A 57,328-nucleotide genomic window follows, 5' to 3' on the forward strand; every position below is an offset into this window, starting at 1 on the left:
CGCTGGAGGCACACCGCGCGGGGGCTGTGGTCATCGGCGAGGACCTCGGCACGGTCGAGAGCTGGGTGCGCGACTACCTGTCCGAACGCGGCATCCTGGGCACCTCGATCCTGTGGTTCGAACGGGACAGCGAAGGTGCGCCGTTACCGCCCGAGACCTATCGGCAACTGTGTCTGGCCAGCGTCACCACCCACGATCTGCCCCCCACGGCCGGCTACCTGCAGGGTGAGCACATCAGCGTGCGGCACAGCCTCGATCTGCTGACGCAGCCGCTGGAAGAAGAGATCGCCCAGGATGATGCTCAGCGCGAGGCGGTCCTGTCCGCGCTGCGTGCTCGCGGTCTGCTGCGTGAGCAGGCGTCCATCGAGAGTCAGGTCGATGCCCTGCATCGGTTCCTGACATGGGCGCCGAGCAAGATGCTGGGCGTCTCGGTCAACGATCTGGTCGGTGATGTGCGCACCATCAATCAGCCGGGCACCCACGAGGAGTACCCGAACTGGCGGCTGCCGCTCGCGGACGGCGAGGGTCATCCGGTGAGCCTGGAGCAGCTGATGGTCTCGCGTAGGGCGAAGCGGCTGATCCGCTGCGTGACGCAGCGCGACCGCTGAGGGCAGTTCGGCGGCGCAGGCCCGGCATAAAAGTGGGGCCGATGGTCCCTGGTGCGTTGCGGCATTCGGTGTCATCGTGAAGTCGGCGATGGGGCCTTCTGGATCCCGCCAGTTCGTTGGGCGGACAGTCGGTCTCACGCGATCGACCGACCGAGGTGGGACCTATGTCCAAGTTCACCAGATTCGTTCCGGCGAAGAGTCGTGCCGCTGCGCCTGGTAGGCATCGTGCAGTAACGGATCGCGATGCCACTGCCAGCGACCTCGGCGACACCCGACATTCCGGGTACGCGCCCACCGACCGCGGGTCACCCGTGCTGCCGCACCTTTCCCAACACGACGTGGGGCACAGCGGCTATGGCCCCGCTGACGCCAGTGCGCCGCAGGTAGCGGCCATCCACACCGGTACTCCCGGCGGGATGGCTGCCACCGGCGGCCACGGACAGGGCTGCGGTGACGTGAGCGACGGTCCGCACCACAGTGGCTGGGCGCCCGTCGACGGTGAACTCAACCCACCCGAAGCAGGTCGGTAGGTCGGTAGCGCTCAGTCCTGAGCGTCCCGAGACTGCGCGCTCAGCGCCCGTTTCGCTGCGTCCGCGTGGTCTCCCATGATCCGACGCAATGCATCGGGTGCATCGTCGTTGTCCCGCAACCAGTGCTGCGTGGCGTCCAGCAGCGCCTGATCGGCCAGCGCGGAGGGATACATCCTGGTCGCCAGCCCGGAGGCGATCGCGAAGGTCCGCGATTCCCACATCGCGCGTACCTCGGCGTGGAAGCGTGCGGCGTACGGCGCCAGCAGGCGGACGTCGTGCACGGTGGCGAATCCCACGGAGACCGCAGCGAGGGTCTGGTTGGGTAGTGAGTCACCCTCGAACGCGCGTGCCCACGCAGCCTCCTTGGCCTGCGCCGTCGGGTACGCGGCCCGTGCGCCGGCGGCACGTTCGACGCCGGTGGAGGTTGCATCCCTCCTCAGTTCTGCATCGATCTCGTCATCGTCGATCGCGCCGGCCGTGGCGAGCGCCGTCATCAGCGACCAGCGCATATCGGTGTCGACCGCCAGGCCCGACAGCTGTGACGCTCCGGTGAGCAGACCGCGCACGGTGGCGATGTCCTCGGGCGCGACTGCGGTCTGTGCGAAGGCCCGAACGAACTGCAGCTGAGCGTCGCTGCCGGGTGCGGCACCGCGCATGAGCCCACCGAACGCACCGGCGACGCGCTGGCGGGTCTCGTCACGGCGGTCAGGGGTCACGTATCTGGACCGCGCACCGGTGATCTGCGCGATGGCGACCTTGATGGCGGTGGAGTCGTGTTCGTCGCTCAACAGCCGCAGCGCGAAGGCAATGTAGTCGCGAGCGCCGATCTCGCCCTCGCGGGTCATGTCCCACAGGGCTGCATGCACCAGAGCCCGCGGCAGGGACTCGGTCAGCGCATCGGGGTGGGCCAGCACCGTTGCGAGCGACCGCTCGTCCAGCCGCAGCTTGGCGAATGTCAGGTCGTCGTCGTTCAGCAACAGCAGGTCCGGGCGCCGCGTGCCGACCAGTTGCGGCACGTCGGTGCTGGCGCCGGCGACGTCGAGCTCCAGGTAGGACGTGCGCTCCAGCCGCCCGTCCCGCAGGTCGTAGCAGCCGATTCCCATCCGGTGCTCGCGCAGCGTCGGGTGGCTGTCCGCCGCGGTCTGTTCGACCCGCACCGAGGTGAACACCCCGTCGGTCTCCTGGATCACCGGGCGGATCGTCGCGACGCCCGCCGTCTGCAGCCAATCCTGTGCCCAGCTGCGCAGGTCACGGCCGGAGGTGGCCTCGAACTCGGCGAACAGGTGACGTAGGTCGGTGTTGCCCCAGGCGTACTTCGCGAAGTAGGACCGCAGGCCGGCCACGAACGGCTCGCGACCGACGTACGCGACAAGTTGTTTGAGCACGGACGCGCCCTTGGCGTAGGTGATGTGGTCGAAGTTGTTCTCCACATCCGACCAGTTACGGGCATCGGCCGCGATGGGGTGGGTCGAGCTCAGCTGATCGGCGGCGTACGCGGCGGACTTCTCCGAGAGGCAGAAGGTGGTCCATGCGGAGTCCCACTGGGTGGCTTCGGCCTGGGCCGTCGTGGAGGCCCATTCGGCGAAGGATTCGTTCAACCACAGGTCGTCCCACCAGCGCATCGTGACCAGGTCGCCGAACCACATGTGCGCCATTTCGTGCAGGATCGTCAGCGCGCGGCGCTCGATCAGCGACTCCGGCACCGCCGAGCGGAAGACGTAGATCTCGGCGAAGGTCACCAGGCCGACATTCTCCATCGCGCCCATGTTGTATTCGGGGGCGAACAGCTGGTCGTACTTGGTGAAGGGAAACTCGCGATCGAACATCTCCTCGAAGAAGGCAAATCCGCGCTTGGTCACGTCCAGGATGTTCTCGGCGTCCAGGTGAGCGCGTAGCGAACGTCGGCACAGCACCCCGAGCGGGATGACACCGGCGCGGGTCTGGACCTCATCGCGCACGATCTCGTACGGCCCCGCGGCGACAGCGGTGATGTAGCAACTGATCGGCGGCGTCGGCGCGAAGGTCCAGGTAGCAGAATCAGCAGCGTCGTCCGGGCCGTGTGGGTCGTTCGAACTGCCGTGCGGGACCGGTTCGGGAGTGGGCTCGTTGGACAGCACCTGCCAGGCTGCCGGGGCGGTAACGGTGAAGCTGAAGGGTGCCTTCAGGTCCGGCTGATCGAAGACGGGGAACGCCCGGCGGGCGTCGGACACCTCGAACTGTGTGTAGAGGTAGACCTCCCCGTCTGCGGGATCCACAAACCGGTGCACGCCTTCGCCGGTGTTCATGTACGTGCCGACGGCCTGCACGACGACGGTGTTGGTCTGCGCCAGATTCGGCAGGGCGACCCGTGCGCCGTCGAAATGTTCAGCCGGGTCAAGAACCACCCCGTTCAGCTCGATGGACCGCACGCGGTCTCCGACGAAGTCCAGGAAGGTCGATGCGCCGTCGGTGGCGGTGAACTCGATGCGGGACGTGGTCGCGAACGTTCTCGGGCCGGTGGTGAAGTCGAGCGCGACTGCGTGCTGCTGCACGCTCACCAGTTCCGCGCGTTGCTGCGCCTCGTCTCGGGTGAGCTCCTGCTTGGACACGTGCGTCACGTCGACTCCCATTGCTGTCAACCAGATGCCGGGGGTTCCCGACCGTGGGGCATCGTGTCATTCTCAGCTGCGAGTGGCACGATGATGACATGACAACCAAACGCGCTGAGATGTTTTTTGATCCGATGTGTCCATGGGCCTGGATGACCTCACGGTGGCTCCTGGAGGTTCAGCAGGTGCGGGACATCGAGATCACCTGGTCGGTGATGAGCCTGTCCGTGCTCAACGAAGGCCGGGACCTACCCGAGGACTACCGGGCGATGATGGACCGCGCCTGGTTGCCGGTGCGGGTGGTCATCGCGGCCGAGCAGGAACACGGTCCGCAGACCCGCAAGCAGCTCTATGACGCGATCGGGACGCGCCTGCACCCGGGTGGCCGCGGTGGCGACGTGGACGACCTGCGCGAGGTGGTCCGCGAGGCGCTCGCCGAGGTCGGACTGCCCGAGGCATTGCTGCAGAAGGGTGCCTATGTCGATGGTGACGACATCGACCAGTTGCTGCGTGCCTCCCACCAACGCGCCATCGACCTGGTCGGCAATGACGTCGGCACGCCGGTCGTCAGTGTCGAGGGCGTCGCATTCTTCGGTCCCGTGGTCACCCCCGCGCCGAAGGGTGAAGTTGCTGGCAAGCTGTGGGACGGCTGCCTCCTGGTGGCTGCGGTGCCCGGCTTCTACGAATTGAAGCGGTCCCGCGAGGCAGGTCCTGACTTCAGCTGAGAGGCGACGCGGATGCGAGTACACATCGGAGGGGACCACGCGGCGTACGACATGCATCGCGAACTGGTGACCTGGTTGGGCGAGCAGGGGCATGAAGTGATCGATCACGGATCGGCCACCTACGACGCACTGGATGACTATCCCGTGTTCGTGCTGCGCGCCGCCCAGGGTGTCGCGGCCGATCCGGGCTCGCTCGGCATCGTGCTCGGCGGCTCCGGAAACGGCGAGCAGATGGCCGCCAACAAGGTGCCCGGTATCCGGGCCGCACTGTGTTACACAACTGAACTGGCGCAGCTGGCACGCCAGCACAACGATGCGCAGATCATTTCGCTCGGCGGCCGGTTCAATACCGTCGAACAGGCCAAGGCAATGGTCTCGATCTTCCTGGAAACGCCTTTCTCGGGCGAAGAGCGCCATCAACGTCGGCTGGACATGGTCCAGCGATTCGAGCAGGACGGCGAACTGCCCCCCAAGTGATTTTTGCTATGAAAAAGGTGCCGATCCCATCCGGGTTCGGCACCTTTTCGTAGATCGGGTCAGTGATTCACTGACCGGCCTCGTCGTTGCTCTTGTCACCCTCGTTGGCGTCGTTGCCGCCGCCGAAATGCTTGTCGACCGCGTCCTGGCCCTTGTCGATCTGGTCGGAGTACTTGTCGTCGGTCTTGCTGTCGACGAAGTCTCCGCCCTTCTCCACACCCTGGCTGACCTTGTCGGGGTTGTTGTTGGCGAATTCGGTCGCCTTGTCCTTGGCGCTGTCGAACAGTCCCATGAATTGCTCCCTGTCATCGAGCACGACGTCGTGTCGTTGCGTTGACATCTAGATAAACACAACTTGCACCTCGCAGGATGCGCCGAGCCGCCAGTAGCGGTGGGCGAAAAGCGTGACTGCGCTGATGTGGCAGGGCCGGCGACCCCTTGCGGGTGGATCTCACATCGGGAGAGGAACCGGCGTCGGAACAAGATTGACGAGTTGGAGCGGGTGACGAGAATCGAACTCGCGTAGCCAGTTTGGAAGACTGGGGCTCTACCATTGAGCTACACCCGCACGGCGCTGGACCTCCCGAGATCTACCTTGTGGTGGAAGTCGGTGTGCCGAGGCGATAGCGTACTGGCTCGCAGCACCGGATCCGAATTCGGCGCAGCGCATCGGGCAGTCGCCGGGTGTGATGAACGGGGTATGGCGCAGTTTGGTAGCGCGTCCGCTTTGGGAGCGGAAGGCCGCAGGTTCAAATCCTGTTACCCCGACTTGAATGAACGCGGTGGGGGTAACGCCCGATGCTGGGAGCGGGCGGAACGAAGTGAGCCCGCGGTTCCTGTTACCCCGACTTTTCCAGGTCCTGCAGAGGTCCCGGTTTGCTCGAGTGCCGCCCCGTCAGGGAGCATGGCAGGCGGTCCCCGCTCTCACCGCCCGGCTGACCCGGGACACCGACGCTCGCCAATTGACGTCCGCCGGCCAGAGAGCACCTTTCAAACTATGGAGTCTGTGCAGTGAAGAGCGCCGTCGACACCCTGAGCCCGACCCGGGTCAAGTTGACCATCGAGGTCCCCTACGCCGAGCTTGAGCCGAGCGTCAGCGCGGCTTACAAGACGATCGGCGACCAGATCCAGGTCCCCGGATTCCGCCGCGGCAAGGTGCCCGCGCGGATCATCGACCAGCGGGTCGGTCGCGGCGCCGTGCTGCAGGAGGCCGTCAACGAGGCGCTCCCGCAGTTCTACGGCCAGGCGATCGAGGAGAGCGACGTCATTCCGCTCGGCCAGCCCGAGGTGGAGATCACCGACGTTCCGTCCGCCGTGGGGGAGGAGCTGAAGTTCACCGTCGAGGTCGACGTCCGCCCGCAGTTCGACCTTCCGGACTTCTCCGCGATCAGCGTGACCGTTGACGCGTTCGAGGTCACGGACGAGGACGTCGACGCCGAGATCGAAACGCTGCGTGAGCGCTTCGGCACGCTGTCGCCGGTCGAGCGCGCCGCAGTCGATGGTGACTCGCTCACCATCGACCTGTCCGCCACCATCGGCGACGACAAGATCGATGACGTGACTGGTGTGTCCTACCTGGTCGGCAGCGGCAACATGCTCGACGGACTCGACGAGGCCGTTACCGGGCTGTCGGCCGGCGAAACCGCGACGTTCGATGCCGCATTGGCCGGTGGAGAGCACGAGGGCAAGACCGCCACCTGCACTGTGGTGGTGCAGTCGGTCAAGGAGCGTCAGCTGCCCGAGGTCGACGACGAGTTCGCCCAGTTGGCCTCTGAGCACGACACCGTGGCCGAGTTGCGCGCCGAGATGACCGCTCAGGCGCAGCGGCGTAAGCAGTTCGAGCAGGGCCTGCAGGCCCGCGACAGGGCGCTGGACCAGCTGCTGGAAGATCTGGATCTGGCCGTGCCGGCAAGCGTTGTGGAGGCAGAGGTGCGTCAGCACCTCGAGGGCGAAGACCGCCTCGAGGACGAGGAGCACCGCGCCGAGGTCACCAAGAGCACCACCAAGGCGATGCAGAGCCAGTTCGTGCTGGACAAGATCGTGGAGGAGAAGCAGGTCCAGGTCTCCCAGGAGGAGCTCATCGAGTACCTCATCATGTCGGCGCAGCAGTACGGCATGGATCCCAACCAGTTCGCGCAGGCCCTGGATCAGAACGGGCAGGTGCCCGCCGTTATGGGTGAGGTTGCCCGCCGCAAGGCCCTGAGCACCGTCCTGGAGGCCATCACGGTGATCGACACCAATGGTGAGACCGTCGACCTGGATGCGCTGACCGAGTCCGAAGAAGACTCAGACGAGACAGCTGCAGTAGACGAGACAGCCGCCGTGGACGAAACAGCCGCGACGGACACTGTGGATGCTGAGCCGGTAGTTTCCGATGACGCCGCAGCAGAAGAGTCGACCAAGGCCTGAATCGACCTACATCTCAGCGAGGCCCGCGCACCAGCTCGATGCGCGGGCTTCGCCGTGCTCCAGCCCCGCCATCGATCACTTGCGCTGACGGCGAACATGGCCCGATTGCGGGACGGAACGACGCGGATCGAGCGTTAGGGTCGATGAGAAGCCGATTTGACTGCTCCGATCCGCCGGCTCGATCAGCGGGTCGTAGCCCCCTGACAGGAGAGATGAGACGACCTTGAGTGACATTGCGAAGGTCTCGATGGCTACCCAGGCACCTGGTGGCGGCCTCGACGATCAGATCTACAACCGGCTGCTGAAGGAACGCATCATCTTCCTCGGCTCCGACGTGCGTGACGACAACGCCAACGTGATCGCCGCGCAGCTGCTGCTGCTGACGGCCGAAGACCCCGAAGCCGACATCTGGCTCTACATCAACAGCCCCGGCGGGTCGATCTCGGCCGGGATGGCGATCTTCGACACGATGAACTGGATTCCCAACGACGTGGCGACGGTCGCGATGGGGATGGCCGCCAGCATGGGTCAGTTCCTGCTGTCAGCGGGTACCCCGGGCAAGCGTTACGCCACCCCGAACGCGCGGGTCATGATGCACCAGCCGTCCGGCGGTCTCGGCGGCACGGCATCCGACATCAAGATCCAGGCCGAGCAGATGCTGTTCATCAAGGGCAAGATGGCCGAGCTCATTGCCCAGCACACCGGGCAGACCGTCGAGCAGATCACCGAGGATTCGGACCGGGACCGTTGGTTCTCGGCTGCAGAGGCCAAGGAGTACGGCTTCGTCGATCACGTCTTCGAACGTTCCGAGGACGCCCCTGGCGAGGTGAAGGTATGACCAACTGGACTGATCCGAGTGGAGCACAGATGAATTCGCCGTATGGGGGCCACGCCGGCTATGCCGGTGCAGGGCCGAGCAGCCGCTACATCCTGCCGCAGTTCGAAGAGCGCACTGCCTACGGCATGAAGCGGTCCGACCCGTACAACAAGCTGTTCGAGGACCGCATCATCTTCCTCGGCGTGCAGGTGGACGACGCGTCCGCGGACGACATCATCGCGCAGCTGATCGTGCTGGAGAGTCAGGATCCCGACCGCGACATCCTGATGTACATCAACTCTCCGGGCGGCTCGTTCACTGCGTTGACGGCGATCTACGACACGATGCAGTACATCCGCCCCGACGTGCAGACGTTCGTGGTCGGCCAGGCTGCCTCAGCGGCCGCCGTCCTGCTGGGGGCGGGAGCGAAGGGCAAGCGGTACGCACTGCCCAACGCGCGGATCCTGATCCACCAGCCCGCGATGGAGGGCACCGGCGGTACTGCGTCCGACCTGGAGGTCACCGCCAATGAGATCTTCCGGATGCGCGAATGGCTCGAGGACACGCTGGCCTTCCACTGCGGCACAACCGCAGACAAGGTCCGCAGGGATATCGAGCGCGACAAGATCCTCACCTCCGCCCAGGCCAAGGAGTACGGCCTGATCGACCAGGTGCTGACCAGTCGTAAGGCCTCGGCCGAGGACTGACAGTCCCGCACGACAACACGGTCGCCGCGCGCTGCACCGAGCGCGCGGCGACCATGTCGTAGGTGTCTCCTATGGTCGATGCATGAGCATCCGCAAAGGAACCACCGTCAGTTGGAGCTGGGGCAACGGCACCGCGAAGGGCAGCGTGGTGGCCGTCCACCACGAGAAGGTGACCCGCACCATCGAGGGCAGCGAGATCACCCGCAACGGCAGTGACGACGATCCGGCGTACGAAATCGAGCAGGACGACGGTGGCTCGGTGCTGAAGCTGCGCAGCGAGGTCGAGCGCGCCGGATAGGTCACCCCGCCGCCGCCAGATCCATTGCGCCGACAGCGGACAGGCGTGACTTGTGTCGCCATACCGAGTTTCAATAACGGGGCGAGGGTGTGGCGACAGGTAGCGTCTGCACGTCAGATCACAGCTCGACAGCGAGCGTCATTACCGCATGAGAGGAACGACACGTGGCACGCATCGGAGAGGGCGGTGACCTGCTCAAGTGCTCGTTCTGCGGGAAGAGCCAGAAGCAGGTCAAGAAGCTGATCGCCGGGCCGGGGGTCTACATCTGCGACGAATGCATCGACCTGTGCAACGAGATCATCGAAGAAGAACTCGCCGAGACCACCGATGTGGGTCTGGACAAGCTGCCCAAGCCGCGTGAGATCTTCGACTTCCTCGAGCAGTACGTCGTCGGCCAGGAATCGGCGAAACGCGCCCTGTCCGTCGCGGTCTACAACCACTACAAGCGCATCCAGGCGGCAGGCGAGACCTCCAAGAAGGACTCCTCAGCGGTCGAGATCGCCAAGTCCAACATTCTGCTCATCGGTCCGACCGGTTGCGGTAAGACCTACCTCGCCCAGACCCTCGCCCGCATGCTCAATGTCCCGTTCGCCATCGCCGATGCAACGGCGCTGACCGAGGCGGGCTACGTCGGCGAAGACGTCGAGAACATCTTGTTGAAGTTGATCCAGGCCGCCGACTTCGACGTGAAGAAGGCCGAGACCGGGATCATCTACATCGACGAGATCGACAAGGTCGCCCGTAAAAGTGAGAACCCCTCGATCACCCGCGACGTTTCCGGTGAGGGCGTGCAGCAGGCGTTGCTGAAGATTCTGGAGGGCACGACGGCCAGCGTTCCTCCGCAGGGCGGTCGCAAGCACCCGCACCAGGAGTTCATCCAGATCGACACCAGCAATGTGCTGTTCATCGTCGGCGGTGCCTTCGCCGGCCTGGAGAAGATCATCGAGACACGGGCGGGCAAACAGGGCCTGGGCTTCGGTGCGGAGCTGAAGCTCGCCACCAAGAATCTGCCCAGTTTCTCCGAGGTGCTTCCCGAAGACCTGATGAAGTTCGGTCTCATCCCTGAATTCATCGGCCGGTTGCCGGTGATCACCACTGTTGAGCCCCTGGAGCGCGACGGCCTCGTCTCGATCCTCACCGAGCCGCGGAACGCCCTCGTACGTCAGTACCAGCGGATGTTCGACATCGACGGGGTCGAGTTGGAATTCACCGGCGACTCGATCGAGGCAGTCGCCGAGCAGGCGATGCTGCGCGGCACTGGTGCGCGTGGTCTGCGCGCGATCCTCGAGGAAGTCCTGCTCCCGGTGATGTTCGACGTGCCCAGCGACGACGGCATTGCCCGGGTCGTCATCACCCGCGAGGTCGTGCTCGACAACGTCAACCCGACCATCGTGCGTCGCGACGCGGCGCCGACCACCCGTAAGCGCCCACCGCGCAAGGAATCGGCCTGACGTAGGTAGTTGGCAGCGTGTGTAGGTTCTCTCAGAGGTCGGTGTCGGTCGAGGTGAGTTGGCGGCGCCACCACAGTGCGACGCCTGCCAGGCCACACAGGCCTGCCACGGACAGGTAGCCGCCGGCAGCGACACCGGTGTGCGCCAGCACCAGCGCCACGATCCAGGTCAGCGCGGTCAAGGCGCCGACGACGCAGGTCCGGGTGCCCCAGCGCACGAGTACGGCACGGCCGACCGGCGCGCCCGGATGGCCGTGCGCAGCCAGGGTCGCGCAACCATGGTTCAGCAACAACGCGAGGGCCGCCACTAGCGTGAATCCGTCAACGCCGCGGGTCCCGGCCCATACCCATCCCAGTGCGGTGATAATCGTCAGGATGTGCGCGCCGATACCGGTGGCGTCAATGAGCAGGACAGCCAGCGCGGCTGCGAATACCACCAGTTCCAGGGCATTGACACCCGCAGCGAGCACGATGAGCAGTTGCACCAGGCCGGCACCCAACACCGCCGCCAGAAGTATGAGAAGTCGGTGTGGGTGCAGGTCGAAGACGGTGGCAGAGTCGATCCGCTTCCGGACGGTCATCTGTTGCGGCTTCCGCGGCCGGCTGCGGCCATCCGCCGCAGCACGGGGTCCAGAGAACCCGGTCCGCGCCAGGGCACGACCGCGAGGCCGTGTTGTTGCAGACCATCGATGCGGACCTGGCGCTGCAGCATGCTCAACCGTTGGGCGGCGTCATCGACACCTTCCGGCCGGGGCTGGGAGTCCACGATCACGGTTGGCAGGCCTCGTTGTGCTGCTCCCGCAGCAAGAACGGTCGCCGCCGTTCCCGTCAACGGAGTCACGACGACGATGAGCGTCCCACGCGATGCGGCAATGCGGTTACGGGGCGCCGAACCCGCGCGACCGACGGGCGCGGACCGTACCCCCGACAGCTCGTAGAGGATCCGCCGCAGTTGCGCTGATCCACCCCGGCTACGCAGCCGTCCCGGGGTGACACCGCTGATGACCCGCAGACCGACCCGCTCGCCGCGGTGCAGCAGATGGGCCGCCATCGCAGCGCAGGCGCGGACGCCGATGTCGAGCGACGTGTCGGAGGGAGTGGCCGGATCGCCGTATTCGTCCTCTGCGTCGAGCACGAGCAGGATCTCGCTGTCCAGCTCGGCGTACATGGTGCATACGTGCAACTGTCCGGTCCGAGCCGAGATCGGCCAGTGGATCCGGCGTAACCGGTCACCGCTCTGGAAGATCCGCAGGTCGGCGAATTCGGACCCGTCACCCTGCCGCACGCTGCGGTTGGCCCCGATCAGACCGGTCGGTCGGGGTGCGCTCCCGGTTGCTGAGAACGGTGGCACGGCCGGGGTGACTCGGGTTCTGACCGGATGGAACGAGAGTGGCCCGGCGCGAAAACCGGACCACGAGCTCCACAACATGCAGCTGCCGGAGCCCACGTCGGCGGGCCCCCAGCGTCGTGACCACCACCTCATCGCCAGTTCCGCCTGCCCGTCACCGGGGGTCGCGACCAGCACGCCCGAGCGGGGATCCATCACGACCTGCGGGGTCGACCGCACGAACGCGTGCACCGTTTCCGCGCCGTCCGTATCCGTGACCTGAAGGGTCCAGTCCTGCGCGATGTCCTCACCCGTCCTGGCGGAGGTCGAGGGCGTCGCGACACCCGGATGACCGTGCGGCCGCTCCAGCAGCGACCAGGAGAAGATGATCAACAGCGGCGCTGCGAGGACCACGAGGTCGGGCTCATGGGTCAGCACCGCGATCAGCAGCAGGCCGCCCGCCAGTGCGGCGGCGGTGATCAGTGCCGGGGTGGGCCGCCACTGGGTCATGGTGGTGTCACGACCGGGCCCGGGAGGACGGCGCAGGGACCGCATCCAGCAGTTCGCGGACGATATCGGTGCCGGTGATCGAGGTCATCCACAGTTCCGGCAGCACTGCGACGCGATGAGCCAGGACTGCCGTTGCGATGCTCTTGACATCCTCGGGTGTCACATAGTCACGTCCGCGCACCACGGCGACCGCCCGAGCCAGCAGCACCAGCCCGAGCGAGCCGCGTGGTGAGGCGCCCATCGCCAACTGACCGTGCGTGCGGGTGGCGGCAGCCAGTCGGACGCAGTACTGGCTGACCGAAGGATCCACCACGACCTGCTCGACCGCAGCCTGCATCGCCAGCAGTTCCGCCGCGTCGACGACCGCCGACAACTGAATGTCCTCGGTGCGTCGGGCCATCCGGCGTGCCAGCACCTCCAGCTCCTCGATCTCGTCGGGGTAGCCGAACGCGACCCGGGACAGGAAGCGGTCCAGCTGAGCTTCGGGGAGCGGGTAGGTGCCCTCGTACTCCACCGGATTGGCGGTCGCGATGACGTGGAAGGGGCGCGGCAGCTCAAAGGTCTGACCCTCGATGGTGACCTGATGCTCCTGCATCGCCTCCAGCAGTGCCGCCTGGGTCTTGGGCGGTGTCCGGTTGATCTCATCGGCGAGCAGCAGCCCGGTGAAGACCGGCCCCTGCCGGAAGGCGAATTCGGCCCGACCCTGGTCGTAGACGAAGGAACCGGTCAGGTCCGAGGGCAACAGGTCGGGAGTGAACTGGGCCCGCGCGAAGGACAGCCCCAGGGTCTGGGCGAACGAGCGGGCAGCCAGGGTCTTACCCAGACCGGGGTTGTCCTCGATGAGCACGTGGCCGCCGGCCAGGATTGTCGCGAGGACCACCTCGAGCTGCTTGCGTTTGCCGATCACGGCGAGCTCGACCTGGTCCAACACCTCCCCGGCGCGGCGGGTGGTGTCGTTCGGTGTCATCAGTGTGGTCATAGTTCCTCGATGGATGTGACGATACGGTCCAGCTGCTCCGGCCGCAGCCGAGGTGCGGGATCCGCGCGTAGATAGTCCGTGAGTTCGGTGGGCAGTTCCTGCAGGGTAGGAAGTCCGCGCAGCGGTCGTTGCTCCACCCGCTGGTCCACCAGGGCCGCCACGGTGGTCTGCAGGGACCGGGCTGCGGTGGGCGAGGCATGCCGGGTGCTCGTCGTCGTCACATCGGCGCACAACCGGTGCAGGTAACTTGCTGCCGGGTCGGTGCGGGCATACCGCAACTCGGGCTGCTCGGGCTCCTCCCACCTGATTTCGGACGCAGCAGCGAGCGAGTCCGCGCCGCACCACCAGAGCGCGCACCCGGCGAGCACGATCGCGGCGAGTAATGCGAGGTTGACCTGCGTAGTGCTCAGGTGGGCGCCGATGACAACGACCAGATAGCCGCCGACGACGAATGCGGCCCGCTTGATCCAGCGACGGGTGAGGGTCACGGTGTCAACTGCTCTGCGGAGGGACCCGGTGCGACGGTGCAAATGGCGCTGATGCACCGCGACGCTTCGCCCCGGTCGGTCTCGGTCATCCGGTGGTCGCTGAACCGCGCCTCGCGGTACAGGTCGGCCAGCCGCAGCACGTAGCGTCCTGGGACATCCAACCCGTCCAGTACCCGGATCGTCAGCTCGGCCGGGGTTTCACTGAGCCGCAGCGGCACCCCCGAGTCCGCCGCAAGCTGTTCCAGCCGTACCCACGCAGCGACGATGCCCGCCCGGGGTGAGCCTTCGACCACGGCCCGCTGCAGATCGGCCAGGGCGCGCCCCACGGCATCGGCCCGCGTAGAACCGCCGTCCACCACCTCGCGAAGGGCGTTCGCAGTGCGTACCGCATTGCGGCTACGAAAGGTCGAGAACGCCGACCGGCCCGCCACGGCGAGGATCCCGATCGCCAGGATGAGGAAAATCGCTGCGAACGCGATCCCGAGGATGCCCAACGCCGCGAATCCGGAGGCCGTGCCGGACGCCCGGACCCGCAGGAGGCCGGTCGGTACGGGCGCAGGAATCGACGTCGGGGTGGCGGATGGCGTCGGGGTGGCACTGCCGCGCCCCGCGACGAAGACCGGTGTCCCCGAAGAGGAGGCGGCGAGTAACACCACCAGGAACACGCACCCGGTCAGGACGACGCCGACCACAGCGCGGGTACGCCGACGTGTGTCGTCCACTGCTGTGCTGCCGCCCCGTCCCACCATGGCGAGACCTTAGTGCGTGTCGGCTCCACGAGGGGGCGGCGGCACAAGGGTCACGTCGGTAACGGCCAGCGCCGAGCCCTCGCTGTACGTCATACCGTTGATCTTCCCGGCAGCCCGCAGGTCGCTCTCACCCGAGCGGATGAGCTCCAGCACGTCGGCCGGCGCGGTGAGAGTCATCTCGGTGACCTGCGCGCGCATCCCGAGTTTGGCGTCCGATTTGGCTCTGCGGACACCCGCGAGGGCGGCGCCCACGACCTGCAGCGCTCGGGCATCGCCGTGACCGGGGCCGCATTCCTCTTCGGTGGGCCAGGATGCGCGGTGTACGGATCCCTGTTGCCACCAGGACCAGACCTCTTCAGTGGCGTAGGGCAGGAACGGCGCAAACAGTCGAAGCAGCACCGACAGCGCGATCCGTAACGCCGCGCGTGCGCTCGCCGTGTCGTCGCTGAGCTGTGCGTCGGATTCGTGCTGCCCGCCGTACGCGCGGTCCTTGATGAGCTCGATGTAGTCGTCGCAGAACGTCCAGAAGAAGCTCTCGGTGACCTCCAGGGAGCGGGTGTAGTCCCAGGACTCCCAGCCGCGGGTCGATGAGGCGACCACGTCGCGTAGCCCGGCGAGCATCGCCAGGTCCAGCGGGTGGGTGACTGCGCCCGGATCGCCGTCGGATTCACCGATGGTGAGTGCGAGTTTGCTGGCGTTCAGCAGCTTCATCGCCAGCCGTCGCCCGACCTTCATCTGGCCGGTGTCGTAGGCCGAGTCGGCGCCCAGGCGCGCGGACGCAGCCCAGTAGCGCACCGCGTCGGCGCCGTGTTGGCGCACCACATCCAGCGGGGTTTCGGCATTGCCCTTGCTCTTGGACATCTTCTTGCGGTCCGGATCCAGGATCCATCCGTTGATGGCCGCACCGGTCCAGGGCACACTGCCGTGCTCGTAGTGGCTACGCACGACCGAGGAGAAGAGCCAGGTGCGGATGATGTCGTGGCCTTGCGGGCGCAGGTCCATCGGAAAGATCGCGTCGAACAACTCGGGGTCGTTGCGGCCGCCCGGGTCGGCGGCGACCGGCCATCCGGCGGCGAGCTGTGGGCTGAGTGAGGAGGTGGCCCAGGTATCCATGATGTCCGGGTCGGCGACGAATCCACCTGGCACACCACGCTGGTCGGCGGTGTAACCGGACGGTAGGTCGACCTGCGGGTCGACCGGAAGGTCGGCTTCATCGGCCGGGAGTGGGCTCGAGTAGTTAACCTCGCCGTGCTCGTCGATCGGGTACCAGATCGGGAACGGCACCCCGAAGAAACGCTGACGGCTGATCAGCCAGTCACCGTTGAGGCCCTCGACCCAGTTGGTGTAACGGCTACGCATGAAGCCCGGGTGGAAGTCGACCTCGCCGCCTCGGGCGACCAGCGCCTCGCGCAGCTGCGCGTCACGACCGCCGTTGCGGATGTACCACTGGCGGCTGGTGACGATCTCCAGCGGCTTGTCGCCCTTCTCGAAGAAGTTCGCCTTGCGCTGGGTCGTCTTCGGCTCGCCGTCCAGGTCGCCGCTGGCGCGCAGCGCATCCACGACGGCGGCCCGTGCGGAGAAGGTGGTCTTGGTCGCCAGCTGCTCGGCGTACAGAGCCTCGCCGGGGCCGCCCGCGATCCAGTCCGGAGTCTCGCCCTGGATGCGGCCGTTACGGGTCATCACCGAGCGGATCGGGAGCTGCAGTTCACGCCACCAGATCACGTCGGTCAGATCTCCGAAGGTGCAGCACATCGCGATACCGGCGCCCTTGTCCGGCTCGGCAGCCGGGTGGGCGACGACGGGGATCTCGACACCGAACAGCGGCGAGGTGACCATGCTGCCGAACAGGTCGGCGTACCGCTCGTCGTCGGGGTGGGCGATCAACGCGACGACCGCGGGGAGCAGCTCCGGGCGGGTGGTCTCGATGTAGATCGGGTCGCCGTCCGGTGTGTGGAAGGCAACCCGGTGATAGGCGCCCGGGTAGTCGCGCGCCTCGACCTCGGCCTGGGCGACCGCGGACTGGAAAGTCACGTCCCACAGACCCGGAGCCTCGGCCTGGTATGCCTCGCCACGCGCCAGGTTGCGCAGGAATGCCTGCTGGGCCACGGCCCGGGAGCGGTCATCGATGGTGCGGTAGGTGCGGCTCCAGTCGAAAGAGATGCCCAGGGTGCGGAAGAGATCCTCGAACGTCTTCTCGTCGGCCTCGGTCAGCTCTTCGCACAGGGGGATGAAGTTGGCTCGGCTGATCGGCACCTGATCGGCGGCCTTCACGGACTTTCCTTCGGCGCCCCGCAGCGGGGGAGTGAAGTCCTCGATGTACGCCGCAGTGTGGTCACCGCGCACGCCGTAGTAGTTCTGCACCCGGCGCTCGGTCGGCAACCCGTTGTCGTCCCAGCCGATCGGGTAGAACACCTCCCTCCCGCTCATTCGCTGGTAGCGCGCCATGCAGTCGGTGTGGGTGTAACCGAAGACGTGCCCGACATGCAGGCTGCCGCTCGCGGTGGGCGGCGGGGTGTCGATGGAGAAGACCTGGTCCCGCGGCAGCGACAAGGCGCGCTCCCGGTCGAACGTATACGTCCCCTGCTGCGTCCAGACGGCATCCCAGCGCTGCTCCAGGCCGTCGACGGTCGGCCGGTCGGGAACGGAAGGGGTGGCTGGCGTGGGACGTTCGGTCATGGCCGCAATGATCCCAGATGCCGCACCGCGTGCTGGCCGCAGTTCGAGCGCGGGGTGGCAGCGTGGGGTGCAGCGTGGTCGTGCGGTGGAGTGCTTGACTGAAGACCACACCGGGCGCAGTACCTGCCGCGCCCGGTTCTACCCACCCACTCTCTGCACAGGGGTTCTCATGTTGTTGAAAGACAAGACAATGGTTGTCACGGGCGGCAACAGCGGTATCGGCGAGGCCATCGTGCTCGCGGCTGCAGCGGAGGGCGTGAACGTCGTCATCGATTACGTCGAGCACCCCGAGGACACCACAGAACTGATCGCGAAAATCGAGGCAGCCGGCGGTCACGCCGTCGGGGTGCAGGCCGACATCACCAAAACCGCTGACCTGCAGAAGATGATCCAGACGGCTGTCGACACCTATGGCCGTCTGGACGTGTTGGTCAACAACGCCGGTGTCGAAACGCGAACGTCGTTGCTGCAGACCACCGAAGCCGACTACGACAAAGTCATGACCATCAACATGCGCAGCGCATTCTTCGGCGCGCAGGCCGCCGCGAAGCAGTTCATCGCCCAAGGCGACGGCGGGCTGATCCTGAACATCTCCTCTGTTCACGAAGACTGGCCGATGCCGGGAAATATCGCCTACTGCGTGTCCAAGGGCGGAATGCGGATGCTGACCCGTACGGCCGGTGTCGAGCTCGGTGAGCACAACATCCGGATGGTCAACATTGCGCCCGGCGCCGTGTCCACTCCCATCAACGCCTCCACCGAAGCCGACCCGGAGAAGATGAAGGCCCTGAACGCCTCGATTCCGCTGGGCCGGATAGCGCAATCCTCTGAGATCGCAGATGTGGTCGTCTTCCTCGCCTCTGGTAAGGCCGGCTACATGACCGCCAACACCGTCGTCATCGACGGCGGAATCATGCAGGGCAGCGTCGGCCTCTGACCGCGCGCTGGGCCGCTGCCCTGCGCAGGATCGACTACCGTCGGATCGACGTTGGGCCCACCCTTGAGGAGACATCGCGCAATGAGTCAGACCTTCGACCAACGGGCCGGCGACACCGGAGCTGCGGTGCGCCGGTTCGTGCAGGCGTTCCCGCCCGGTGCGGGAGTGCGGGTGCCCAGCCTGCAGTACTGCGAATACGCCGAGGGTCGGCTGCCCGATGCACTGGTCGAGTTGTGGCGCGCGTACGGGCTCGGCTTCTACGGCGATCAGGCGCTGGCGATCGTCGATCCGGCGCACTGGGTTCCGGTGCTGCAGACCTGGTTGGGTGGCGATACCCAGCGAATCCCGTTCGCAGTCACCAGCTTCGGGCATGTCTACCACTATGAGCGCGTCGACGGCCGGGAAGACATTCAGTGTCTGGACCCGCACTTTCAGAACAACGTCGTCATCGAGGGCGATATGGCGCAGCTGCTCGGCGATCACCTACCCGGTGAGCACTCCCATCCCCGCGACCTGGCTGGTCCACACGGTGGTGCCCGGCAGCGCAAGGGCGAGTTGGAGCAGGGGCAGATCTACTTCTTCACTCCGATCCTGGCCCTCGGCGGCAAGGTGCACCCGAACAACCTGGACCGCGGCGACGGAGTCGAGCACCTGAACCACGTGCATGAACAGGTCGCTGCTCAGCGCTCCTGACCTCGTCGAGTGCACTCCACAGCTATCGTGGCTGCCAGAGCTACGCATGCGGTCACTGCGCCCGACGCCGTACACTTACCGCAACAGCGTTCGAGCCGTCATCAGCGGCAAGCTTCCGGAAGAACCGAGTCGATCTGGCTCTCAGTAGAACCGGGCGGGACGAGCCCGTCACAGCTCAGGAACAAGCGGCCGGCTGCCGATCGTTCGCCTCACGCGAGGAGTGCGAGAAGCGCGGCAAGCGGGGTGGTACCGCGGCGCTGCCGGTGACAGACCGGCGTACGTCGTCCTCGATCAATGCAGAGGACCGAGCGCAGGCGAAGGAAGCACCCCATGACGTACCCGAAGGTCGATCCGAGTCGTGACGACGTGTCGGCGAGCAGAGCCGGCCAGCAGGGCGTCGCCCCGAGCCCGGACTTCCCGGCCATCGAGAGTGCCATCCTGGACACCTGGGACCGTGACGACACCTTCCGCACGTCGGTCGAGCGTCGCGACGCCGGGCAGGACGGCGGCAATGAGTTCGTCTTCTACGACGGTCCGCCCTTTGCCAACGGTCTGCCGCACTACGGCCACCTGCTCACCGGCTACGTCAAGGACCTGATCCCGCGCTATCAGACGATGCGCGGCAAGCGCGTCGAGCGTCGCTTCGGCTGGGACACCCACGGACTGCCCGCAGAGCTGGAGGCGATGAAGCAGCTCGGGCTGAAGACCAAGGACGAGATCGTGTCGATGGGCGTCGAAAAGTTCAACGACGCAGCGCGCGCCTCTGTGCTGCGCTACACGGGGGAGTGGGAGTCCTACGTGCGGCGGATGGGTCGCTGGGTGGACTTCGAGAACGACTACAAGACGCTCAACCCGCAATACATGGAGTCGGTCACCTGGGCGTTCAAGAGCCTCTACGACAAGGGCCTGATCTACGAGGGTTTCCGGGTGCTGCCCTACTGCTGGAACGACGAGACGCCGCTGTCCAACCACGAGTTGCGGATGGACGACGACGTCTACCAGATGCGCCAGGACCCGGCAGTCACCGTCGGCCTGCGGGACACCGGCGACGGCGAGCTCGCCGGAGTGCTCTACCTGATCTGGACCACCACGCCGTGGACGTTGCCGTCCAACCTGGCGATCATGGTGCGCCCCGACATCGACTACCTCGTCGTCGAGTCCGACGTCACCGGGACGAGCGAGCGGTACGTCATCGCGGCCGCCCGGGTGGCCTCGTACGCGAAGGACCTCTTCGGTGCTGCAGACGCAGATTGGGAGTCCCACGTCGTGCAGCGGTTGACCGGCGCCGACATCCTGGGTCGCACCTACCTGCCGCCCTTCAGTTACTACCTCGATGAGGAGCACGAGAACGCGTTCCGGGTGGTCGAGGCCGACTTCGTCACCACCGAGGACGGCACCGGTCTGGTGCACAGCGCCGGGGCCTTCGGTGAAGAGGACATGGTCGTCACCGACCGCGAGGGCATGCAGGTGGTCATCCCGGTCGGCCCCGACGGCCGCTTCACCGCGCCGGTGCACGAGTACGCCGGGATGCAGGTCTTCGACGCGAACGGCCCGATCATCGACGATCTGAAGGCAGCCACCCGCAACGAGGGGGCCCACAGTGTTTCGCAGGGCACCGTGCTGTTGCGCCGCGAGACCTACGACCACAGCTACCCGCACTGCTGGCGCTGCCGCAATCCGCTGATCTACATGGCGGTCAGCTCGTGGTTCGTCAGCGTGACCGCGATCAAGGAGCGGATGCTCGCTCACAACCAGGAGATCACCTGGGTGCCGGGCAATGTCCGCGACGGGCAGTTCGGCAAGTGGCTGGAGAACGCCCGAGACTGGTCGATCACCCGCAACCGCTTCTGGGGTAGCCCCGTGCCGGTCTGGAAGTCCGATGACCCGGCCTACCCGCGGATCGACGTCTACGGTTCGTTTGCGGACATGGAGCGTGACTTCGGTGTGCTGCCCGGCCGGGTCGACCAGGCGACGGGCGAGCGCACCCCGGACCTGCACCGCCCCTACATCGATGAGCTGACCAGGCCCAACCCCGATGACCCCACCGGTCATTCGACGATGCGGCGGGTGAGCGACGTGCTCGACGTGTGGTTCGACTCCGGGTCGATGCCCTACGGCCAGGTGCACTACCCGTTCGAGAATGCCGACTGGTTCGAGCACCACTTCCCCGGTGACTTCATCGTGGAGTACATCGGTCAGACGCGTGGCTGGTTCTACACGCTGCATGTGCTTTCAACGGCTCTCTTCGACCGACCGGCGTTCAAGTCGGTCATCTGCCACGGCATCGTCCTGGGTTCGGACGGGGCCAAGATGTCCAAGTCGCTGGGTAACTACCCGAGCGTGTCCGAGGTGTTCGATCGCGACGGCGCGGACGCGATGCGTTGGTTCCTGATGGCCAGCCCGATCCTGCGGGGCGGCAACCTGGTCGTCACCGAGCAGGGCATCCGCGACGGCGTGCGTCAGGTGATGATGCCGCTGTGGAGCAGCTGGTACTTCTTCAGCCTCTACGCGAATGCCGACGGGTACGACGCGAAATGGTCGACCGCCAGCGAAGACGTCCTGGACCGTTACCTGCTCGCCAAGGTCCGTGACCTGGTGGAGACGGTCGGTCGGCAGCTGGACGTGTACGACATCGCGAGTGCCTGCGACAGTGTTGCCGGGTTCCTCGACGTGCTGACCAACTGGTACATCCGACGTTCGCGAGAGCGCTTCTGGGACAGCGCAACCGACGGTTCGTCCGCAACGCACGCCGCGTTCGACACGCTCTACACCGCGCTGGAGGTGCTGACCCGGGTCGCTGCGCCGCTGCTGCCCTTGGAGACGGAGCAGATCTGGCGCGGACTGACCGGTGGAGCATCGGTGCACCTGACCGACTGGCCGGTCGCTGACGATCTGCCGAGCGATGACGCACTGGTGGAGGCGATGGACCGGGCCCGAGCCATCTGCTCGACGACATCCAGCCTGCGCAAGGCGCATCAGTTGCGGGTGCGTCTGCCGTTGCCGAGCGTGACGGTCGTGGTCCCGAATCCGGCCGCGCTCGCCGATTTCACCGACGTGATCGCCGATGAGATCAACGTCCGCGAGGTGCGCCTGGCCGATCTTGCGGACGCCACCCAGGAGGAGTTCGGAGTCACTCAGCGGCTCGCCGTGAATGCCCGCGCGGCAGGCCCGCGCCTCGGGCGGGAGGTCCAGGTCGCTATCAAGGGCAGTAAATCCGGCGACTGGTCGGTGAGTGACGATGGCATCGTGACCAGCGGAGGCCTAGCCCTGCAGGAGGGCGAATACACCCTGGAGACAGTGGTTTCCGGTGACGCCGATAGTGCTCTGGTGCCGGGCATGCTGCCCGGCGGCGGATTCGTGGTGCTCGACACCGCGGTCACCGACGAGTTGCGCGCCGAGGGTCTGGCGCGCGATGTCATCCGCGCAGTGCAACAACGACGACGTGACGCCGGTCTGAACATCAGTGACCGCATCAGCCTGTCGCTCGCCGGCGATGACGAAGTGTGGCAGGCCGTCGTTGCCCATCAGAACCTGATCATGGGCGAGACCCTCGCGGTGCAGTTCGGCGCGGCCGGTGCCGGTCACGAGCTGCCCGGCGGCACCGTGGTGGATCTTGCCGACGGGAAACAGATAGCCATCGCGGTCGCCCTACCCAAGGGGATCAGAGGCGGCACGAAATGAGCGGGCCCGTCACGATTCGCCCAGCAACCGGCGATGATCTGCTCGCGGTCATCGAGGTTGGCCGCCGTACGTGGCCGCCGACCTACGGACCGATCGCGGGCGACGACTACGTCGCGATGGGGTTGGCCAAATGGTGGACCGCCGATGCGACCATCCCGGCTATCCGCTCCGGTCGGGCGACGGTCGCCGAGTGCGACGGCGGGGTCGTCGGCGTCTCCGTCGTCGGCGCGCAGGCCGATGAGATAGCGCTCTGGAAGCTCTACGTACTGCCGGAATACCAGGGCCTCGGAGCTGGTTCAGCACTGCTGCGCGCGGCGATCGACCGCGCGACCGACGACGGATGGAAGACGATGGTCCTGTCCTATCTCGACGGCAACGCCGGCGCTGCCGGTTTCTACGAGCACTTCGGATTCACGATCTACGACCAGGAGCCCAGCGGGTCCGGTGTGCCGGACAGCGTCTGGGTACGTCGCACCCTCGAATCACCCGCGGGCCGGGCATGAGCAGCGGACGCCCGGACGCGGCGGCCCACGCAGCGGCAGCGGCGCTGCAGGTGCGTAAGCGACTGCGCGAGGTCGAGACGCAGATCCTCGCGCGTGCGCCGGAGAGTACGCCGGAACCCTCGCTGGAGCGGGTCGCCCAGATCATGGAACTGCTCGGTGAGCCGCAACGGACCTTCCCGGTCATCCACCTGACGGGTACCAACGGCAAGACCAGCACCACCCGATTCATCGAGCGGATCCTGCGCGAGTTGGGCCTCTCGACGGGACGGTTCACCTCCCCGCACCTGCACGACATCCGTGAGCGGATCAGTCTGAACGGTCAGCCGATCGACCCCGAGCGCTTCATCGCGACGTACGACGACGTGCTGCCCTACGTCGAGCTGATCGATCAGCGATCGGCGCGCGAGGGCGGTCCGCGCACCACGTACTTCGAGCTGCTGGTGGTGATGGCGTACGCCGCATTCGCCGACGCCCCCGTCGATGTGGCAATCGTGGAGGTCGGCCTCGGTGGGCGGTGGGATGCGACGAATGTGGCCGACGGTCAGGTCGCAGTCATCACCCCCATCGATATCGACCATCAGCGGCTGCTGGGCACCACACTGGAAGCAATCACGCTGGAAAAACGCGACATCGTCAAGGCAGGCGCGATCGCGGTCATCGGGCGACAGGAGCCGGACGTGTCCGATCTGATCGGTGAGCGGGCCCAGCTGGTCGGCGCCACCGTGGTCAGCGAGGACGAGCAGTTCATGGTGATGACCCGCGACCAGGCGGTCGGCGGGCAGCAGGTTTCGATTCGAGGGCTCGCCGGGGACTACAACGACCTGTACCTGCCGCTGTTCGGGGAGCATCAGGCGCACAACGTCGCCACGTCCATCGCGGCGGTCGAGGCGTTCCTCGGCGGCGGTGAACAACCGCTGGACATCGACCTACTGCGCGAGGCGCTGAGTAATCTGTCCTCGCCGGGGCGGCTGGAAGTCGTCCGTCGGTCGCCGACCGTCCTGGTCGACGCGGCCCACAACCCTGCCGGCGCGCGCGCGCTGGCTGCGGCGCTGGTGGATTCGTTCAACTTCGCGAAGCTGGTGGGTGTCGTCGCGATCCTGGCGGACAAGGACGCGGACGCCATCCTGCAGACCCTCGAGCCGGTCCTGGACCAGATCGTCATTACCCGTACCAATTCCCACCGGGCAACGGATCCGGAACAGCTGGGGGCGCTGGCCCGGGAGATATTCGGTGAGGACCGGGTCTTTGTCGTGCCGAGCCTGCCCGAAGCACTGGACCGCGCCGCGGAGCTCGCTGACGAGGGTGGGGTGGCAGGCGGGGTGCTCGCCACCGGATCCGTGGTGACCGCGGCCGAAGTACGCGCCCTGCTGGGAGCTACCGACGTATGAGCGACACGAAAAAGCGCACCGCGGCGTACGCCCCGGGTGGGGTGCTGTTGTACGGCGTCGGGGAGAAGATGACGCGTCGGCTGGCTGCGGTCGTGGTGGCCTTCCAGGTGATCGCGGTACTGCTCGGCGGTCTCGTGGCATGGGCGATCGCGAAGTCCCAGGACGGCGGCGGACGTTCGTCCTACCTGTGGTTCGGTGTGGTGCTCGCGGTGCTCTGCATCGTCGTCGCAGGCACGATGCGACGTCCGTGGGGTGTCGCGATCGGGTGGTTGGTGCAGATCACCACTCTGGCGGCGGCCTTCGTGGTGCCGCTGATGTTCTTCGTGGGGGTCTTCTTCCTCGCGCTGTGGATCACCGCGCTGGTACAGGGCGCCAAGATGGACCAGCTGACCGCCGACTACGTGGAGAAATCACCATGATCCGTTTCTGCCACCCCATGCTGCGATGAGCTGGATCGAGGCGGTGGTTCTGGGCATCGTGCAGGGGATCACCGAGTTCCTGCCGGTCTCCTCTTCTGCGCACCAGCTGATCTTCGGGCGGCTGTTCTTCGGCAACGACGGCGGGGGAGCGGCGTTCACCGCGATCAACCAGCTCGGCACGGAGCTGGCGGTGGTCGTGTATTTCTGGAAGGACATCGTCCGGCTGGTCACCGCAGGGCTACTGGCATTGCGCCGCAGGCTGCCCTGGTCCGACCCTGACGCGCGCGAATTCCTGCTCGTCATCATCGGCACCATTCCGATCGGTGTGCTCGGACTGCTGTTCCGCCACCAGATCGAGGGGCCTGCTCGTAACCTGTGGATCACGGCCACCATGCTGCTGCTCTTCGCGCTCGTCATCGCCTACGCGGACAGCACTGCCCGCCAGACCAAAGAGGTCAGAGATCTCAGCACCCGCGACGGCATCTTCTTCGGGCTGTGGCAGGCGCTGGCGTTGATCCCCGGAGTGTCCCGCTCCGGCGCCACCTTGAGCGGCGGGATGCTGATCGGTTACAAACGCGAAGCCGCTGCGCGGTACTCCTTCCTGCTGGCAATACCTGCCGTATGGGCGTCCGGGCTGTTCGAGCTGGCCGGTGAGGTCAGCAAGCCGAACTCCGACGGTTGGGGCCATGTCGCCATCGCGACGGTGATCGCGTTCGTGGTCGGGTACGCCGTGATCGCGTGGCTGATGCGGTACCTGCAGACCAACACACTGCGTCCGTTCGTCTTCTACCGCATCGGGCTCTCGGTGCTCTTGTTCGTGCTGCTCGGGGTTGGCGCACTGCAGGCGACCTGAGTTCGGCCACCTCCGCACCCGGTTGCTTCGAATCCACTGCACTAGGGTTCGCGCTGTGACTGAGCAACTCGAACGCACCCTGGTAATCGTCAAACCCGATGGATTCGGTCGCGGGCTGACCGGGGAGGTGCTGCGCCGGATCGAGGCGAAGGGCTACCTGCTGGCCGACCTGCACATCACCACTCCCGATCGGGATCGGCTGGCCAGGCACTATGCCGAACATGAAGGCAAGCCGTTCTACCAGCCGCTGGTGGACTTCATGTCCTCCGGGCCTGCGACGTTCGTCGTCGTCGAGGGCAACCGGTGCATCGAGGGTTTCCGGGCCCTGGCCGGCGCGACGGACCCCACCGCGGCGTTGCCCGGCACCATCCGCGGCGACCTCGGCCGTGACTGGGGCAGACGCGTGCAGGAGAACATCGTGCATGGTTCGGACTCACCGGAGTCCGCCGAGCGCGAAATCGCCATCTGGTTCGAATAGTCCACCTGGTTCCAGTAACCCGACACTCGACCGGCGAGTCGGATCGGACCACGTTGCTTCAGGTAGATCTACGGACCGTCGAGTGCGTCGTCCAACCCGGTGATCGCCTGTTCGAGCAACGACGCAAGTTTTTGGCGCTGCGGCGGATCGAGCCGATCGAGCACGTCGGACTCCATCACATCGGAGTGGCGGATCACCTGCTGGAAGAGCTCCCAGCCCGCGGCCGTGAGAGTGATGAGGATTCGCGTGCGGTTCGCTGTGTCAGGTGTCCGGTCCACCAGTCCGCGCTCGCTCATCCTGTCCAGCCGGTGGGTCATCGACGACGGCGCGACCGCTGTGCTGTGGGCGAGGGAGGACGGGGTGTCGAACGTGCCCTCGGGCGAGGTGGCCAGGATCGAGATGACCGCCCATTCCCCGGAGGAGAGGCCGACGTCGGTGAGCTGACGGGTGTACCACTGCGACAGACGGCGTGACATTCCGTGCACTGCAGTGATGACTCGTTGGACCTCTTCGTTACCGCCGGCTGCGACGTACGCCGCTACCTCGGCTTCGTAGCGGGTCCGCTCGCTGGGTCGATCGCTGCCCGTGGATCGGCTCATGGCGCTCAGTGTGTCACTGCCCGTGACCGCGCCCCGGAGCCGCGGCGTGAGAATGCCGCGATTAGGGCCCCGCCGCGCCGCGCTGCTAATCTTTGGCTCAGCCGTAGATCGGCCGCGGACCAATAGCGCTCTGGTGGATATGCCCAGGAGCACCGCGCAGCGAGTCAACGAATTGGAGCCACTTCACAGCATGCCTCTCGAAACCGCCGTCAAGGCGACCATCATGTCCGAGTACGCCACTGGTGAAGGTGACACCGGTTCCCCCGAGGTGCAGGTCGCAATGCTGACCCAGCGCATCAAGGACCTCACCGAGCACTCGCGGCAGCACCCGCATGACCACCACAGCCGCCGCGGTCTGCTGCTGCTGGTCGGCAAGCGCAAGCGTCTGCTGCGCTACCTCGAGGACATTGACGTCGAGCGTTACCGCTCACTCATCAAGCGACTCGGTCTACGTCGCTGATCACAAATTTCACGCCCCAGGCGGTCACCGATAACGGTGACCGCCTGTCGGCGTGTCTGGGGGTATGCAGGCCTCGCCGGTTTCAGCGCACCAGCGCTCACCCGCGAGCCACGTCTACATACCCCTGAGCAAGGAAACGGCCGTGGGCAACGACGATCCGCGCAGCCGCTGAATTAAAGAGAAGAGGAGACCCAATGGAGGGTCCAGAGATCACTTTCGCCGAAGCCACGCTCGACAACGGCAGCTTCGGTACCCGCACGGTCCGGTTCGAAACCGGACGTCTCGCCAAGCAGGCCGGCGGCGCAGTGCTGTGCTACCTCGACGACGAGACCACCCTGCTGGCCACCACGGCCGCAGGCAAACAGCCGAAGGACCACTTCGACTTCTTCCCCCTGACGGTCGACGTCGAGGAGCGGATGTACGCCGCGGGCAAGATCCCCGGCAGTTTCTTCCGTCGCGAAGGTCGCCCTTCGACCGACGCCATCCTTACCTGCCGACTGATCGACCGGCCGCTGCGCCCGACCTTCAAGAAGGGTCTGCGCAACGAGGTCCAGGTCGTCATCACGGTGTTGGCGCTGAACCCCGACCACCAGTACGACGTGCTCGCCATCAACGGTGCGTCCGTCGCGACCCAGATCTCCGGGCTCCCCTTTTCCGGCCCGATCGGTGCGACCCGTGTGTCCCTGATCGACAACCAGTGGGTTGCCTTCCCAAATTTCTCCGATGCGCAGCGTTCGACCTTCGACATGGTCGTTGCCGGCCGCGTCGCCGGCGATGATGTCGCGATCATGATGGTCGAGGCCGAGTCCACCGAAGCCACCTGGGACCTGGTCAAGAACCAGGGCAAGACGGCTCCGACCGAAGAGGTCGTCGCGCAGGGTCTGGAAGCTGCCAAGAAGTTCATCAAGGTGCTGTGCGAGGCGCAGTCCGAGCTTGCCGGCCAGGCCGCCAAGCCGGTGCAGGACTTCCCGATCTTCCTGGACTACCAGGACGACGTCTACGAGGCCGTCGAGAAGGACGCCACCGAGCAGGTCGCCGCCGCCTTCACCATCGCGGACAAGGTCGACCGCGAGGACAAGCTGGACGAGCTGAAGAGCGCGCTCAAGGCCGAACTGAGCGGTGCCGGCAAGCGTTTCGAGGGCCGGGAGAAGGAAGTTTCCGCGGCCTACCGCGCGTTGCAGAAGGCCCAGGTGCGTCACCGCATCGTTACCGACAGGGTGCGCATCGACGGTCGTGGGCTCGCGGACATCCGCGCGCTGTCGGCCGAGGTCGAGGTGCTCCCGCGGGTGCACGGCTCGGCGATCTTCGAGCGCGGCGAGACCCAGATCCTGGGCGTCACCACCCTCAACATGCTGCGGATGGAGCAGATGCTCGACACGCTGTCCCCGGTGTCACGCAAGCGCTACATGCACAACTACAACTTCCCGCCCTACAGCACCGGTGAAACCGGCCGCGTGGGTTCGCCCAAGCGCCGCGAGATCGGCCACGGTGCGCTCGCCGAGCGCGCCCTGATGCCGGTACTGCCCTCGCGTGAGGAATTCCCCTACGCCATCCGTCAGGTGTCGGAGGCGCTGAGCTCCAACGGCTCCACCTCCATGGGTTCGGTCTGTGCATCCACCCTGTCGCTGCTGAATGCCGGTGTGCCGCTGCGCGCCCCGGTCGCCGGTATCGCAATGGGCCTGGTCACCGCTGAGGTCGACGGTAAGACGCAGTACGCCGCGTTGACCGACATCCTCGGCGCCGAAGACGCCTTCGGTGACATGGACTTCAAGGTGGCCGGTACCCGTGAATTCGTGACCGCGATCCAGCTGGACACCAAGCTCGACGGCATCCCCGCCGAGGTCCTCGCATCCGCGCTGACCCAGGCCCGCGACGCGCGCCTGTACATCCTGGACGTGATGCACGAGGCCATCGACGCACCGGATGAGATGAGCCCGTTCGCACCGCGCGTCATCTCGGTCAACGTGCCTGTTGACAAGATCGGTGAGGTCATCGGCCCGAAGGGCAAGATGATCAAGCAGATCCAGGAGGACACCGGCGCCGACATCTCGATCGAGGACGACGGCACCATCTACATCGGTGCTATCGACGGCGCCTCGGCCGAGGCGGCCCGCGCGGCGATCAACGCGATCGCCAACCCGCAGATGCCGGAGGTCGGCGAGCGTTTCCTGGGCACCGTGGTCAAGACCACGACGTTCGGCGCGTTCGTCTCCCTGCTGCCCGGCAAGGACGGCCTGCTGCACATCTCCGAAGTACGCAAGCTGGTCGGCGGCAAGCGGATCGACAACGTCGACGACGTCCTGAAGATCGGTCAGAAGGTGCAGGTCGAGCTCAAGGAGGTCGACCCGCGCGGCAAGCTCTCGCTCGGTGTCGTCGAGGATGCTCCGGTATCCGTCGACGCCCCTGCAGCGCAGGTTGCTGAGGTCATTCCGGAAGCTCAGGAAGCTCCGGCAGCCCCGGTCGCCGACACCGCTCCGGTCGCTGAAGAACCGACCGCGGTTGCTGCTGAGGATTCCGACGGCGACAACGCTGAGGGCGACAGTGGTGAAGGTGACAAGAGCGAAGGCGAACGTCGCCCGCGCAACCGTCGTCGTGGTGGCCGTGGCCGCGGAAACAGTGGCGGCAACAATGGTGGCAACGGCGGTGGCGACTCGCAGTCGGCACCCACCGACGCCTGAGTAGTTTTCTCGCACCATCAGCGAGCCCGGTCCTCCTACTGGAGGGCCGGGCTCGTTCGTCGCATAGCCCAGCGCTCGGGGGAGGATGGCTGCATGGCAACCGAACTGATCGTGACCTGTGCGGTCGGCTTCGAGGACCTCCTGCGCGGTGACCTGCAGCAGGAACACGGTCTGCGCAGTCGACTGGTGGCACACGGGGAGATCCTGCTGGAGGACGTCACGGACCTGGGGTTCCTGGCGAGGACCACCGCGATCGATTGGGTGGCATTGCCGTGGGATGCCGACGCGTCCCCCGAGGTCGTCATCGCAGCGGTTCAGCAATTGCCGGGCCTGGCGTTGGATACGCCCGTGCGGTTTCGGGTGCAGGCGTCACCAGACGCGCGGGCGGCTCTCATCGACCGGTACGAGCGCGCGGGGTGGGTCAACGCACCGGGTGACTGGCAGGTCAACCTCGATGTCGAGCTCGGCGCCGCGCAGCTGGGGTCGCTGGCCTGGGCGGCGCGATTCGGCACGCTGCGGCGGTTACCTGCAGCGACCCCCGTCCCTGTGGTGGCGGGCCTGCTCCGGCTGGCCAAGTGCGCGCCGCAGGATGTGCTGCTCGACCCCTGCGCGGGTGTGGGCACGGTTCCGATCGTGGATGCGATCAGCCGCCGGGACGGGCGGGGGATCGCGGTCGAGCTGCAGGCGCATGCCGTCGAGCTGGCCGGGTCCAATATCGCGGATCGCGATCTGGCTGGCCGGATCGACCTGGTCCACGGTGATGCCACCAACCTGGAACTCACCGATCAGTCGGTCGACCGGGTCGTGACGGATCTGCCGTTCGGGAAGCGAATCGGCAGTAATGCGGACAACATCGAGCTGTACCCGAGGGTGTTGCGCGAGATCGAGCGGGTGCTGACCCCGAGCGGGCGGTGCGTCCTGCTGACTGATGACAAACGGGTGTTCAAAGACGCTCTCGCCCGTACCCGGGGGCTGAAGATCGTGCGTGAAGTGGTGGTGCGGTACCACGGGGTCAATCCTTCCGCCTACGTCGTGACGCGTAGCCGCAAGCCGGCCCGTCCGCGTCGCTGACGCTCGCGTTTGCTAGGAAGAACCCATGCCCACCTCGCCCCCCACACCCGCCGGGCTCGTTCTCGGCCCGCTGCTGCGACACGTCGCCGAGACCACAGCCACGATCTGGGTGCAGACCGCAGCCGCCGGTCGTATCGAGGTGCGAGCAGAGGGTCGCAGCTGGTCGGCTGCGACCTTCCGTGCGCATGGCAACCACTACGCGATCGTGCTGGTCGATGGTCTGGAGCCCGGCTCGGTGCAGGACTACCAGATCGTCCACGACGGCGTGGTCGTATGGCCCCTGGTGGACGACCCGTATCTGCCGTGCAGGATTGCGACCCAGGACCCCGCCGACCAGCCGCACTTCCTCTATGGTTCCTGCCGCACCTCGGTCGGGCATGACAAAGAAGGCACGGAGTCGCATGGGGTGGATGCGCTGCGGGCCTATGCGTTGGAGATGATGCGCAGCCCGAACCACTGGCCGGATTTCATCCTCTTCCTCGGCGACCAGCTGTATGCCGACGAAACGTCGCCCACGATGCGCGAATTCATCCAACAGCGACGTGGACTGGACGAGCCTCCGGGTGCTGAGGTCAAGGACTTCACTGAATACGCCGAGCTGTACCGTCTCGCCTGGTCCGATCCGGCCAACAGGTGGCTGCTCTCCACGCTCTCGACCGCCATGATCTTCGATGACCATGACGTGCGCGATGACTGGAACACCTCCGCGGCCTGGCACGAGGAGATCAACATGTTGCCGTGGTGGCGCGACCGGATCGTCGGTGCCCTCGGGTCCTACTGGATCTACCAGCACGCAGGCAACCTCCCGCCCGATGAGCTGGCAGAAGACGAGATCTGGCAACATATCGTCGCCCATGACGAGGACGACGACGAGCTGGACATCACAGTGGTTATCGACGCGTTCGCCGACCGCGTCGACAGGGACCCGCAGACCTACCGCTGGTCCTTCACCCGCTCTCTCGGTGACAGCGTGCTGGTCGTGGTGGACTCGCGCAACGCACGCGTCCTCACCCCCGGCGCGCGCGCCATGCTCGATCCGCGGGAGAGCGCCTGGTTCGACGAGCAGTTGCACGGCGGTGTCACACACCTGTTCATCGGCACGTCGCTGCCGTTCCTGCTCCCTCCGGCGATCCACGACCTGGAGTCGATCAACGAGACGATGGCCGGGGGAGCGTGGGGGTCACGGATGGCGCGCGCCGGGGAGAAGGTGCGCGAGGCCGTGGATCTGGAGCACTGGGCCGCGTTCGAACGGTCGTTCGCGCACGTGCTCGAGCGAGTGGTGCAAGTGGCCCGCGGAGCGCACGGCGAGCCACCTGCGACCATCACGTTCCTGTCCGGAGATGTACACAACTCCTACATCACCCAGGTGCCAGCTGAGCGTTACGGCCTGCAGTCACAGATTGTGCAGCTGGTCTGCTCGCCCATCCGTAACCCCCTGCCGCGCGGGGTGCGCGTGCTGCAGGGCACGATGGCCGATGTCATGAAGAAGCCGATGCGCAGGCTTGCCAAGCGGTTGTCGCAGGTGGCAATGCCCGCCTACGACTGGGAGCTGACGCATGGTCCGTGGTTCGACAACAACATCGGCGGCGTCGAGGTGCTCGGTGACCGGTTGTTGCTGACCTGGGCGCGCGGTGAAGTGACCGGAAGTGACTACACCCATCCGACGCTTCACCGTGTCGCGACCGAACTGATTGGTTGAGTGCTGCTGTGCCAGAGGGACATACGATTCACCGACTTGCAGACACGCTGAGCGGCGCCTTCGCCGGCGAGGAGCCGATGGTGAGCAGTCCGCAGGGCCGGTTCGCACAGGGCGCCGCGTTGCTGGACGGCACGCTCTTCGAGTCGGCAGACGCCTGGGGCAAGCACCTGTTCGTCGATTTCGCCGCTGAACGGGTGCTGCATGTGCACCTGGGTCTGATCGGCAAGTTCAGCGTCATGCCGTACGACGACGGGTTGCCCGCGCCACGCGGCGCAGTCCGGTTGCGGCTGGCGACGTCCACGCACGTCGCGGACCTGCGCGGACCGATCACCTGCGCGCTGCGTACTCCGGAGGAGATCGCCGAGGTGATCGCCCGCACCGGCCCGGATCCGCTTCGCCCGGACGCCGAACCAGAACTTGCCTGGGCGCGGATCCACCGCAGTCGCAAGTCGATCGGTGCGTTGCTGATGGATCAGGACGTCGTCGCGGGCATCGGCAACCTCTACCGGTGCGAGTTGCTGTGGAGGCATCGGATCGATCCCTTCAAGCTCGGGAACAAGGTGCGCCGCTCGGCCTGGGATGCGATGTGGGAGGACCTGGTGCGGCTGATGAAGGTCGGTGTGATCACCGGCCGGATCGTGACCGACGACCAGCAACTTGAAAAGGCCGAAGCAGCGTTCGCGGCGGGCGGAACAGCGATCGTGCGACGACCGAAACATGCGGTCTACAAGCACACCGGCGACCCGTGTCCACGGTGCGGGACCGTCGTGCGCACGCAGGTCATGGCGGGCCGCAACCTCTTCTGGTGCCCCCGCTGCCAGCGCCACCGCGCGGCGTGACCCCACCCGATCTCACCCAGGTTGCGCCTGTGGACAACGGTTTCCGCGCACGGAACCGGTGCATCCTGGCGGGATGACCCCTGTCGTGCGTGCCCCCCGGTCAGCCGGCCGCGTTGTCCGCTGCGCACCTGCCGCGGCCTGCCGCGCACCAGTCGGTATGGACGGGGAGGAGAAGCGTGGCTGACGCCCCCGATCGGGAGGATGATCGGGCCGATCTCCTCCCGGCCCACACGTCGGAACACCTGTCGCTCATTGCGACGATGGCCGAGCTGGGGGGTGTTGCGCGGTATGCAGATCTGGCACGCCTCGGGCAGCGTGAAGTAGCTGCCGCCTGTCGCGACGGGGTCATCGTCCGCAACGGGCGCGGGCAGTACATCGACTCCGGACTGGGCGATCATCGGCGGGGCGCGTTGTCGCTGAATGGTGTGCTCAGCCACCTCAGCGCGGCTGTGCAGCATGGGTGGTCGCTGAAGAAGATGCCCGACCGCCCCCACGTGACGGTACGCCCGAACAGCCACGCCCGAAGTTCAGCGAGTAAACGGCTGCAGGTCTACTACCGGACGCTGCCGGTGGAGGAGATTGTCGACGGTGTGACTGAACCGCTGAGAACAGTCGTTGACTGTGCGCGTGACCTGGCTTTCGATGAGGCGCTCACTGTGGCCGATTCGGCGCTGCGGGTTGGAGCAGTGGGGCATGACGAGCTGAGGGCAATGGGTGACTGCCTGACGGGGCGCGGCGCAGTTCAGGCGCGCGCGGTGCTGGCCGCGGCGGACGGTCGAGCGGCCAATCCGCTCGAATCGGTGCTTCGAGCGCTCTGTCTGCAGGTCGACGGCCTCCTGGTGCAGCCTCAGGTGGCGTTCGAGAACGCCACTCACCGAGCCGTGGTCGACCTCGCGGACCGTGATCTCGGAGTCGTGATCGAGGGCGAGGGATTCGAGGCACATGGCAGCAGAGCCGGATTCGACAAGGACTGCCGCCGCTACACCGAGTTGGTGTGTGCGGGGCAGCTCGTGCTGCGATGCACCTGGACTCAGGTCATGTACGAGCCGGACTGGGTGCGAGTCAGGCTCGCCGAGGTCGTGCGTCTGGCTCGTGCCCGTGCCGTGTGACGCAGGTGAGTGCAAAGTTCGCCGACTACGAGGAAAGCGCACTTCGCGGCGATGGTCCGGCACCTACGAAGTGGCCATCGAGAACGGTTCAGTCCGGCGGGAAACGGTCATTTCCGCGGCCGTAGCGGTCCGCGAACCGCGGATCGTCCAACCACCACGGTCGATCCGGTGACCCCGCGTCAACTGCCGACGCGTTGCCTGCGTCGGGGGAGGCGGTTGTTCTGGAGTTGGCTGTCTGCTCCAGATCGTCCAGCCGGGCATCGATCTCGGCGGCTTCGACGGCATCGCTGCGCAACCACTGCACGAACACCACTGCCAGCAGCGGTACGCCGATTGCTTCAGCGACCCCCAGCAGTGCGCCACCGGTGAATTTCTGGTCCAGCAGGGTGCCGAACCCCGCGTGCCGACTGCTGGCGAAACCGGGGAAGTCCGGGATGAGCAGGGTGGACGACGTCATCACCAGGATGCCCGGAATTGCGTCGAACAAGCCATCGGCGAAGGCGAAGACCGTCTTGACCGGGGCGGTGGCCCAGGCGGGCAGCAGCTCCTTGGTCAGTAGCGGCAACACGACGAGCATCCCGACGATCAAAAGGTGCAGGAGTAGCACGAATTCACCGATCTGCGTCGTGATCGCCCACAGCGCGTACGGCGTGAAGAAGATGAGGAAGATACTCGCCGCCGACAGCACGGAGGCGAAGAGCGGGAACATCAGCACCCGCGCGATGCGGCCCTGCAGAATGCGTGTACTGCCCGGCCGGAGCAGCTCCGCCAACCCCACTGGATCTCCGAGCGCCAGCGCGAGGGGGGTGATCGTGGCGATGACCCCGACCTCAGCACCGAAGCACCACAGAAACGTGGTGCGGTACGACCCGATGGCGCCGCAGGTGACGTAGATCAACGAGCCGACACCTGCGACCAGGTAGACGGCCGTACGCCAGATGGGCCAGTGGTGACCGAGCCGTCGGGCGCGAGAGACGAGCACGACGTAGGGGACTGCCAGCACGAATGCGACCGCGATACCGGGCCAGGACCAGGTCCATGCGGTCACCCAGGACGCCGGGGTGAATTCAGGCACCAGACCATCTTCCTCCCATGTCCTGAACGGCCACCTAGGGTGTGCGGTATGACGCAACGCACCGTTCTGGTTACCGGCGCCACCGGATACATCGGCGGACTCCTCGTACCCCGGTTACTGGCCGACGATTGGCAGGTCCGGGTTCTCAGTCGCCACCCCGAAGCTCTGCGCGGTAAGGAGTGGGCCGATCAGGTCGAGGTCTTCGAAGGCAGCGCGTCCGAGGCGCAGGACATGGCCGGGGCACTGGACGGCATGCAGGTGGCCTACTACCTGCTGCACTCGATGGACGGGGGTGGTGACTTCGTCCGCCGGGATCGCGAGATGGCGCACATCTTCGCCGACGCCGCCAAAGCCGCGGGAGTGCAGCGACTGGTCTACCTGTCCGGCCTGCACCCCACCGGGGACCTGTCCCCGCACCTGGGATCCCGGGTCGAGGTGGGCGACATCCTGCTCGCCAGCGGTGTCCCGACGGCTGTTCTGCAGGCCGGTGTCGTGTTGGGCGACGGGTCTGCCTCCTTCGACATGTTGCGTCACCTGACCGAGCGACTACCCGCGGTGGTGGCGCCGCGGTGGTTGCGTAACCGCATCCAACCAGTCGCCATCGACGACGTCCTGCACTACCTGGTCAGGTCTGCGGACCTCGCGCAGGACGTCAACCGCACCTTCGACATCGGTGGCCCCGATGTGCTGACGTATGCGGAGATGATGCGTGAGTACGCCAGGGTCACCGGCCTCGGATCGCCCCTGATCGCAACGGTGCCCGTGCTCACCCCGCAGTTGGCGAGCCACTGGGTGGGGGCGGTGACGCCGGTTTCCGCCGGTATCGCGCGCCCGCTGGTCGGCAGCCTGATCCACGAAGCGGTCTGCGACGAGGACGACATCCTGGACTTTGTCGGAGAGCCTCCCGGCGGGCGGATGTCCTACGACGACGCGATCCAGGCAGCCACGTCGGGGTTCGATCCGCGCGGTTGGCGACACCGGGCCTACCGGGTCGTCGGCATCGTCATGGGCGTCGCCGGGCTGGGCATGCTGGCCTCAGGTCTGAAGCGTCGTTACCGCTGACGTCGCGAGGTTTGGACATGTGCAGCGGGGCATATCTGCCCCGGCTGCACATGTCCAAAAGGTGAGATATCAGGCGTGCTGCTCGACGTTCTGACCCTGTGCAGGCTCAGGCTCCGAAAAGTCGTCGTCGTCGTCGTTGTGCACGTAGTGCCCACCACGCATCAGGCTGGCAATCGCGGCTATGACCATCATCACGGCGGCCGCGGTGAACACCACGACGAGACCACTGTGGAACGGCCCGCTGAGCAGGTGCGGGAAGAACTCCTTGCCGGTCAGCGTCTGCGCATTGGCTGCTGGTACCTGCTTCAGGGCGCCTGTCGGCCCGAGGAGCGACTGGATCGGGTTGAAGCCGAGGAACGCCGCGAACATCGAGCCCACCGGGGGCAGACCCGCTACCCCGTTGGCGACGCTCGGCGCCACATGTTGAGCGACCAGCCCGGTACGCAGCGCGTTCGGCAGGTGCGCGGCGAGTCCGACGATCATCAGCGAGAAGAAGATGCCGATCGACAACGACGTACCGGAGTTGAAGAACGTCGCGCGCATCCCCGAGGCGGCGCCGCGCTGGTTCGCCGGGACACTGTTCATGATCGCGGTGGTGTTGGGCGCGGAGAACATCCCTGAGCCGATTCCGTTCACGAACAGCAGCACTGCGAAGACGGTGTAGTTGAAGTCGACGGGGATCAGGATCAGCCCGACGAAGGTCGCTGCGGTGATCAGCAGCCCACCACTGGCGAAGGCGCGGGCGCCGACCCGGTCTGACATGAACCCCGATGCAGGACCGGCGATCAGGAAGCCCACCGTCAGTGGGAGCAGGTAGATGCCGGCCCACAGTGGTGTCGACTCGTAGCTGTAGCCGTGCAGCGGCAGCCAGATCCCCTGCAGCCAGATGATCAGCATGAACTGCATGCCGCCGCGACCGATCGAGGCGAGCAGTCCGGCGAAGTTGCCGGCCGAGAAGGCCTTGATCTTGAACAGAGACATCGAGAACATCGGATCGCTGACCCGGTTCTCGATCAGCCCGAACGCCACCAGTACCAACGTGCCGCCGATCAGCCCGAGCAGTACCCACGGGTTGGTCCAACCCATCGTGGCGCCGCCGTAGGGCTGGATGCCGTAGGTGATCGCGACCAGGATCGAGGTCACTCCGACGGCGAAGGTGATGTTGCCCGGTATGTCGAGGGTGCCGCGGCGCTTGACGCCGAGCTCGTGCAGCGAGGTGTAGGACCAGATGGTGCCGAAGATGCCGATCGGCACGCTCACCAGGAAGATTGCCCGCCAGTGCCACTCGGACAGCACCCCACCGACGATCAGGCCGAGGAACGACCCACCGATGGCGGCAACCTGGTTGATGCCCAGGGCCATCCCGCGCTGGTTGGACGGAAAGGCATCGGTCAGGATCGCGGTCGAGTTCGCCATCAGCATCGCCCCGCCGACCCCCTGGATCACCCGGCCGAGGATGATCCACAACGCCCCGCCGCTGCCGTGCAGCGGATCGACGACCAGGATCAGCGAGGCCACCGTGAAGACCACGAACCCGAGGTTGTAGATCTTGACCCGGCCGAACATGTCCCCGAGGCGCCCGAGCGTCACGACCAGCACCGCCGATACGACCAGATATCCCATCAGCGTCCAGAGCAGGTAGCTGACGTTTCCCGCGCCCAGCGGGTTCAGCCCGATGCCACGGAAGATCGCGGGCAGCGAGATGATCACGATGGATGCGTTGATCGTGGCCATCAGGACGCCGAGGGTGGTGTTGGACAGCGTGACCCATTTGTACTTCGGGTGATCGGCTTCATAGCGGCGGCGCTTTGCGGGCACGTCCTGCGCGGGGACCTGGGCGGCGGCGTTGGTCATGAAGCTCCTGCAGAGATGGGGGTTTCATCGAGCTGGGGTGACCAGCAAGAAGAACTTAGGTAGGCAATATACTAGCGGCGCCCGGATCCGGGAAGAACGACCTGCCCCTACTCTGGGCGCGTGAGTGAGCGAACACCTGTTGCCGTGATCGGAGCCCGCGGGCGGATGGGGTCCGCCGCAGTCCGAGCACTGGGCGAGGCCGCCGATCTGCAGGTGGTCGGAACGTTCGAGCACGGCGATGCGCTGGGCGACCTCGGTGGTGCCCGGGTCGTCGTCGAGCTCACCACGCCCGATGCGTCACCGGCCAACGTCGCGTACTGCGTATTTGCGGGCGTGCATGTCGTGGTGGGTACGACCGGATGGTCACCGGCGCGTCTGCAGACTCTGGAGGAGCAACTTCGTGAGGCGCCCGGCGTCGGAGTGCTGATCGCCCCCAACTTCTCGCTCGGCGCGCTGTTGATGATGTCTTTCGCGCAGCGGGCGGCTGCCTTTTACGAGTCGGTCGAGGTGGTGGAGACCCACCACCCGGACAAGGTGGATGCCCCCTCGGGCACGGCAGCGCGTACGGCGTCGCTGATCGCAGCGGCTCGTGCCGACGCCGGTCTCGGTGGGCTGCCCGACGCGACCGCCAGCGATCCCGACGGTGCTCGCGGAGCGTTGGTGGCGGGTATACCGGTGCATTCGTTGCGGATGCGCGGTCGGGTGGCGCACCAGGAAGTTGCGTTCGGTGCGCCGGGGGAGGCGTTGACGATCCGGCACGATTCGTTCGACCGGGTCAGTTTCATGCCGGGCATACTGGCGGCCGTGCGGGCCATCGCAGATCGGCCCGGCCTGACGGTCGGGCTGGAACAGCTGCTGAATCTCTGAGCGGGGTCCACGCTGCAGTCAGGAGTCCTGCGGGCCGATCCAGGCCCGCAGGCGAAGCTCACGTGCGACTGCATCGCCTGGCAGTGCACGCTCGCGCCAGGCGCCGTCGGCCTCGAGTCCGGCTTGCTCTGCGAAGTCCAGGGTCTGGGTGTCCAACGCCAGCGCCCACATCTCGACCCGGCCAAAATCGCCGGCACGCAATGTGTCGACAGCGGCATTGAGCAACCGTGATCCGTGGCCCGTGCGGCGATGGGTGTCCAGCACCCCGCCGACCAGGATCTCGCCCGTCGGCCCCGTGCCCTCGACGTCATTGACGGGGTCCGTCGTTGCCGAATCGGTCGTCGCCGGCCCGACCGCGACGAAACCGACCAGATCCTGCCCCTGCGTGGCGACGAGCAGCCGGTGGCGCGGACTCGGCGGCGCCGTGAGCGACTGCGCCCAGACCGCCCCGAACGCTTCCGGGGTGAATTCGGCCAGCAGCTCCGGGCTGAGGAACCGCCCGTAGGCCGCCCGCCACAGCAGCGCCTGCACGGCACCGACCTGCTCGGCGTCGGTGCTGCGGGCAGTGCGCACGGCGGCGTCGGGGGTGGGGGTCAACTCAGTCATAGCTCACTGTCTCTGCGGTAGAAAACGCCTGCGGCACCAGCCGCTGGGCGGTGGGAATGAACGGCAACCGCGAGGCGTCCTGCTCGGTCACCCAACGGACCTCGGTCACCTCGTCGGAGGTGCTCGCCTCTCCGGCGACCACGTGGGCGCGGAAGCACACGCCGAAGATCTGGGTGCGATGACCATCGGGGTAGCGGATGACGACATCGGGGTTGGCGTATGCGGCGAGCACCCCGTCGATGGCGATCTGCAGGCCGGTCTCTTCGCGGGCTTCACGGATCGCGGCCTCGGCCCAGGTCTCACCGGCATCGACGCCACCGCCGGGTAGGCACCACAGTCCGTTGTCCTCGCGGCGGGTGATGAGTAACCTGCCGTCGCGGATGATGGCGACACTGGCGCCGACCTTCTGATGGGCGCCACGCCCGATACGGTCGCCCCGCTCGATCTGGGCGCGCGGCCTGCGGCGCTCGTAGGTGAGCACCTCCCAGCCGTCATGGGCTACGCGGTCGGTCTCGTGCCAGGTGTGCGAGCTGCTGTACGGCCAGCCGGGGAACAATGTGTCGCCGTCGACCTCCAACGCGATCGCGGACAGCAGCAAACGGTCGGCAAACGGCATTGTGAGTGCGTAGATCTGCGCACCGCCGGCGACGAAGAGATCCTCGTCCTGGGTGAGCAGCAACGCCTCGTCGAGGTCGTGCGCAACCTCGACACCGGCCGCTTCGAAGTGCGGGTCGCGGGTGAGGACGATCGAACGTCGGCCGGGCAGCGCACCCATTGCCTCGAAGGTCTTGCGACCCATCAGCATCGGATGGCCCATGGTGGCGGCTTTGAAACCGCGTTGTTCGCCTGGGACGTGCCAGGGCATGTCGCCGTCGCGACCGATGACGCCGTTACGCGCGACTGCTGCGATCAGGGTGATCGTCATACGGCGATCGGCGCCCTGATGGAAGGGGCGGCCACGTAGCCCTCGAGGGCGATGTCCTCCAACTCGAAATGGTCGATCTCGGTGCGCTGCGGGTTCAGCCGCAGCGTCGGCAGTGCACCGGGCGTACGACTCAGTTGCTCGCGTGCCTGGTCCAGGTGGTTGAGGTAGAGGTGCGCGTCACCGATGGTGTGCACGAAGTCGCCGACACCCAGACCAGTTACCTGCGCGACCATCGAGGTGAGCAGCGCATACGACGCGATATTGAACGGCACACCGAGAAATACATCGGCAGAGCGTTGATAGAGCTGACAGGACAGCCGGCGAATGCCCTGCTCATCCGGGGGAGCGACGTAGAACTGGAACATTGTGTGGCACGGCGGCAGGGCCATGTCCTCGACATCGGCCACATTCCACGCAGATACGACGAGACGACGGGAGTCCGGTGTCGTGCGGATCGCCTCGATGACCCGTGCGAGTTGGTCGATGTGATGGCCGTCAGGAGTAGGCCAGGAGCGCCACTGATGCCCGTAGATCGGACCGAGGTCGCCGTGTGAGTCAGCCCATTCATCCCAGATCGAGATCTTGCGCTCGTGCAGCCAGGCCACGTTGGTGTCGCCACGCAGGAACCACAACAATTCGCCGAAAATAGAGCGTAGATGCAGCTTTTTGGTAGTCGTGACGGGAAAGCCCGCGCTCAGGTCGAAGCGCATCTGATGACCGAAGACCGACAGTGTGCCGGTGCCGGTGCGGTCGTCTTTGCGAGCACCTTCATCAAGGGTGCGCCGCAGTAGCGACAGGTACTGATCCACACCTGCGATGGTAGTTGGCACCGGCGACAGTTCGGGAGCAAGCCCGCCCCAACTTCCCGCCACTGCCAGCTTCCCGACACCCGACCGGCGAGTGGGCTGTCGAATCCCAACTCTCGCGCTGCGACCCGACAGTCGGCCGGCGAGTATGGCTGCCCTCAGCCGTCGAAATGCCGGCGCCACTCTGCCGTCGCCGTACCGGCAGACATTCCGGCCGCCAACATCGCTGCACGGACGCGTTCCACCGTCCGCCCAGCCTCGCTGTGTACATCGGCCGCGACGAAGACCAGCACCCGCCGGCTCATCGACTGCAACCGCTCGCGGCGCTTGAGGTCTGCCTCCCACCGGCCCTCGCGGCGAGCATCCTCAGCTTGGATTCCTGCGGCGATTCCACGAATGGTCGTGCAAGCTCGGCTGCCTCGCGGGCCAGGGAGTCGGCATAGACGACCAGATCCAACAGAGAGAGCGACCAGCCGAGGTCGATGAACGTCTCGACCACCGTCGTACACCGCAGCCCGCGGACCAGGCGCGTCTCTGGCGAGCGTTTGAAGCGATGCCAGTGAACTCCGTCGATGGCGATCCTGGCCGTGGTACTGGTGCCCACGTGCACCTCGCCGGGGGACGGCACGATTGCGCCCAGTTGTGCGGCTGCGCACGAATAGCGCGTGGCGTCGCCGCGCCAAGATGTCCGCCGAGAGTCGGATCGCACCCCGAGAGTCGGAATTCTCAAGGCGACTCGCCGGTCGAGTGTCGGGAAACTGGGGCGGGGTGGAGTCACTGTGACCCACGTCATATCCGTTGCTGTAACGATTGCCTGCGGACGTCGATGTAGCAGGTGATCGCGTCGCTACCCGGACCCCCGAGCGGGTAGCGACGCGATCTTTCATTTTCCACTTCCCGGCGCTGCCCGATCCGCACAGTCAATCCGCACTGTGATCGTTGCGCGGGCCGACCCGCCACTGCCGATAAACTGCGCCGTATGACGTCCACGCCCTTCGGCCGGATGGTCACCGCAATGGTGACCCCGATGCACGACGACGGTTCGATCGACTACGACGGCGTGCAGCAGCTGGCGTCCTACCTCGCAGATCACGGCAACGACGGTCTGGTCGTCAACGGCACAACCGGTGAGTCGGCCACGACCACCGACGAGGAGAACGTCGAGACGGTACGGGCCGTCGTCGAGGCGGTCGGCGACCGGGTGCGGGTCACGGCGGGCGTCGGCACCAACGACACCGCGCACTCCTGCCATGCAGCCGAGGCGCTCGCCGCAGCCGGCGCGCACGCGGCGCTCATCGTGACCCCGTACTACAACAAACCTCCGCAGGACGGCATTGTCGAGCACTTCCGTGCAGTGTGCAGCGCGACCGGGCTACCCGCGATGGCCTACGACATCCCCGGCCGCACCGGTACAGCCCTGGCCGGCGACACCATCCGCCGCCTCGCTCAGATTCCCGAGATCCGAGCCGTCAAGGATGCCAAAGGCGACTTCTTTGCGGCGAGCGAACTGATGCACGACACCGATCTGCTCTGGTATTCCGGCGATGACGTGGTCAATCTGCCATGGCTCGCGCTCGGCGCCGTCGGCTGCGTCAGCGTCGTCGGCCACGTCGCCGGGAGCCAATACGCTGAGTTGATCGCGGCCATGGACCGGGGCGACCTGGCGCGCGCCCGCGAGATCCACACCCACTTGATCCCCGCTGTGAACGCGGTGATGCACACCACGCAGGGCGCCATCATGGCCAAAGCCGCGATGAAGCTGCTCGGCGTCATCCAGTCCGATTTCGTCCGGTTGCCACTGCTGCCGGCCACACCCGAACACCTCGACGTTCTACGCGAGGGACTTCGCCGATCAGGAGTTCTGTGAGCCATCCCCACCCCGAACTGACCGCACCCCCGAAACTGCCCAAGGACGGCGTACGGATCATCGCGCTCGGCGGCCTCGGCGAGATCGGTCGCAACATGACCGTCATCGAGTACGGCGGTCGTCTGCTGATCGTGGACTGCGGGGTGCTCTTCCCCGAAGACCACCCCGGTGTCGATCTGATCCTGCCGGACTTCGACTACATCCGCGGCCGGCTGAACGACATCGACGCCATCGTGCTGACCCACGGCCACGAGGACCACATCGGCGCCGTGCCCTACCTGTTGAAGCTGAAGCCCGACATCCCCATCGTCGGCTCCACGCTGACGCTGGCCCTGATCGAGGCGAAGCTGAAGGAACACCGCATCCGGCCTTACACCCTGGGGGTGAAGGAGGGCGGACGCGAGCAGCTCGGCCCGTTCGACTGCGAATTCATCGCCGTCAACCACTCGATCCCGGATGCGCTCGCCATCTTCATCCGCACCCCGGGCGGTACGTTGCTGCACACCGGTGACTTCAAGATGGATCAGCTGCCGCTGGACGGGCGGATCACCGATCTACGCGCGTTTGCCCGGGTCGGTGAGGAGGGAGTCGATCTGTTCCTGACCGACTCCACGAATGCGGAGGTGCCGGGCTTCACAACGTCCGAGCGCAATATCGCCCCCGCCGTGGAACGGGTCTTCTCCGAGGCTTCCCGTCGGATCATCGTGGCGTGCTTCAGCTCGCACGTGCACCGCGTGCAGCAGATGTTCGACGCGGCCCACAAGCACAACCGCAAGGTGGCCCTGGTCGGTCGGTCGATGATCCGCAATATGGGCATCGCCAGCGAGCTGGGTTACCTGAAGATTCCCGACGGCGTACTGGTCGACGTCAAGAAGCTGGACGATCTGGAGGACAACAAGGTCGTCCTCATCTGCACCGGCTCCCAGGGCGAGCCGATGGCGGCGTTGTCCCGGATGGCCAACCGCGATCACCGCATCGACGTCGGGCGCGGCGACACCGTGCTGATGGCCAGCTCGCTGATCCCCGGCAATGAGAACGCCATCTACCGCGTCATCAACGGCCTGATGCACCTGGGCGCGAACGTGGTCCACAAGGGCAACGCGATGGTTCACGTGTCCGGGCATGCGAGCGCGGGGGAGTTGCTCTACTGCTACAACATCGTGCGCCCGCGCAACGTGATGCCGGTACACGGCGAATGGCGCCATCTGATCGCCAACGGTGACCTCGCGGTCCAGACGGGCGTGCCCCGCGGCAACGTCGTACTTGCCGAGGACGGCGTCGTGGTCGACCTCGTGAAGGGCAAGGCCTCCATCGTCGGCGCCGTGCCCTGCGGCTACGTGTACGTCGACGGATCGCTGGTCGGCACGACCGACGAGACATTGCTGAAGGATCGTCGCATCCTGCGCGACGAGGGTTTTGTCACAGTCATCGTCGTGCGCGATGCCGACACCGGGCGCATTGCTGCCGGGCCGCAGATCCAGGCCCGCGGATTCGCCGAGGGTGAGGACGTGCTCGACGAGGTACTGCCGAAGCTGCAGGCGGCTCTGGAGGAGGCGCGGATCAAGGGCGTCAAGGACACCTACCAGCTGCAGCAGGTCATCCGCCGGGTAGTGGGTTCCTTCATGGGCGGCAAACTCCGTCGTCGACCGATGATCATCCCGATCGTGATCGACGCGTAGCACTCAGATCGGGTCCGATCGGCCCGCGCTCCAGGCAGCCCACACCTGGAGCGCGTCCAGGATCAGCAGGAAGATCAGCGGCACGGTCCAGTTGCCCGCGCCCTGGTGCAGGATGCCAACCAGGAACGGGCCGGTGGCAGCAAGGAGGTACCCGAACCCCTGCACTGTCGCCGACAGCCCGGGAGTGATGCTCGGATCGCTGGAGCGCAGCGAAATCAGCAGGAGCGCTGTCGGGAAGGTGGCCCCGGTGCCCAGGCCCAGCAGCACGACCCACACGAGGGTCATCGTTGAGGGCGCCACGAGCAGCCCGGCCCAGCCCGCTGCAGTCAGCGCGGTTGTGCCGACAGCGATCCAGTGCTGCTGTGGCATCCGAGCAGCGATCGGTGGCACGGCCAGGGCTGCGGGGATGCCGAGTACGGTGCCGACGGACAGGAGGGCGCCGGCCGTGCTCGCGGAGGTGCCGCTGTCCTGTAGCAGGCTGGGCAGCCACGTCACCATCGCGTAGAAGCCGATCGACTGCAGACCCATGTAAGCCGTCAGGCTCCGCACCGTCGAGTGGCGCACCAGGTGCAGGATCCTGGGTGTATTCGTGTGCGTTGCCGTCTGATGGCGGTGCACCCACTGGTGCGGTGCCCACACCAGCAGCGCCAGCACTGCGAGGAAACCCCACAGCGCCAGTGGCACCCGCCAGCCGGCGGCAGCCGACCCGGCCAACGGCACGGCAGTCGCCGCTGCGATGGCCGAGGACAATGCCAACGTGGAGGTGTAGAGCCCGGTGACGGTGCCGATGCGGTCGGGGAAGTCGCGACGTACCAGGGCCGGCAACAGCACATTTCCGATGGCAATGCCTGCACCGATGACAGCGGTGCCGATGAACAACAGGATCGACCCGTCGAACAGCCGCACGAAGGAGCCGATGATGAGCAGCACCACGGCGCTGGTCAGGCCACGGTCCACGCCGATCCTGTTGGCCAGACCAGGGCCGGCGAACGCACCGATCCCGAAGAAGAGAACGGGAAGCGTGGTGAGCAGCGCTGCTGCGCCGGCACCCAGGTGCAGGTCGGCCTGCAGGGAGGGCAGCACCGGCCCGATCACAACGACGGAGGGACGCAGCACGCTCGCCAGGGCGAGAACCGCGATGAACGTCAGTGCTCGGGTGGGTGACCTTTGGCCATCAGAATTCAGGGGGCCCGAAGGCTTACCGGTGCGGCCAGCAGGCATCGGGCCATCCTAGGGCGAGCTGGCGGAGGTCCATACGCCGCCGGATGCCTGGGTGGCCACGCGAAAGGACCCGTTCCGACAGATGCGGAACGGGCCCTTCAGCTGATGGTCAGAGAGCCAGGTGCTGGCCCACGAAGATCAGGTTGGGGTTGTTGACAGCGCTTCGGTTCAGCGAGAACAGACCCTGCCAGCCACCCTTGACGTGGTACGTCGCTGCGAGCTGGCTCAAGGTGTCGCCCTGCTTCACGGTGACGGTACGACCGGTGGGCCGGGTGGAGGACACCGACGGAGCAGCGGAACGCTGCGGGGTCGCAACGCGATGCTGGTGCGTGGTCTGCTTCGGTGCGGTCTGCTGAGGTGCCGCTTGACGCTTGGTGCTCGGCCGTGTGGTGCTACGACTGGGCTGCTGCACACGCGGGCTGGTGGCAACTGCTCCGCCGCCACCGCTCCCACCGTTGCCGCTGGTCAGACCGGCTTTCCTGGAACAGACGGGCCAGGCGCCGGGGCCTTGACCAGCCAGCACCTTCTGGGCGACTGCGATCTGGGCGGAACGGCTGGCGAGGTCGGCGCGCGACGCATACGCGGTGCCGCCGTATCCGGCCCAGGTGCTCTGCGTGAACTGCAGACCGCCAAAGAAACCGTTACCGGTGTTGATCGACCAGTTGCCACCGCTCTCGCACGCAGCGACGCTGTCCCAGACGGAGCCGGACGCGGCGTGGGCGGAACCAGCGGTGGCGATGCCGCCGCCGATCGTGGCGGCGCTCACGGCGCCGACAGTCAACAAGCGGGTTGTTGCGGAAGTTTTCTTCATGGACAAACCAGGTTTCCTTTCCTGACTCACGCCTACGGAGTTAGCTGTCGGGTCGGGCGGTCAGGTGCCCTGCAGATGAACTCTGCTAAACCCCGGCGGGTCTCCTTGCAAGAGACCCGTGATGGGTCCCCCGTCCTCGCCTAACCCGGGACGTTCCCGGCAGATGGTGACGCCTGGCGAGGTTGAGCGCGGCGGCACGAGGGTAATGGTGTTACTGATGTGACATACCCCGAGAGAAAAGGCGCCAACACTGTGGAGTGTTGTCGCCCTCAGCGGAAACGGTACGTGCCAAATCGCTCTCATCCAAACCGATGCCGGCAAGTGTGTCGAACGCCACATCGGCTCCGACGGGGTGGCTGGGTGCCTGCGCCACTGGCATCGGGTAATCGGTCCGCAGTCGACGGGGCCGTATCTTGGTCGCTTGTGAACAGCCCCCTCGTGCTTCTGGATCTGGTGATCGCCGCAACGTTGCTCGTTGCTGCGGGGAGCAAGGTGCGAGCGCCGCTGGAGGTGCAGGCGGCGTTCACGTCGCTGGGCATCCCGGCAAGGTTGAACCGCCGGGCCTTGCGGGCTGCATTTCCATGGTGCGAAGCCCTGCTCGGTCTGCTGGTGCTGGTGACCTGGGGCAGGGTGCTGATCGTTGTCGGAGTAGTCGTGACGGTGCTCATGACGACGTATCTGCTTTTGGTGGTGAGGGTGATCAGGTCGGGGGCGCAGGCGCAGTGTGCGTGTTTCGGTACCTTCTCCGCGGGCACGATCGGTCCGACGACGGTGTTACGCAACGTTCTGCTGACTGTTGCTGCGGCGTCGGTGGTCCTCGACGGAATCCTCGGCGGCGGTGTTCTCCGCTGGATAGCCGATGCGGACGGGCAGGCGTGGGGGTGGCTCGGCGTGAGTGCTCTGGCAACAGCGTGTGTCGGCGCGATTCTGTTCGTTCCGTCCGCTGACCGCCGGGGCGAACATGATGGTCAGGCAACCGGTCCTACGTCCGTTGCGGACGCCGAACTGCTGGACTATGTGCGGTTGCCCATCCCCTACGTCGCGCTGGAAACGGTCGACGGGCAGCGTCGCTATCTCCGCGAGATGACCCGGACCGGCCCGTTGCTGCTGATCTTCGTGTCCTTCGGTTGCTCGTCGTGCCTGAAGGTGTTGCAGCTGCTGCCGCAGTGGCAGCGCGAGTTGCCCCTCACCATCAGCCCGGTCGTCTACCACCACGCCCAGCTGCCGCCGGAGGTACCGGACGGGCTGCTGCTGGACGAGGGCGGTGAGGCGATGCGCTCGCTGGACATGGCAGGTAACCCGAGCGCGGTCCTGCTGGGCGCCGACGGGTTGCTGGCGGGCGGTCCGGTCCTCGGTGCCCCTGCCATCGAGCAGTTGGTCCGTGACATCGCGGAGGAACTGGTGCAGTGAATCAGAAGTAAGGCGTTGCCCGGATAGCACTAGCCCAGGGCAGCCAGCCCGAGGCCGCCGAGGGCGATCAGCCAACTGACGAAGCTGCCGACCAGGAAGTACTCGGTGACGGCGTCGATTCCCAGTCCCGACACCTCCAGTCGCGCTGAACGGCGAGCCTGCAACTCGGGAAAGCGAATCAGCCCTTTGGCGGCGATGACCAGGGCCGCGGCCGTCGGTTGGCCGGCCAGTCCGAGACCGAGGATGAACAGGCGCTCCATCGGGCCGAGCAGCCTGCCCCCGCGTAGCTCATCGGAAGGTTGCGGCACGCCCTCGGGTTTCACTGCGCCGATCGAGGTGAGGACGAGGCGTACCAGCTCGTTGCCGGTGGCGAGTTGGATGACCGCGATTGCGACGATCAGCAGGAATCGGTCGGCCGGTAGCCCGTGCAGCGCCGTGAATGTGTTGTGACGCAACCAGTGGCCGAGGATGCCGTCCGCGTGGCTGCTGCTGCCGGCGGTAACCGCCACGATGGCCGCCCCGCCGCCGAGGGCCCACAGCGCGCGAGAGCCGCCGGGTCCGGCGTACCTGCCCGCTGTGCAGCCGCCGGCACCGTGACGAAGGAACTGCCATGCCGCGCCAGTGGCTGCCGCCAGCAGCAGCAGGGCGACGTCGGTGGGTCTGCGTAGGTCGCCGATGGCTGCGACCCCGATCAGTACGACCGGACCGACCGCGTAGCGCACGGCCCGTGACCTTGTGCCGTGGCCCACGAGGTCGGCGATCCCAACGGCCAACAGCAGGGCGGCAAGAACGCTCATCGCACGGACGCGAGCTCATCGGCGGCCGCGAGGATCACTTCCAGGCCGCCGGCGCGAATTCGCTGAGAGACGGCCGAGACGGAGATGCCCTCGTGCGCGGCGATCGTCGTGCGTGATCCGCCGGCTGCGAGGTGGATGAGGATGCGCGTCGAACGTTCATCCAATGATGAAAGCAGCTGGTCCTGACACAGCAGGGCGGCATTGACGGCGCCGGTGGCCGGGCCGTCATCCTGCGCAGCGACGAATACCGTACGCACCGCCCGCGTGGCAGGCTGACGGGCTGCATGTTCGGCGGCCTCGATAGCCTCCCGCGCAGCCCACCAACCCGGCCCGTCCTGGATACCCGTTGCCGCGTCCAGTAGCTGCGTCCTGCCCCAGCCGAAACCGAAACGAACCTGCGTTTCGGGCAGCAGGGCCAGTCGAACCGCGAAGGCGGCCGCCAGTGCCTCTCCGAGATGGCGATAGGCGCCCTGGAACTCATCGCCCACGGTAATGGTCAGTGCCGAAGTCGCCGCGACATCGCGCCCTGCAATGTGCAGGGCCTGAAGGAGCCGGACGTGCAGCTCCTGGCGGTCGTGAGCCTCTCGAGAGGTCACGATGTCACCGATCAGCGTGGCGCGGACGCTTTCCTTCAGACAAGTCACATGAAGACGATAGCTTCATTCTGAGAAAATGAAGGAAGTCGCTGGCATGGCCGGTCGTCCATGCTCACCATGCTCACCAGGGCCGCTGCACCGCCAGGTCCCGGGGATCGTCTGCGGTGACCCACCCGCGAGTCCGGTCATACGTGTACTGCAGGGCGGGGCCGTCCGCGATGAGCCGGCGCACGCCGGCCAGCAGCCGCTGAACATGTTCGGGGCGGGTCGCGAGACCGACGCTGGCGCGGACGGCCGAACCTGCCTCACCCAGGATGTTGTCGCAGAGCAGATGCGCGCAGAACCGACCATCGCGCACGGAGATGCCCAGCTCGTCGCTCAGCACCAGAGATACCAGCGAAGGGTCGTACCCCTGCACAGTGAAGCTCGCGACGCCCACGTTGGGGCGGTCCTCGCCGAGGACCGTGATCAGTCGTACGCCGTCGATACTGCGCAGGCCGTCGCGTAACTGCGTGGTGAGCGCGGCCTCGTGTCGCTCGATGTCCTCGCGGTGCGCGCGCAGGGTGGCACAGGCCGCGGCCAGTGCGATGGCGCCGACGGCGTTCGGGGTGCCACCCTCGTGACGGGCGGCGCCGGAGTGCCATTCGGTATGCCGGTGACTGACCCGCGCAGTCGCGCCGCCGCCGGGCAGGTAGGGCGCAGCCAGGTCCAACCAGTCCCTGCGTCCGACGAGCACGCCGGTGCCGTAGGGCGCATACGTCTTGTGGCCGGAGAAGGCCAGCCAGTCGGCGTCCAGTTCGCCCAGGTCCAGGTGCCGGTGCGGGGCCAGTTGAGCCGCGTCGATCACGGTGCGCGCACCGTTCTCGCGCGCCACCGCGATCAGTTCGGCCAGCGGCCATACCTCACCTGTGACATTGCAGGCGCCGGTGAGTACCACGAGCTTGTCACGGGCATCGCTGGCAGCGAGCGCGGACCGCAGCAGGTCGATGGCATCGGAGGCGCTGTTCGGCACCGCGAGGCGGGTACAGCGCCGACGCCATGGCAGCAACGCTGCATGATGGGCCGATTCCCAGGCGAAGACCTCTGCGTGGCGCGGCAGGCAATGCGCCAGCAGCGCGAGTGAGTCGGTGGTGTTCCTGGTGAATACCACTTCGTCATCTGCCCGGGCGCCGACGAACAGACCGACCGTGACTCTCGCCTGCTCGAACCATTCGGTGGTCACCCGGCTGGCCAGACCGGCGCCGCGATGCACCGATCCATAGGTAGGAAGCACTGCCGCGACCGCGTCTCGCACACTGCACAGGGCAGGCGTCGTGGCGGCGTGATCCAGGTGCGCCGCGTCGACCACGGTGCGGTGCACCGTGGGCACGCCGAACTCATCCGCGACAGTCGGTGGCAGTTGCCGGCTGCGTGCGGGGACCCTGGCCGGCAGATCGCGGACCACGCTGAGCGGGGTAGGTCGAACCTGCGGCGGTGCGCCGACGGCAGGAAAGTCGTACAGGTGCGTCGTGGGAAGGCTCATGGCAACCTCTCGTCAAGGACCGACGAGGATGCCCTGGAACAAAACAAAATAGAACAGAGCCGAGGCGACATCGTTGGTCCGCGCTTGCCGTGCGGTGAAAGCCGCATGGCCGGGTCGTCACTCGGAGCACCCCGCCGCGGTGGAGGGTTGCCGCTCAGCTAGCCGAGGCTTGACGCTGAGACTCTTGACCTGGGCAAGAGCGTAACGCGAATGAATGAAAAGGACCCGATCGGCCGGCGCAGATGTGTCATTCCGGCATTCCCCGCGTGGGACACCTGTGACGTGAGGGACTCGCCGTTAGCCTGGCCCGGTGCCGACCCGTGAAGAACGCAGTGCTGCGACCACTCGTCAACGCGCGACGCGCGCCCCGAAATCGACTGCCGGACGTGGTTCCAGCCGGCCCCCGACACCGGCCCGGAAGCCTGCCGTGCGGGCTGCCGGAGGTACCCGTGACGGCGGCCTGCCGCTGCCCCTGCGGGCGATGCGGGGCACCTGGATGGGTGTCGCGCATGTCGCGGGAGGAACCGCCCGCAAGGTCGGGCACACCGCGCAGGATGTGGAACCGGAGCTACGACGCGATGGGATCGGCTTCGCGCTGATCGCGGTCGCGATCATCATTGCGGCCCGCGAATGGTGGGGCCTGCACGGGATCGTCGGCGCGGTGGTGCATGCGATCATCGCAGGCACATTCGGTCTGGTCGGGCTCGTCACCCCACTCGTCCTGCTGTTGCTGGGAGTGCACATGCTGCGCTCGCCGAGGGGTCATCCAGGCACCAACCGGGTCATCACGGGTCTCGGCATCGCCGCTGTTTCCGCGTGCGGACTGGCGAGCGTGGCGCACGGAACCCCGTCGCCCAGCCTCGGTACGGGGCTGAGTGGGGCCGGCGGAATGATCGGCTTCTTCGCCTCCAGCCCCCTGCAGGCTGCGGTCGGGGTGTGGGGCACGGCCGCGATCCTGTCACTGGTCGGTGTCTTCGCAGTCCTGGTTCTGACCGCCACACCGGTACAGCAGATTCCACAGCGACTCGTGTACCTACAGGACCGCCTGATGGGTCACCGCGAATCGGGCGTGGACGACGAGCTGGTGGACGCTGTCGGGGAAGGCCTGCACGGCAACGAGATCGACGGAGTCGGCGCCAAGCGTAGGAAGTTCGGTCGCAGCGCGCGGCGTCGCGGCGAGGACGGTAGCGCCCGGGACGGCGACGAGCCGTTCGAGCAGGCCGCGATCGTTGCCCGGACCACCAGGAACGGCCGTCGTCTTCGACCTGGCGAGCGGGTACCCGCCGGCGATGAGGTCATCGGCGAAGAGGTCTTCGACGGCGCAGAGGCATTCGCTGCCGCCACCTCGCCCGACGCGACGGGCTCGCGCTCCACTGCTCTACCGCGCAGCCGTAAATCACCCGAGCCCGACCCGCGGCAGGCGCCGACGGCTGCGCCCCGGGCCGAGAAGGTACCCGCGCGGATGCTCCCCGAGCCGGAGCTGCAGGCGCCGCCGACCCGACCGCTGCCGCAGCGCGTGGAGCAGCTCGCGCTGGCCGGGGATGTCACCTACACCCTGCCGATGAGTGACCTGCTGGCGCCGGGAACCCCGCACAAGACCCGCTCGGCGGCCAACGACCGCGTCGTGGAGTCACTGACCGAGGTGTTCGACCAGTTCGACATCAATGCCCACGTCAGCGGATTCAGCCGCGGCCCGACCGTCACCCGCTACGAGGTCGAGCTGGGCCACGGCACCAAGGTCGAGCGCGTGACGGCGCTGTCCAAGAACATCGCCTACGCGGTGGCCTCGGCCGATGTACGCATCCTCTCGCCGATTCCGGGCAAGTCCGCGATCGGTATCGAGATACCGAATGCAGACCGCGAGAAGGTGAGTCTCGGCGATGTGCTGCGCAGCCAGGCGGCCCGCTCCAGTGAGCACCCGATGGTTATGGGTGTCGGCAAGGACGTCGAGGGCGGCTACGTCATCGCCAACCTGGCCAAGATGCCGCACCTGCTGGTTGCGGGCGCGACCGGCGCCGGCAAGTCCAGCTTCGTCAACTCGATGATCACCTCGATCCTGATGCGCTCCACCCCGGATGAGGTGCGGATGATCCTGGTGGATCCCAAGCGGGTGGAACTGACCGGTTACGAGGGCATCCCGCACCTCATCACCCCGATCATCACCAGCCCCAAGAAGGCCGCCGAGGCCCTGCAGTGGGTCGTGCGCGAGATGGACACCCGCTACGACGACCTCGCGGCGTTCGGGTTCAAGCACATGGACGACTTCAACAAGGCTGTGCGCGCGGGCAAGGTCGTCCCGCCGCCGGGCTCGGAACGGGTGATCCACCCCTACCCCTACCTGCTGATCATCGTCGACGAGCTCGCCGACCTGATGATGGTGGCGCCACGCGACGTCGAGGAGTCGATCGTGCGGATCACGCAGCTCGCGCGAGCCGCCGGTATCCACCTGGTGCTGGCCACCCAGCGTCCGTCGGTTGATGTCGTGACCGGACTGATCAAGGCCAACGTGCCCTCGCGGATGGCGTTCGCCACTTCATCGCTGGCCGACTCCCGGGTGGTGCTGGACCAGCCCGGCGCCGAGAAACTCATCGGCCAGGGCGACGCGCTCTTCCTGCCGATGGGCTCCTCCAAGACGATGCGCGTGCAGGGGGCCTGGGTCACCGAGACCGAGATCGCCGAAGTGGTCGCGCACGTCAAGGGTCAGCTCAAGCCCAATTACCGCAACGACGTCGCCGTGACCGCACCGAAGAAGGACGTCGACGCCGACATCGGCGACGACCTCGATCTGCTGCTGCAGGCGACCGAGTTGGTGATCACCACGCAGTTCGGTTCCACCTCGATGCTGCAGCGCAAACTCCGGGTGGGGTTCGCCAAGGCCGGCCGGCTGATGGATCTGATGGAGTCCCGCGGCATCGTCGGGCCGTCCGAGGGCTCCAAGGCTCGGGATGTGCTGGTCAAGGGTGAAGACCTGCCGGCGACGCTCTCGTTGCTGCGCGGCAACGACGTGGGCGCGGCGTACGACGATCAGGCCACCGAAGAACCCGGCGAAGACGCATGGTCACTGACGGAGAACGGCCGGTCATGAGCCTCGCCCACACGAGGCGACGCAAGGGAGCGCAACGGATACTCGGCAATTACCCGAGCGCCGTACTGCTCGGTATACAGCTGTCCGGGATCGTGCTGTACCCGTTTCTGGGTGATGACGCCGTCGGCCGGTCCGCATTTGCGGTGATCCAGCAACTGGTGCTCATCGCGGCAGTTGCGGCAGTGCGGATGACCCCCGCGCTTACGATCCTGTCGGCAATTATCGGGGTGCCCGCGATCGTGTTCTCGATCCTTGACGTCCCACTGCATGACGCTGCGTGGGTGGTGATCGGCCTGGACTCCACGCATGCGGTGTTCTACCTCTACACGGCCTACGCGCTGATCCGCTACATGTTCCAGAACAGCGACATCGGCGCGGACGAGATCTTCGCGACGGGAGCATGCTTCACCGTCGTGGCCTGGGCCTTCGCCTACCTCTACGGGCTGGTTCAGGCGCTCGGCGGCGCCAGCCAGTTCTCCCTCGGCAGTGAGCCGCCGGGGCCGCTGACCTTCATCCAACTGATCTTCTTGTCGTTCACCACGATGACGGGCACCGGCTTGTCCGACATCGTGCCGACCGGCGACCATGCCCGGTCCATCGTCATGCTGGAGCAACTTGCCGGAGTGAACTACCTAGCTCTGGTCGTGGCCCGACTGCTCGGCATGACACTTGCTCGATTCCGACTCGAACGATGAACGGAGACTCGCCATGAGTGACGACCGGTACGGCGGCAACAACGGCAACAACGGCAACGAAGGCGAATACGGCGACGACGCGACACGACCGATACCCGCGTCCGATCCGCAACCCCGACGACCCGAGTCCGAACCGGGGTACCGGTCAGAACCGGGCTACCGATCCGGGCCGGGGAATCCGCAGCAGCAGCCATGGACTTCGGGTGCGCAACGGCGTGAGTACCCCGAGGCGGACCCGCCGCTGCGATATCAGGATCCTGTTGTCTACCCCGGAGCCGTCCGCCGCTCGGGGGCAGGCGGGTCGTTCGCGGTGGCGTTCATCGCCGTTCTCATCGGGATGGCCGCCGGCCTGGGCGCGAGCTATGTCGCGGGCCACCACCGCCTGAGCAATCTGGTGCAGCAGGGCAATCTTGCCGTCGCAGGCCTGGTCGGCTGGCCGAAGTCCTCGACGAGTGACCTGCGTGCGCCGTCGGTACTTCAGCTGAGCACGACCAACTTCGTGATCGCCTACGTGATAGCGGCCGTCGTGACCCTCCTGCTGCTGTGGGCAGCGACCGGCTCACTACCGGCCGGTCGTGGAGCGTTCTCGTTGTTCCTGGCGGGTTGGGCCGCGACGTTGGTGGCGGGCGTGATCGCCCTGGTCGTCATGTATTTGGTGGTGAGTGACCGCTCTCAGTTGGGTCAGCTCGTCTCGGGAGCAGCGAACGCCGGCGCAGCGTGGGCGCTGCGGGTGGGCTGGATCGTCGGACTGATCGCGGCGATCGGGCAGTCGCTGCGCCGCAAAACCGTCTAGTGCAGCTGAATCAGGAAGAGGGCGGTTGCCCGCACCCCACGAGCGCTCAGCCGTCGAGTCCCGGGTAGGTCGCCAGCCCGGGACCTCGGGTTGCCTGCAGATCCCGGGCCACGTCCTCGGCGGCGCCCAGCACGCGCAGTACGTTGGCGCCCGCCACCTTGATCAGGTCCTCGTCCGACCATCCTCTCTCGCGGAGTGCACCGAAAAGTCGCGGATAGCTGCTGACGTCTGCCAGCCCGACGGGAAGTTCACCTACGCCGTCGTAGTCGCCTCCGACCCCGATGTGATCGACTCCGATGACCTCGCGCAGGTGATCGAAATGGGCGAGTACGTGATCGATCGTGGCGCTCGGACGCGGGTGACTCTGCTCGCGCCGTGCGGCGAAGGCTTCGTACGCCTCGTGATCATTGGGGTCGATGCCCTGGGTGCGGGCGATCTCCCGTGCCTCGGCACGCCAGGCTGCGCAGTCCGGTGCGACGAAGTCGGGCACGAAGGTCGCCATGATGATCCCGTCGCGTGCGCGCAACGTCTCCAGGACGTCATCGGGCGCGTTGCGGGGACTGTCGCAGACCGCCCTCGCGCTGGAGTGGGAGAAGATCACCGGAGCGACGGACGCGGCGAGTGCATCACGCATGGTGTCGGCGCTGACGTGGGAGAGATCCACGAGCATCCCCAGCCGGTTCATCTCATTTACGACCTGGACGCCGAAGATCGAGAGACCGTGATGCACCGGCTCGTCGGTCGCCGAGTCGGCCCACGGCACGTTCTCGTTGTGGGTGAGGGTCAGGTAACGCACACCCAGCGCGTACATCATCCGCAGCGCACCGAGGGAGCACCCGATGCTGTGCCCACCCTCCGCGCCGAGGAAGGACGCGATCCGGCCGGAGGCGAAGACCTCCCGTGCCTGCGCCG

The 57,328-nt window shown here is 66.5% G+C and carries 53 protein-coding genes, 2 tRNA genes and 2 riboswitches (2 of these 57 cut by a window edge); of the genes, 32 read left to right on the forward strand and 23 right to left on the reverse strand.

All coding sequences use genetic code 11. From position 1 onward, the window contains the following. Together malQ and V3G39_07350 are read left to right on the forward strand one after the other, a co-directional pair. A protein-coding gene (malQ, locus tag V3G39_07345; GenBank protein ID XAS77840.1) for a 4-alpha-glucanotransferase crosses the window boundary here: on the forward strand, positions 1 to 608 show its end. 1,507 nt of this gene lie to the left of the window's left edge; the window shows 608 of its 2,115 coding nt (coding positions 1,508–2,115); its start codon lies beyond the left edge, outside the window; it ends in the stop codon at positions 606 to 608. A 164-nt stretch (positions 609 to 772) separates the two neighbouring features. Next, the gene (locus tag V3G39_07350) at positions 773 to 1,138 is read left to right on the forward strand and encodes a hypothetical protein (GenBank protein ID XAS77841.1); all 366 of its coding nucleotides are present in this window, start codon (positions 773 to 775) and stop codon (positions 1,136 to 1,138) included. Positions 1,139 to 1,149: 11 nt separating this feature from the next. On the opposite strand, the gene pepN is transcribed toward V3G39_07350, so the two are convergent. After that, complete coding sequence (pepN, locus tag V3G39_07355) at positions 1,150 to 3,735, reverse strand: aminopeptidase N (GenBank protein XAS77842.1); 2,586 nt, start codon at positions 3,733 to 3,735, stop codon at positions 1,150 to 1,152. A gap of 89 nt (positions 3,736 to 3,824) precedes the next feature. Between pepN and V3G39_07360 the strand changes: the two genes are divergently transcribed. Continuing rightward, positions 3,825 to 4,451: a disulfide bond formation protein DsbA gene (locus tag V3G39_07360; protein XAS77843.1), complete on the forward strand. Its 627-nt coding sequence runs from the start codon at positions 3,825 to 3,827 to the stop codon at positions 4,449 to 4,451. Between the two features lie 12 nt (positions 4,452 to 4,463). Continuing rightward, a complete protein-coding gene (locus tag V3G39_07365; protein XAS77844.1) occupies positions 4,464 to 4,928 on the forward strand; it encodes a ribose-5-phosphate isomerase in 465 nt (154 codons plus the stop codon). A 67-nt stretch (positions 4,929 to 4,995) separates the two neighbouring features. Here V3G39_07365 and V3G39_07370 read toward each other — a convergent pair whose 3' ends face one another. Both V3G39_07370 and V3G39_07375 read right to left on the reverse strand, forming a co-directional pair. After that, complete coding sequence (locus V3G39_07370) at positions 4,996 to 5,220, reverse strand: antitoxin (GenBank protein ID XAS78199.1); 225 nt, start codon at positions 5,218 to 5,220, stop codon at positions 4,996 to 4,998. 202 nt (positions 5,221 to 5,422) lie between these two features. Beyond that, positions 5,423 to 5,496, reverse strand: a tRNA-Gly gene (locus V3G39_07375). 126 nt (positions 5,497 to 5,622) lie between these two features. Here V3G39_07375 and V3G39_07380 point away from each other — a divergent pair. From V3G39_07380 to clpX, 6 genes are all read left to right on the forward strand, one after another. Further along, a tRNA-Pro gene (locus V3G39_07380) sits at positions 5,623 to 5,696 on the forward strand. A gap of 243 nt (positions 5,697 to 5,939) precedes the next feature. Beyond that, entirely contained in the window at positions 5,940 to 7,337 is a 1,398-nt protein-coding gene (tig, locus tag V3G39_07385; GenBank protein XAS77845.1) for a trigger factor, read from the forward strand. A 247-nt stretch (positions 7,338 to 7,584) separates the two neighbouring features. After that, complete coding sequence (locus V3G39_07390) at positions 7,585 to 8,175, forward strand: ATP-dependent Clp protease proteolytic subunit (protein XAS78200.1); 591 nt, start codon at positions 7,585 to 7,587, stop codon at positions 8,173 to 8,175. Between the two features lie 29 nt (positions 8,176 to 8,204). Continuing rightward, positions 8,205 to 8,861, forward strand: a complete 657-nt coding sequence (locus V3G39_07395; GenBank protein XAS78201.1) for an ATP-dependent Clp protease proteolytic subunit — start codon at positions 8,205 to 8,207, stop codon at positions 8,859 to 8,861. An 82-nt stretch (positions 8,862 to 8,943) separates the two neighbouring features. Beyond that, a complete protein-coding gene (locus tag V3G39_07400) occupies positions 8,944 to 9,159 on the forward strand; it encodes a DUF2945 domain-containing protein (protein ID XAS77846.1) in 216 nt (71 codons plus the stop codon). Between the two features lie 164 nt (positions 9,160 to 9,323). Further along, positions 9,324 to 10,610, forward strand: a complete 1,287-nt coding sequence (gene clpX, locus V3G39_07405; protein XAS77847.1) for an ATP-dependent Clp protease ATP-binding subunit ClpX — start codon at positions 9,324 to 9,326, stop codon at positions 10,608 to 10,610. Positions 10,611 to 10,641: 31 nt separating this feature from the next. On the opposite strand, the gene V3G39_07410 is transcribed toward clpX, so the two are convergent. From V3G39_07410 to valS, 6 genes are read right to left on the reverse strand one after another with little or no spacing between them, the layout of a single operon-like run. Beyond that, positions 10,642 to 11,190, reverse strand: a complete 549-nt coding sequence (locus V3G39_07410) for a hypothetical protein (protein XAS77848.1) — start codon at positions 11,188 to 11,190, stop codon at positions 10,642 to 10,644. Further along, positions 11,187 to 12,446 carry a DUF58 domain-containing protein gene (locus V3G39_07415; GenBank protein ID XAS77849.1) on the reverse strand — a complete coding sequence of 420 codons (1,260 nt, stop codon included), beginning with the start codon at positions 12,444 to 12,446 and terminating at the stop codon, positions 11,187 to 11,189. Before V3G39_07415 ends, V3G39_07410 begins: the two co-directional genes overlap by 4 nt. Before the next feature lie 7 nt (positions 12,447 to 12,453). Next, on the reverse strand, positions 12,454 to 13,425 hold the full coding sequence (locus V3G39_07420; protein ID XAS77850.1) for a MoxR family ATPase: 972 nt from the start codon (positions 13,423 to 13,425) through the stop codon (positions 12,454 to 12,456). Then, positions 13,422 to 13,913, reverse strand: a complete 492-nt coding sequence (locus V3G39_07425; protein ID XAS77851.1) for a hypothetical protein — start codon at positions 13,911 to 13,913, stop codon at positions 13,422 to 13,424. Before V3G39_07425 ends, V3G39_07420 begins: the two co-directional genes overlap by 4 nt. Then, a complete protein-coding gene (locus V3G39_07430) occupies positions 13,910 to 14,662 on the reverse strand; it encodes a DUF4129 domain-containing protein (GenBank protein XAS77852.1) in 753 nt (250 codons plus the stop codon). Before V3G39_07430 ends, V3G39_07425 begins: the two co-directional genes overlap by 4 nt. A gap of 9 nt (positions 14,663 to 14,671) precedes the next feature. Further along, complete coding sequence (gene valS / locus V3G39_07435; GenBank protein XAS77853.1) at positions 14,672 to 17,338, reverse strand: valine--tRNA ligase; 2,667 nt, start codon at positions 17,336 to 17,338, stop codon at positions 14,672 to 14,674. A gap of 169 nt (positions 17,339 to 17,507) precedes the next feature. Here valS and V3G39_07440 point away from each other — a divergent pair, with 169 nt between their 5' ends. The 8 genes from V3G39_07440 to ndk all read left to right on the forward strand — a co-directional run bounded on the left by V3G39_07440 (position 17,508) and on the right by ndk (position 26,290). After that, positions 17,508 to 18,275, forward strand: coding sequence for a glucose 1-dehydrogenase (locus V3G39_07440; protein XAS77854.1), 768 nt, complete (start codon positions 17,508 to 17,510; stop codon positions 18,273 to 18,275). 81 nt (positions 18,276 to 18,356) lie between these two features. Beyond that, entirely contained in the window at positions 18,357 to 18,968 is a 612-nt protein-coding gene (locus V3G39_07445) for a GAD-like domain-containing protein (GenBank protein ID XAS77855.1), read from the forward strand. 330 nt (positions 18,969 to 19,298) lie between these two features. Then, a complete protein-coding gene (ileS, locus tag V3G39_07450; GenBank protein XAS77856.1) occupies positions 19,299 to 22,649 on the forward strand; it encodes an isoleucine--tRNA ligase in 3,351 nt (1,116 codons plus the stop codon). Continuing rightward, a complete protein-coding gene (locus V3G39_07455; protein XAS77857.1) occupies positions 22,646 to 23,152 on the forward strand; it encodes a GNAT family N-acetyltransferase in 507 nt (168 codons plus the stop codon). The genes ileS and V3G39_07455 overlap by 4 nt, the downstream gene beginning before the upstream one ends. Further along, on the forward strand, positions 23,149 to 24,540 hold the full coding sequence (locus tag V3G39_07460; GenBank protein ID XAS77858.1) for a folylpolyglutamate synthase/dihydrofolate synthase family protein: 1,392 nt from the start codon (positions 23,149 to 23,151) through the stop codon (positions 24,538 to 24,540). Before V3G39_07455 ends, V3G39_07460 begins: the two co-directional genes overlap by 4 nt. Next, complete coding sequence (locus V3G39_07465) at positions 24,537 to 24,959, forward strand: DUF4233 domain-containing protein (protein ID XAS77859.1); 423 nt, start codon at positions 24,537 to 24,539, stop codon at positions 24,957 to 24,959. Before V3G39_07460 ends, V3G39_07465 begins: the two co-directional genes overlap by 4 nt. Positions 24,960 to 24,984: 25 nt before the next feature. Next, a complete protein-coding gene (locus tag V3G39_07470; protein XAS77860.1) occupies positions 24,985 to 25,812 on the forward strand; it encodes an undecaprenyl-diphosphate phosphatase in 828 nt (275 codons plus the stop codon). Positions 25,813 to 25,867: 55 nt separating this feature from the next. Beyond that, positions 25,868 to 26,290 (forward strand): nucleoside-diphosphate kinase, encoded by a 423-nt coding sequence (gene ndk, locus V3G39_07475; protein ID XAS77861.1) that lies wholly within the window; start codon positions 25,868 to 25,870, stop codon positions 26,288 to 26,290. A gap of 68 nt (positions 26,291 to 26,358) precedes the next feature. Here ndk and V3G39_07480 read toward each other — a convergent pair whose 3' ends face one another. Next, positions 26,359 to 26,889 carry a MarR family winged helix-turn-helix transcriptional regulator gene (locus tag V3G39_07480; protein XAS77862.1) on the reverse strand — a complete coding sequence of 177 codons (531 nt, stop codon included), beginning with the start codon at positions 26,887 to 26,889 and terminating at the stop codon, positions 26,359 to 26,361. A gap of 190 nt (positions 26,890 to 27,079) precedes the next feature. On the opposite strand from V3G39_07480, the gene rpsO reads away from it, so the two are divergent. The 6 genes from rpsO (at position 27,080) to V3G39_07510 (ending at position 34,745) form a co-directional block, all read left to right on the forward strand. Beyond that, on the forward strand, positions 27,080 to 27,349 hold the full coding sequence (rpsO, locus tag V3G39_07485) for a 30S ribosomal protein S15 (protein ID XAS77863.1): 270 nt from the start codon (positions 27,080 to 27,082) through the stop codon (positions 27,347 to 27,349). A 194-nt stretch (positions 27,350 to 27,543) separates the two neighbouring features. Then, a complete protein-coding gene (locus V3G39_07490; GenBank protein ID XAS77864.1) occupies positions 27,544 to 30,027 on the forward strand; it encodes a polyribonucleotide nucleotidyltransferase in 2,484 nt (827 codons plus the stop codon). Between the two features lie 93 nt (positions 30,028 to 30,120). After that, entirely contained in the window at positions 30,121 to 31,098 is a 978-nt protein-coding gene (locus V3G39_07495; GenBank protein ID XAS77865.1) for a methyltransferase domain-containing protein, read from the forward strand. 25 nt (positions 31,099 to 31,123) lie between these two features. Continuing rightward, a complete protein-coding gene (locus V3G39_07500) occupies positions 31,124 to 32,797 on the forward strand; it encodes an alkaline phosphatase D family protein (protein XAS77866.1) in 1,674 nt (557 codons plus the stop codon). Between the two features lie 8 nt (positions 32,798 to 32,805). After that, positions 32,806 to 33,636 carry a zinc finger domain-containing protein gene (locus tag V3G39_07505; GenBank protein XAS77867.1) on the forward strand — a complete coding sequence of 277 codons (831 nt, stop codon included), beginning with the start codon at positions 32,806 to 32,808 and terminating at the stop codon, positions 33,634 to 33,636. Between the two features lie 176 nt (positions 33,637 to 33,812). Then, on the forward strand, positions 33,813 to 34,745 hold the full coding sequence (locus tag V3G39_07510) for a hypothetical protein (GenBank protein ID XAS77868.1): 933 nt from the start codon (positions 33,813 to 33,815) through the stop codon (positions 34,743 to 34,745). A gap of 88 nt (positions 34,746 to 34,833) precedes the next feature. Here V3G39_07510 and V3G39_07515 read toward each other — a convergent pair whose 3' ends face one another. Further along, positions 34,834 to 35,820: a cytochrome c oxidase assembly protein gene (locus V3G39_07515; protein ID XAS77869.1), complete on the reverse strand. Its 987-nt coding sequence runs from the start codon at positions 35,818 to 35,820 to the stop codon at positions 34,834 to 34,836. Positions 35,821 to 35,868: 48 nt separating this feature from the next. On the opposite strand from V3G39_07515, the gene V3G39_07520 reads away from it, so the two are divergent. Next, the gene (locus V3G39_07520; protein ID XAS77870.1) at positions 35,869 to 36,882 is read left to right on the forward strand and encodes an NAD(P)H-binding protein; all 1,014 of its coding nucleotides are present in this window, start codon (positions 35,869 to 35,871) and stop codon (positions 36,880 to 36,882) included. A 69-nt stretch (positions 36,883 to 36,951) separates the two neighbouring features. Here the strand turns inward: V3G39_07520 and V3G39_07525 are convergent, their stop codons facing one another. After that, complete coding sequence (locus V3G39_07525) at positions 36,952 to 38,736, reverse strand: MFS transporter (protein ID XAS77871.1); 1,785 nt, start codon at positions 38,734 to 38,736, stop codon at positions 36,952 to 36,954. A 120-nt stretch (positions 38,737 to 38,856) separates the two neighbouring features. Here V3G39_07525 and dapB point away from each other — a divergent pair, with 120 nt between their 5' ends. Beyond that, positions 38,857 to 39,603: a 4-hydroxy-tetrahydrodipicolinate reductase gene (dapB, locus tag V3G39_07530; protein ID XAS77872.1), complete on the forward strand. Its 747-nt coding sequence runs from the start codon at positions 38,857 to 38,859 to the stop codon at positions 39,601 to 39,603. 18 nt (positions 39,604 to 39,621) lie between these two features. Here the strand turns inward: dapB and V3G39_07535 are convergent, their stop codons facing one another. The 5 genes from V3G39_07535 to V3G39_07555 form a co-directional block, all read right to left on the reverse strand. Beyond that, entirely contained in the window at positions 39,622 to 40,209 is a 588-nt protein-coding gene (locus V3G39_07535) for a GNAT family N-acetyltransferase (GenBank protein ID XAS77873.1), read from the reverse strand. Beyond that, positions 40,202 to 41,134, reverse strand: a complete 933-nt coding sequence (locus V3G39_07540) for a dihydrofolate reductase (GenBank protein XAS77874.1) — start codon at positions 41,132 to 41,134, stop codon at positions 40,202 to 40,204. Before V3G39_07540 ends, V3G39_07535 begins: the two co-directional genes overlap by 8 nt. Beyond that, positions 41,131 to 41,943 carry a thymidylate synthase gene (locus V3G39_07545; protein XAS77875.1) on the reverse strand — a complete coding sequence of 271 codons (813 nt, stop codon included), beginning with the start codon at positions 41,941 to 41,943 and terminating at the stop codon, positions 41,131 to 41,133. The genes V3G39_07540 and V3G39_07545 overlap by 4 nt, the downstream gene beginning before the upstream one ends. Before the next feature lie 155 nt (positions 41,944 to 42,098). Next, complete coding sequence (locus V3G39_07550) at positions 42,099 to 42,245, reverse strand: hypothetical protein (GenBank protein XAS77876.1); 147 nt, start codon at positions 42,243 to 42,245, stop codon at positions 42,099 to 42,101. Then, positions 42,242 to 42,544: a hypothetical protein gene (locus tag V3G39_07555; protein ID XAS77877.1), complete on the reverse strand. Its 303-nt coding sequence runs from the start codon at positions 42,542 to 42,544 to the stop codon at positions 42,242 to 42,244. The genes V3G39_07550 and V3G39_07555 overlap by 4 nt, the downstream gene beginning before the upstream one ends. A gap of 375 nt (positions 42,545 to 42,919) precedes the next feature. On the opposite strand from V3G39_07555, the gene dapA reads away from it, so the two are divergent. After that, positions 42,920 to 43,807 (forward strand): 4-hydroxy-tetrahydrodipicolinate synthase, encoded by an 888-nt coding sequence (gene dapA, locus V3G39_07560; protein XAS77878.1) that lies wholly within the window; start codon positions 42,920 to 42,922, stop codon positions 43,805 to 43,807. Beyond that, positions 43,804 to 45,486, forward strand: a complete 1,683-nt coding sequence (locus tag V3G39_07565; protein XAS77879.1) for a ribonuclease J — start codon at positions 43,804 to 43,806, stop codon at positions 45,484 to 45,486. The genes dapA and V3G39_07565 overlap by 4 nt, the downstream gene beginning before the upstream one ends. Positions 45,487 to 45,489: 3 nt before the next feature. On the opposite strand, the gene V3G39_07570 is transcribed toward V3G39_07565, so the two are convergent. Beyond that, a complete protein-coding gene (locus tag V3G39_07570) occupies positions 45,490 to 46,707 on the reverse strand; it encodes an MFS transporter (GenBank protein ID XAS77880.1) in 1,218 nt (405 codons plus the stop codon). A gap of 109 nt (positions 46,708 to 46,816) precedes the next feature. After that, positions 46,817 to 47,518 carry a transglycosylase family protein gene (locus tag V3G39_07575; protein XAS77881.1) on the reverse strand — a complete coding sequence of 234 codons (702 nt, stop codon included), beginning with the start codon at positions 47,516 to 47,518 and terminating at the stop codon, positions 46,817 to 46,819. 14 nt (positions 47,519 to 47,532) lie between these two features. After that, positions 47,533 to 47,690: riboswitch (cyclic di-AMP (ydaO/yuaA leader) on the reverse strand. Positions 47,691 to 47,941: 251 nt separating this feature from the next. On the opposite strand from V3G39_07575, the gene V3G39_07580 reads away from it, so the two are divergent. After that, positions 47,942 to 48,928 (forward strand): MauE/DoxX family redox-associated membrane protein, encoded by a 987-nt coding sequence (locus V3G39_07580; GenBank protein XAS77882.1) that lies wholly within the window; start codon positions 47,942 to 47,944, stop codon positions 48,926 to 48,928. A gap of 29 nt (positions 48,929 to 48,957) precedes the next feature. Here V3G39_07580 and V3G39_07585 read toward each other — a convergent pair whose 3' ends face one another. From V3G39_07585 to V3G39_07595, 3 genes are all read right to left on the reverse strand, one after another. Then, complete coding sequence (locus V3G39_07585) at positions 48,958 to 49,725, reverse strand: hypothetical protein (protein ID XAS77883.1); 768 nt, start codon at positions 49,723 to 49,725, stop codon at positions 48,958 to 48,960. Beyond that, positions 49,722 to 50,369 (reverse strand): SatD family protein, encoded by a 648-nt coding sequence (locus tag V3G39_07590; protein XAS77884.1) that lies wholly within the window; start codon positions 50,367 to 50,369, stop codon positions 49,722 to 49,724. The genes V3G39_07585 and V3G39_07590 overlap by 4 nt, the downstream gene beginning before the upstream one ends. A gap of 73 nt (positions 50,370 to 50,442) precedes the next feature. Further along, positions 50,443 to 51,843, reverse strand: coding sequence for an aminotransferase class V-fold PLP-dependent enzyme (locus tag V3G39_07595; protein ID XAS77885.1), 1,401 nt, complete (start codon positions 51,841 to 51,843; stop codon positions 50,443 to 50,445). Positions 51,844 to 51,918: 75 nt separating this feature from the next. Further along, a riboswitch (SAM riboswitch) is annotated at positions 51,919 to 52,033 on the reverse strand. Positions 52,034 to 52,339: 306 nt separating this feature from the next. On the opposite strand from V3G39_07595, the gene V3G39_07600 reads away from it, so the two are divergent. Genes V3G39_07600 through V3G39_07610 form a run of 3 tightly spaced genes read left to right on the forward strand, consistent with a single transcriptional unit; the run spans position 52,340 to position 56,416 of the window. Beyond that, positions 52,340 to 54,928 (forward strand): DNA translocase FtsK 4TM domain-containing protein, encoded by a 2,589-nt coding sequence (locus tag V3G39_07600; GenBank protein ID XAS78202.1) that lies wholly within the window; start codon positions 52,340 to 52,342, stop codon positions 54,926 to 54,928. Next, the gene (locus V3G39_07605; GenBank protein XAS77886.1) at positions 54,925 to 55,623 is read left to right on the forward strand and encodes an ion channel; all 699 of its coding nucleotides are present in this window, start codon (positions 54,925 to 54,927) and stop codon (positions 55,621 to 55,623) included. Before V3G39_07600 ends, V3G39_07605 begins: the two co-directional genes overlap by 4 nt. Positions 55,624 to 55,636: 13 nt before the next feature. Continuing rightward, positions 55,637 to 56,416: a hypothetical protein gene (locus V3G39_07610; GenBank protein ID XAS77887.1), complete on the forward strand. Its 780-nt coding sequence runs from the start codon at positions 55,637 to 55,639 to the stop codon at positions 56,414 to 56,416. A 46-nt stretch (positions 56,417 to 56,462) separates the two neighbouring features. Here the strand turns inward: V3G39_07610 and V3G39_07615 are convergent, their stop codons facing one another. Further along, positions 56,463 to 57,328 carry the 3' portion of a dipeptidase gene (locus V3G39_07615; protein XAS77888.1) on the reverse strand. The gene runs 310 nt beyond the window's last position, so 866 of the gene's 1,176 nt are visible here — the last part of the coding sequence; its start codon lies beyond the right edge, outside the window; it ends in the stop codon at positions 56,463 to 56,465.

It is taken from the genome of Dermatophilaceae bacterium Sec6.4 (genome assembly GCA_039636865.1).
Lineage (GTDB): Bacteria > Actinomycetota > Actinomycetes > Actinomycetales > Dermatophilaceae > Allobranchiibius.

Bases quoted from the DNA above. Each gene is read 5' to 3' on its own strand.
- V3G39_07365 (XAS77844.1), top strand. From the start codon at position 4,464: ATGCGAGTACACATCGGAGGGGACCACGCGGCGTACGACATGCATCGC.
- V3G39_07600 (XAS78202.1), top strand. From the start codon at position 52,340: ATGGGTGTCGCGCATGTCGCGGGAGGAACCGCCCGCAAGGTCGGGCAC.
- V3G39_07605 (XAS77886.1), top strand. From the start codon at position 54,925: ATGAGCCTCGCCCACACGAGGCGACGCAAGGGAGCGCAACGGATACTC.
- V3G39_07465 (XAS77859.1), top strand. From the start codon at position 24,537: ATGAGCGACACGAAAAAGCGCACCGCGGCGTACGCCCCGGGTGGGGTG.
- V3G39_07540 (XAS77874.1), bottom strand. From the start codon at position 41,134: ATGACGATCACCCTGATCGCAGCAGTCGCGCGTAACGGCGTCATCGGT.
- V3G39_07595 (XAS77885.1), bottom strand. From the start codon at position 51,843: ATGAGCCTTCCCACGACGCACCTGTACGACTTTCCTGCCGTCGGCGCA.
- V3G39_07390 (XAS78200.1), top strand. From the start codon at position 7,585: ATGGCTACCCAGGCACCTGGTGGCGGCCTCGACGATCAGATCTACAAC.
- V3G39_07455 (XAS77857.1), top strand. From the start codon at position 22,646: ATGAGCGGGCCCGTCACGATTCGCCCAGCAACCGGCGATGATCTGCTC.
- V3G39_07430 (XAS77852.1), bottom strand. From the start codon at position 14,662: ATGGTGGGACGGGGCGGCAGCACAGCAGTGGACGACACACGTCGGCGT.
- V3G39_07610 (XAS77887.1), top strand. From the start codon at position 55,637: ATGAGTGACGACCGGTACGGCGGCAACAACGGCAACAACGGCAACGAA.
- V3G39_07535 (XAS77873.1), bottom strand. From the start codon at position 40,209: ATGACTGAGTTGACCCCCACCCCCGACGCCGCCGTGCGCACTGCCCGC.
- V3G39_07370 (XAS78199.1), bottom strand. From the start codon at position 5,220: ATGGGACTGTTCGACAGCGCCAAGGACAAGGCGACCGAATTCGCCAAC.
- V3G39_07460 (XAS77858.1), top strand. From the start codon at position 23,149: ATGAGCAGCGGACGCCCGGACGCGGCGGCCCACGCAGCGGCAGCGGCG.
- V3G39_07525 (XAS77871.1), bottom strand. From the start codon at position 38,736: ATGACCAACGCCGCCGCCCAGGTCCCCGCGCAGGACGTGCCCGCAAAG.
- ileS (XAS77856.1), top strand. From the start codon at position 19,299: ATGACGTACCCGAAGGTCGATCCGAGTCGTGACGACGTGTCGGCGAGC.
- V3G39_07350 (XAS77841.1), top strand. From the start codon at position 773: ATGTCCAAGTTCACCAGATTCGTTCCGGCGAAGAGTCGTGCCGCTGCG.
- V3G39_07360 (XAS77843.1), top strand. From the start codon at position 3,825: ATGACAACCAAACGCGCTGAGATGTTTTTTGATCCGATGTGTCCATGG.
- V3G39_07480 (XAS77862.1), bottom strand. From the start codon at position 26,889: ATGAGCCGATCCACGGGCAGCGATCGACCCAGCGAGCGGACCCGCTAC.
- rpsO (XAS77863.1), top strand. From the start codon at position 27,080: ATGCCTCTCGAAACCGCCGTCAAGGCGACCATCATGTCCGAGTACGCC.
- V3G39_07440 (XAS77854.1), top strand. From the start codon at position 17,508: ATGTTGTTGAAAGACAAGACAATGGTTGTCACGGGCGGCAACAGCGGT.
- V3G39_07420 (XAS77850.1), bottom strand. From the start codon at position 13,425: ATGACCACACTGATGACACCGAACGACACCACCCGCCGCGCCGGGGAG.
- V3G39_07550 (XAS77876.1), bottom strand. From the start codon at position 42,245: ATGAGCCGGCGGGTGCTGGTCTTCGTCGCGGCCGATGTACACAGCGAG.
- V3G39_07410 (XAS77848.1), bottom strand. From the start codon at position 11,190: ATGACCGTCCGGAAGCGGATCGACTCTGCCACCGTCTTCGACCTGCAC.
- V3G39_07520 (XAS77870.1), top strand. From the start codon at position 35,869: ATGACGCAACGCACCGTTCTGGTTACCGGCGCCACCGGATACATCGGC.
- V3G39_07575 (XAS77881.1), bottom strand. From the start codon at position 47,518: ATGAAGAAAACTTCCGCAACAACCCGCTTGTTGACTGTCGGCGCCGTG.
- V3G39_07395 (XAS78201.1), top strand. From the start codon at position 8,205: ATGAATTCGCCGTATGGGGGCCACGCCGGCTATGCCGGTGCAGGGCCG.
- V3G39_07400 (XAS77846.1), top strand. From the start codon at position 8,944: ATGAGCATCCGCAAAGGAACCACCGTCAGTTGGAGCTGGGGCAACGGC.
- V3G39_07415 (XAS77849.1), bottom strand. From the start codon at position 12,446: ATGACCCAGTGGCGGCCCACCCCGGCACTGATCACCGCCGCCGCACTG.
- valS (XAS77853.1), bottom strand. From the start codon at position 17,338: ATGACCGAACGTCCCACGCCAGCCACCCCTTCCGTTCCCGACCGGCCG.
- dapA (XAS77878.1), top strand. From the start codon at position 42,920: ATGACGTCCACGCCCTTCGGCCGGATGGTCACCGCAATGGTGACCCCG.
- V3G39_07490 (XAS77864.1), top strand. From the start codon at position 27,544: ATGGAGGGTCCAGAGATCACTTTCGCCGAAGCCACGCTCGACAACGGC.
- V3G39_07445 (XAS77855.1), top strand. From the start codon at position 18,357: ATGAGTCAGACCTTCGACCAACGGGCCGGCGACACCGGAGCTGCGGTG.
- V3G39_07570 (XAS77880.1), bottom strand. From the start codon at position 46,707: ATGCCTGCTGGCCGCACCGGTAAGCCTTCGGGCCCCCTGAATTCTGAT.
- V3G39_07495 (XAS77865.1), top strand. From the start codon at position 30,121: ATGGCAACCGAACTGATCGTGACCTGTGCGGTCGGCTTCGAGGACCTC.
- V3G39_07585 (XAS77883.1), bottom strand. From the start codon at position 49,725: ATGAGCGTTCTTGCCGCCCTGCTGTTGGCCGTTGGGATCGCCGACCTC.
- V3G39_07470 (XAS77860.1), top strand. From the start codon at position 24,985: ATGAGCTGGATCGAGGCGGTGGTTCTGGGCATCGTGCAGGGGATCACC.
- V3G39_07500 (XAS77866.1), top strand. From the start codon at position 31,124: ATGCCCACCTCGCCCCCCACACCCGCCGGGCTCGTTCTCGGCCCGCTG.